The sequence below is a fragment of the Bradyrhizobium ottawaense genome (assembly GCF_002278135.3).
GTDB classification, from domain to species: domain Bacteria; phylum Pseudomonadota; class Alphaproteobacteria; order Rhizobiales; family Xanthobacteraceae; genus Bradyrhizobium; species Bradyrhizobium ottawaense.
Map to the genome: position 1 here is coordinate 8045562 of NZ_CP029425.2, position 55721 is coordinate 8101282.

Sequence of the window (55721 nt, forward strand, 5' to 3'; positions counted from 1 at the left end):
TTGTTGTTGTTCTTCTTGTAGCCCGGACGGGGCGTAAGCGTAATCCGGCGCTACGGATCGTTGCAGATCTTCATCGTGGTGACGTTAGCACCAATGGGATACCCGACAATCTCCGACAGCGTCCGGCATTGTCCATCATGGCACAGCCGCCATTCGCCGGCCGCGCCCGAATTGCCGAGCACGACCTCTTGCATGGCTGCCCGCTTCGGCTGCCACTGAAACCAGCCGTCGACCAGCCGCGCCTCGGGCGGCGGCTCCATGCCGGGGCCGGTGCCCTTGACGCGGGCCTGCACCAGTTCGAGACCGGCGGGGGTGACGCGCCAGTCTTCCTGCCAGTCGACTTTCGCGATCGAATGCGTCCAGACCAGCGTGAAGGCGGACAGCGCCAGCGCCTTCACGCCGAAAGCCGTTGCGAAGCAGAGGCTCACACCGCCTCGACCGTTACAGGCGGGCGCTGCCGCCATTGCCACAGCGCGAGCGCCGCAGCGAGCACGAAGCCCGCGGTGTCGCTGAACGGGAATTCGCCGAGCAGGCAGAACGCGGCGCCGAGCGCGACCAGGCGCTCGATCAGCGTCAGCCGGGTGAACAGGAAGCCGATCGCGACCATGCCGAACAGGCCGATCGCCACCAACGCCTTGACGGTTGCCAGCGCCACCGCGCCGTAGAAGCCGAGCTTGGCCGCCATGGGGTCGCCGGCCTGGAGCATCAGGGCTGGTGAATAGACGAAGATGAAGGGGATGACGTAGCCGGCCAGCGCGATGCGCATCGCCTCCCAGCCGATCTTGTCCGGGTTCTCCTTGGCGATCGGCGCCGCCGCGAGCGCCGCCAGCGCCACCGGCGGCGAGAGGTCGGCCATGATGCCGTAGTAGAACGCGAACATGTGGCTCGCGATCAAGGGCACCCCTAACTTGGCCAGAGCGGGCGCGGCGAGCGCGGCGGTGATGATGTAGGTCGGGATGGTCGGGATGCCGGTGCCGAGCAGGATCGATAGCAGCATGGTCATGATCAGCGCCAGGAACAGGCTCTTCTCGCCGAGCCCGATCACCCAGCCGCCGAAGATGGTGCCGACGCCGGTCTGCGACATCATGCCGATGATGACGCCGACGATGGCGCAGGCCATGCCGACGGTGATGGCGGATTTGGCGCTCTCGGCCAGCGCGTCGCGGCAGGCGCGCAGCGCCGCAAAGCCGCCGCGCACGAAGGCGGTGATCACGATCAGCCCGACCACGACGCTGGCGACCGGCACGATCTTGAGGCCGTCCCGCGAGAGCGCGGCGACGACGAGCGCAAGGCCGATCCAGAAGATGGTGCGGATCACGTTCGAGGAGGCGCCCGTGGTGATGGCGGTGCCGAGGATCAGCGCCACCGTCAGCGCGAGACCCATGCTGCCGGCATAGAGCGGCGTAAAGCCCTCGAACAGCATGTAGACGAGGGCGGCGAGCGGCAGCACGAGGTACCAGCGCGTCACCAGTGCCCTCCAGGCGCTCGGGATTTCCGAGCGCTTCATGCCGACGAGGCCGTGCTTCCCGGCTTCCAGATGCACCATCCAGAACGCGGACGCGAAATAGAGGATCGCGGGAATGGCCGCCGCCTTGACGATCTCGGAATATTGCACGCCGAGCGTCTCGGCCATGATGAAGGCGACCGCGCCCATCACCGGCGGCATGATCTGCCCGCCCATCGAGGCCGTGGCCTCGACGCCCGCGGCAAACGCGCGGCGATAACCGAACCTGATCATCAAGGGAATCGTGAACTGGCCGACGGTCACGACATTGGCGACGCCGGAGCCCGAGATCGTGCCCATCATGCCCGAGGCGAACACCGCGACTTTCGCAGGTCCCCCGCGGGTGCGGCCGAACAGGCCGAGCGAAACGTCGGTGAACAGCTGGATCATGCCGGCGCGCTCCAGGAACGAACCGAACAGGATGAACAGGAAGATGTAGGTCGCCGACACGTAGATCGGCACGCCGTAGAAGCCCTCGGTGCCGAACGACAGATGCGTGACGATCTGGTCGAAATCGTAGCCGCGATGGTTGAGCGGCGACGGCAGGTACTGGCCGAAGAACCAGTAGACGAGGCAGGCGCCGCACATCAGCGGCAGCGCCGCGCCCATCAGGCGCCGCGTGCCCTCGAAGATCAGCACCGCCAGCACCGTGCCGACCACGAGATCAAGCCGCGTCGGGTCGCCGTCGCGCGCGATCAGGTCGGCGTAGAAGATCCACTGGTAGAGCCCGCACAGGAAGCCGGCGCCGCCGATCACCCAGCCGAGCGCGCGGCCGGCATTGCTCTTCGCGGTGAAGTTGGCGATCAGGCCGAAGGTGAGCAGAACGAGGAAGCCGACATGGACGCCGCGCACCACCTGGCTCGGCAGATAGTTGAAGGCGGCGACATAGAGCTGGAAGGTGGCGAAGGCGATGCCGATCCAATAGGCGAGTTGCCCCCACCAGCCCGGACCGAAACCGTCCGGGAAACCGTGCTCGAAATTGTCGAACTCAACCTTGATGGGCGCAGCTTCGGCGCCCTCTGCCTTTTCCAGCATCTTATTCGTCCTCAGCCCTGTAGCGCATATAACATCGAGGCATTGCTCACCCACACCGTCATGGCCGGGCTTGTCCCGGCCATCCACGTCTAACGGTGTCTCCAAGAACGTGGATGCCCGGGACAAGCCCGGGCATGACGTTCGCGGATAGAGCGCGCCTTACTTGATCAGCTCTTTTTCCTTGTAATAGCGGATCGCGCCGGGGTGCAGCGGAACCGGGCTGCCTGTCGCGGCGGTCTCGAGCTTGATCTCCTTGCCGGCCGCGTGTGCATTCTGCAATTCCGGCAGCGATTCGTAGATCAGCTTGGTCATCTGATAGGCGAGATCGTCCGACACCGCGGAGCTCGTGACGAGATAGTTGATCACCGCCGCAGTCGGCACGTCCTTGTCCTGGCCGGTATAGGTGTTGGCCGGAATGATCGCGGAGACGAAGGGCGGGCCGATCTTGTCGACGGTCTCCTTCGGCACCGACACCACCGTGATCGGGCTCGAGGTCGAAAGGTCCTTCAGCGAGGCGACGCCGAGGCCGGCCGATTGCAGCGTGGCGTTGAGCTGGCGGTTCTTCATGAGGTCGACGGATTCGGCGAATGGCAGATATTCGACCTTGCCGAGATCCTTGTAGCTCATGCCGGCGGCGGCCAGGATCGCACGCGAATTCAGCTCGGTGCCGGACTTCGGCGCACCGACGGAGAGGCTCTTGCCCTTGAGGTCGGCCAGCGTCTTGATGCCGGACTCGGTGGTGGCGACGATCTGGATGTAGTTCGGATAGATCGCGCCGATGGTCCTGAGCTTGTCGAGCTTGGTCTTGAAGCCCGCCTCCTCCTCGCCGTCCCAGGCGGCCTTGAGCGAATCGCCGAGCGTGAACGCCAGCTCGCCGCGGCCCTGCTGCAGCAGGATCAAATTCTCGACCGACGCCTTGGTGGCCTGCACCTGCGTCTTCACGTTCGGAATCTTGTCGCCGTAGATCTTCCCGATCGCGACCCCGAGCGGATAATAGACGCCGGAGGTGCCGCCGGTCAGCACGTTGATGAAGGATTGCGCCTGCGCGCAAGGTGCCGACGCCGCCAGAGCAAGAGCCGCGGCCGCGCCGAAAATGGTCCGTTTCATGGTTGTTGTTCTCCCCAAACCGGCGGCGAAATTGGCCGGATGAGGGATGCGGGTCAACCCATCCAAAAGACAAAACAGGACTGCGGTAAACGGCCGATCCGGCTGAATTTTTCGGGAACCCGCGGTGCGGCGAGGTGGCGCAGTCGCCCGCCGCACATCCTTCGAGACGCCCGCCTGCGGCGGCCCTCAGGATGAGGACGGAGTACGTGATAGCGATTTCAACAGCAAAGCTGGCGCTCAGCCTCATTCTGAGGAGACCGCGAAGCGGTCATCTCGAAGGACGAGGCGCTCGCTCAGGCCCCGCCAAGCGCATACGCGATCGCCCTCCCCGTAAGCGGGAGGGAGCGCGCCGTCACTGGCGCGGCTTTACTGGCAAGGCTCCGCTGGCAAGGCTTTGCTGGAAAGGCTTTACCGGCAAGCTCTCACTGGAACGTCATGTCCAGGCATTTGGAGATGTCGGAACCGAGGCCGGAGGAGATGATGATGCAGCCGCGCACCTTCTGCGCGCCGACATCAGCGGCCCACACCGAATAGCCGCCGGGGCCGAAGAACGAATTGGTGTTCGGCGGCTCGGTCTCGGTCGCGTCGAAATCATACTTGCCGTCGGTCTCGAAGATGCGCGGCTTCTTGGTGCAGCCGCCGTCGGTCTGGACGTTGATGACTTCCTTGTTGTCGCGGGTCAGCGCCAGCGAGACCTGGCAGCGGAAATATTCCGAGGTCTTGGTGTTGAACAGATAGGTGTAGGACTTGCAGGTCGCCGTGTTCAGCTTGCCCGGGGCAAGGCCGCGGCTGCACGAAATCCGCTGGTTGTGGCTGAGCTGGTAATCATCGGCCCGGGCGGCCGGTGCCAGCGCCGTCAACGACAATGCAGCAGCCCAGCAAAGTTTAATCACATGGCGCATCCGAATCATCCCCACCCATAATTTTGTCGAGTTGCGTTCTAGACGGAAAGCGGAACATAGTCGCGAGGGGACGAAGGGAAAATCACAAACTGCTGGGCAAGACGTGATGTGCTGCGGCGCTTTCGCAAATTGACCCGGATACGCCGTTCGTGATTTGTTCAAGCCGGGTACCCCAGCGACGGGGAGGATGGATGATGGCATTTTCAACCAAGACATTTGTACTTGCTTCGGCTGCACTCGTAACGGTGCTCGGCGCATTCGCCGCGCCCGCATGCGCACAAACCCCGGCAACGCCGTGGGAGCTCAAGCCCGACACGGGCTACGCCTATGACAGGGAGGGCAAGACCTTTTCCTACAAGATGGGCACCAGCAACGCCGGCGAGCTCTTGAAGGGCGCCAAGAAGGTCCCGAAGGGCACGCTGTTCTTCATCGGCCACAACGGCCAGCTCTACATGCGCAGCGGCCCCTATCTGGAAGGCGACGGCAAGTTCAAGTTCGGCCCGGATCAGTAAGCGCGCTGCCGTAGGGTGGGCAAAGGCGCGTTAGCGCCGTGCCCACCATCTCTCTCTATCGCAAAAGGTGCGTGGGCACGCTTCCGCCGCCGCTCTTCGAGCTATGGCGGACAAGTCGCTTTGCCCACCTACGGCAGCGCGCTAAAACGCCCCCGCCAATTCCCTTGCACCGGGTTTGCTGCTGTTCGAATCCATCCGATCGTCGGTCACCGCCAGCAGCTTGGCCACCGTGTTGTGGCGAATTGCGACCGGGTTGCGCTCGTAGCCGCCGCGCTGGAAGAAGTTCGAGGTCGGCACCTGCTCGCGCATCGCCTGCGGCATCGTCACCATGTCGAGCCCGGTGCCGTCGCCGGTGAGGTTCATCATCTCGAGCTCGGCCGCCGTCAACGGACGGCTGTAGCCCTTGGCGCGGGCGAACAGCACCGAGGTCAGGAGCTTGTGGGTCTGCAGCATCGGACCGACGTCGATGTCGAGCACCATCGCATGCATGGCCCAGCCCTGCGCGGTGTTGCCGATCTTTTCGTGCTCCGACCAAGTGTCGGGCACCGACTTCGCATGCGCCACCATTTTCTTCAGCACGACGAGCTTGTGCTCGAGCGACTGACGCGCCGGTCCTGATGTCCGCGCGACCTTCTCGGAGAGCGCGCGAATGAGTTCGTGCCCCTGCTCGGCGAGCAGCTCGACACTGTTGGTGGTCAGTAGCTGGTTGTAGCCCATCGCGGTCGAGATCGCGCGCTTGCCGCCATGCTCGATTCCCGCCTGCACGTCGTGGCTGCCGGTGCCGCCGGTCTCGAACGAATAGACCCGCACGGCCTGCTCGCGCGTCAGCCCGGAGGCCAGCGCATAGCGCGCATAGGCGCGCTTGAACTCGATCTCGCTCGCCGGGCGCTGCGGCGTGAACTGGTAGAGCTCCTGCGCCGCGCGCAGGAAATCGGCGACCACCGGGATCGGCTTTTTGGCGGGACGGTCCGGCGTTTCCTCCGGCTCCGGATTCACCGGCTTCTTCGGCCCGTTATAGAGCGGCGGATGCTCCAGTACGTAATCATCGAGCGTCACCTGCTGCCCGCTGCGCCGCTTGGCGTTGCGGCCTTTCCGCTTCTCCGAGATCTGGCTCCAATAGGCGCCGGCCTCAGCGTCGAAGGCCGCGCGCGCCGCCTGATACTCCGCGAGCTTGCGGCGATATTCGAGCACCGCCGGCGAAGCGCCACCCTGCGCAAAAAACTGCGACAGCAGCTGGGCGTTGGCATCGCGAACGGCGGGCGGCAGCGCGTCGATCTCGCCGCCACGCGCGGCGGGCGCGAGCAGGACAAGCGCAAGTGGAACCAGCGCGAAGCTATTGCGAATCGAATGATGCATCCTGCCCTCTTAGCAGGCATCCGGTAACCGTCACGTTAACGCGCCGTTTACCTCTTTTTTCGTCTCTTGCGTCACTTCCAGGCGAACACCGGCTGTTCCAGCTCGGTGACGCGGGTGTGCCGGCCCGCGAGCACCTCGCGGAACTGGTAGATCAGCGCCGCCGTCGGCGCGTGGATCAGGCTTTCCTGATGATGGAAGCGAATGACGCGGCGCGCTCTCGGGGATGGCGACGAAATCGAAGGCGTCGTCGCGCTCGATGGTGTCGAGCGCAATGCGATGGACCGAAGCCACCTCGTCCGGGTTCGGCCTGATCGCGGCACTGTCGGCGGCCCAGACCACGACGGGCGTGATCAGATATCCGGAGCGGGTCGGATAATCGTCGAGCGTGCCGAGCACCTGCGCGCCGGTGAGGCGAAGGCCAAGCTCCTCGTCGAGCTCGCGCAACGCCGCCTCGACCGGCGTCTCGCCGGCGTCGCAGCGGCCGCCCGGCAGCGCCCATTGGCCGCGATGGGCGCGCAGATGCGATGCGCGCAGCGTGAGCAGGAATGCGGTGTCGTCGTCCTCGCTCGCGGTCAGCGCGACCGCCACCGCGGCACGCTTCAGCGTCGTCGGCACTTCACCCGCCGGCAGCCGCATGAAGGCCGCGCAGGCATTCGCGATATTCCGCCGTGTGGCATCATCGAACGGCCTCATGATGCTTGACTACACCACGTCCGGCCCCGATGAAACGGGATCGCAAGGCCCGCACGGAATGGACGACGAGATGACCAACAAGGCCGCCGCAAGGCTCAAATCAGACGGCTGGAGCATCCTGGAGACCACGGGCTTCATGCACCTGATCGGTCCCCTGTGGGAGCGCAAGGTCGACGGCCATTACGAATTCGCGCTCGCGACCGAGGACAAGCACCACAACCGCCGCGGCATGGTCCAGGGCGGCGTGATGATGACCTTTGCCGACCGCACCTGCGGCATGACCGCCCGTTACGTCTCCGGCAAGGAGTTCATGGCGACCGTGCAGCTCGACACCCATTTCGTCGAGGCCGGCCAGATCGGCGACATCCTGATCTCCCGCCCGCGCGTGGTGCGCTCGACGCGCAGCCTGATCTTCATGAGCACGGAGGTGACGGTGGATGGCCGCTGCATCGTGATGGCGAACGGCGTGTTCAAGATTCTGAAGGGCCCGGGGTAGCTGTTCGGTCAGGTTGCCACTGCCGCAACCACACATTCCGCTGTCGTCCCGGCGCAGGCCGGGACCCATAACCACAGGGAGCAGTTGTGGCACGAAGCTCGTAACTCCGAGTCTTCGCCGAACGCAACCCTGTGGTTATGGGTCCCGGATCTGCGCGCGCTTGGGGCGCGCTTGTCCGGGACGACGAGAGGAAGCGGCATTGCTGGATTGCTTCGCTGCGCTCGCAATGACGGCTATGGCTGGCTATGCTGCGCTCCTTAAAGATATCGAGGACCCGCCCATGCAATACCGTCAGCTCGGCCGCAGCGGCCTGAAAGTGTCGCCGATTTGTCTGGGCACCATGATGTTCGGCGGGCCGACCGATGAAGCCACGTCAAAACGGATCATCGACAAAGCGCGTGATGCCGGCATCAACTTCATCGACACGGCGGACGCCTATTCGAAAGGCGCCTCCGAGGAGGTGGTCGGCCGCGCCATTGCCAGCAACCGTAACGCCTGGGTGCTTGCCACAAAACTCGCCAACCCCATGGGCGACGATCCCAATTGCGGCGGCCTGTCTCGGCGCTGGGTGCTGCAGGCCGCCGACGACAGCCTGAGGCGGCTCGGCACCGACCACATCGACATCTACTATCTGCACAAGGAAGACCATTCGACACCGCTGGAAGAGACGGTGCGCGCGATGGGCGATTTGATCCGATCGGGCAAGGTGCGCTATTTCGGCGTCTCGAACTATCGCGCCTGGCGCGTTGCCGAGATTTGCAACATCTGCGACCGGCTCGGCATCGACCGGCCCGCGGTGAGCCAGCCCTATTACAACGCGATGAACCGCATGCCCGAGGTCGAGCATTTTCCGGCCTGCTCCTATTACGGCCTCGGCATCGTGCCCTACAGCCCGCTGGCGCGCGGCGTGCTCACCGGCAAGTACAAGCCCGATGCCGCCCCCGACAAGGAGACGCGCGCGGGCCGCAATGACACCCGCATGATGCAGACCGAATGGCGGCCGGAATCGCTGCAGCTCGCGCAGGAGATCAAGACTCACGCCGGGAAAAAGGGCATCACCGCCGGCCAGTTCGCAGTCGCCTGGGTGCTCAACTCCGCCTTCGTTTCCTCGATCGTCGCGGGGCCCCGCACCGAGGAGCAATGGGACGGCTACATCAGCGCGCTCGACTACCGCTTCACTGGGGATGACGAGGCGCTGATCGACCGACTGGTCGTGCCGGGGCATCCCTCGACGCCAGGCTACAACGATCCCGCCTACCCGATCGAAGGCCGGCGCGCGCGGACGGCGTGAGATTGGGAGATCACGATGGCGCATCAAGATCGCTACGGCCTGCCGCTCTCCACCATATCCGATGCGGCCGCTGGCGCCTATCGCGAGGGTGTCGACCTCATGCTTGCGGGCTGGACCGGCATGGCGGAGATGCTGGAGCGCGCCATTGCCGCCGACCCGGACTTCGCGCTTCCCCATATCGCCCGCGCGCGCATGCATGCCTTCTACCAGCAGGGCGATCTCGCCCGAAGCAAGGCGGCGCTCGCACGCGAACTGGTCGCCAGGCGCGGCACCGAGCGCGAGCGCTCGCATGTCGAGACGCTGGCGCTTGCGATCGAGGGCCGGCTAGCCGAGGCGATCGCATCCACGCTGAGGCACATCGACACATGGCCGCGCGATGCATTGGTGCTGTCGCTGCCGCTCGGCGCGTTCGGCCTGTTCGCCTTCTCCGGCATGGCCGACCACGACCGCGCACGGCACGAGCTGTGCGGACGTGTGGCGCAGCACTATGACGAAGACTGGTGGTTCCTGACCATGGCCGGCTGGGCGATGACGGAGAATGGCGACGTCGCGCGCGGCCGCGCCATGACCGAGCGCGGTTTTGACCTCCGCCGGGCCAATGCTCACGCTGCGCATGCGGTGCTGCACGCGATGTTCGAGGACGGCTCGATCGACGCTGCCGACCGCCTCGTCGACGACTGGATCCCCTCTTACGACCGCGCCGGAATCCTGCACGGCCATATCCGCTGGCACCAGGCGCTCGGCGCGCTCGAGCATGGCGATGCGGCACGCGCGCTCGCAATCTATGCCGACGTGCTCCAGCCGTCAGTCACGCAGGCGCCACCACTCAACGTTATCACCGACGCCGCCTCGCTGCTGTGGCGCCTCTCGGCTTACGGCCATTCCGTGCCGAAGGCGCTGTGGCTGGAAGCCGACGCCAGCGCGCAAAAACTGTTTCCGAAGTCGAGCCTGTCCTTCGCCGACATCCACATGGCGCTGTTCGCGGCGGCGACGCAAAACCACCCGGCGCTCACCACGCGCCTTGCGGCCATCGAGCAGCGCCTCGCCGAGGGCAAGCTGCCGGCCGGCCCCGTGGTGCCGGCGATCTTCCGCGCGCTGGCGGCCTTTGCGGATGAGAATTACGCGTCATGCGCGCAAACGCTGGCGCCCGTCCTCGCCGAGGTCGTGCGGATCGGCGGCAGCCACGCCCAGCGCGAACTGGTCGAGGACACCTATATCGTCGCACTCATGCGCAGCGGCGAGCTCGCCCGCGCCCGCACCCTGCTGGGCGCCCGCCTGCACCGCCGGCCCTCACTTCGCGATACGCGCTGGCAGGCGGCGATGGCCTGAGTTCCGCCACGAAAAAAACACCGGCCTGACGGCAAGTGGCGGCGGACGGTTTGGGCGATTTGGACAAACGCCGTCGGGGTGGCGCGGTGGTATTCCAGGCGGGACTTGCAGGACAAACGGGATCGCAACCAATTTGCGGTTCGATGGTTATGGTGCGGAACCTGACCGTGGTTCCCTGGCACGTGAGCCTTCCAATGCGCCTCTGCCGATCGCTGCTGGCCGCGACCCTTGTTTTCACGGCCACCCTTGCCGCTTTGGCAAGTCCTTGTTTTGCCGAGACTTCCAAGCCGATCCCGGTCAACAATCCGCCGGCGCTGCAGAATGCCTTCATCGATCTGCTGGCGCTGATGTCCGGCCACTGCAAGACCTTCAAGGTCGCCGGGCGCACCTTCGCCTGCAAGACGGTGGCCTACGCCCATGGCGACAAGGGCCGCGTCAATTTTGCGGTCGCGGTCGACGATCCCTCCGACGACAGCCACGTCGTGTCGTTCTCCGGCGAAAACGGCAAGCGCGCCGACGACAATTCCTACGAGCTGCCGATCGACCGCATGCTGCTCAATTCCAAGGACCGCCCCAGGGTCGACGGCCTGCCGGTGCCGGCCGAGCAGACCTCCACCGGCCTCTGCCGCCAGACCGGCAATTTTGCCGCCAGGAAGGTGACTGACGTCACCTGCTCCGCCACCGACAGTGAGGGCCGGCGCTACGAGTTGCTGTTCGTCTCCGACGGCACGCCGGTCAGCGTGCGCCGCATCCGGCAATCGGCGCCGTCGATCCAAGATCCCTTCAAGTAACCCGTTCAAGTAGCGATCACGCGAATGCCTTCTCCAGCGTCGCGAAGATGATCGCGAGCGACTTGTCGTGCCTCGTCACCGGCGGCACCGGGCGATCGATCTTCATCAGTCGATAGACCGCCATCTGCGCCGCGCGCACCGAATATTCGACGGTGAACACGACGTCGTCGGGGATTTCGACGAACTGGCTGACGAAAGCGAGGTTGACCGAATTGTTCGGCACCGGCAGCGGCCGATCCGTCAGGTTGCGCGGCATGAACATGCTGGTGATGTAGGGCATGCGGCAGGGCACGCAGATTGCGTCCTCGAACACGCCCGCATCGAAATTCAAATGGCCACACAGCTCCTTCAGTATCTCCGCGCCGCCGCAATCGGACATCGGCTTCGCAACGAAATTGCCGACGCGGTCGGGATGCAGCGCATAGCCCCAGAACACCTGCACATTCTTCGGCTGTCCGGCGAAATGCGGCTGGTGATAGAGCACGACCGACATCAGCCAGTTGGAATCCTTGAACGTGACGAGGCCTCCGGTGCCCGCACGGTTGCCGGAGAACGCCTCCATCCGGTCGAAGAAGAGTGGATCGCGGCAGGTGACGGTGAAGGACAGCCAATAGGATTCGGGGATCGAGCTGTTGAACGCGGCGGGATTGCCGAATTCGGGACGCTCCTTCGCGATCGTCTCCCACAGCGCCCAGCCCTGGCTGTCTTTCTTGGTCAGATGCGGTGGCGGCTCGGTCATGGTGCCGAGGCTCGAGGCGTCCGTCATCGAGCCGTTCTGGAAGAATACGAGATCGCCGTCCTCGAGCCGGACATTGGCGATGCGGCCGTCGCGATCGAGCACGAGCTGGCGCACCCGCAAGCGTCCGTCCTCGCGCTCGATCGCCATGTCCGTGACGCGCGTGCCGCGCACGAATTGCACGCCCTGCCGCTTCAGCCAGTCGGCGAGCGGCCGCACGATCGCATCGTACTGATTGTAGACGGTGCGCTTGACGCCGGCGAGCGTCTCGATGCGCGGAAACTCGTTCATGAAGCGGTGCAGATAGCGCTTCAGCTCGACCGCGCTGTGCCAGGGCTGGAACGCGAAGGTGGTCTGCCACATGTACCAGAAATTGGACTCGAAGAATTTCGGCGAGAGCCAGTCGGTGATGCGGCTATTGCCGAGCGTCTCCTCCGAGGCCTCGGTGAGCCGCAGCAGCTCGAGCCGGTCGCGCGCGGAGAAACCCATATGCGAGACGTCGACCTTGAAACGGTTGCGATCGACCAGCCGCGCCTTCGAGTGCGCCGGGTTCTCCAGGTTGAATGCGATGGTCTCCTCGCGCACGCTGAGGCCGGGATGCTCGAGCGAAGGGATGCTGGAGAGCAGATCCCAAGTGCATTCGTAGTGATCGGTGGTCAGCATTCGCCCGCCGCGCAGCGAATAGGCGCCGTTCGCGAGCAGCGTGCCGTCGAGGCTGCCGCCGACCAGCGGCTGCGCCTCGTAGATCACGATGTCGCGCCCGGCCTGCTGCGCATCGCGGATCAGGAACGCCGCGCCCGCGAGCGATCCAATGCCACCGCCGATGAAATACGCCTTCATGACTTGCCTCGATTGCCGTTCGAATTCACGGGCGACATTGCATCGCGAGGCAGCGGCCTAAGTTGCGCTGGATCAACCGCGGGGAGAGGCGAAATCACGTCGGCGTTATCGGCGCGGGCTTCTTCGCATAGACGTGCTCGATCTCGTCTGCGAAGCGGCGTTCGAGCGCGGGCCGCTTGTTCTTCAGCGTCGGCGTGAGCAGGCCGCTCGCGATGGTCCACGGGTCCAGCGTCCACCACACCGCGCGCGGCGTCGCGTAGGACGGATAGGCCTTCACGGCCGCCGCTATTCGCGCCAGCAGCGCAGCCCGTTCCGCCGCGCCGCCTTGCTTGCCGCTCGCCGCCAGTCTTTCCTTCTCCTGCACCCAGGCTTTGGCGTTCAGCACGACCAGCGCGGTGAGGAACGGCCGCTGTTCGCCGACCACCAGCGCCTGCTCGAACAGGGGATCGGCGAGGATCGCGGTCTCCAGATCCACCGGCGCGATCTTCTCGCCGGTGGACGTGACCAGAATGTCCTTGATGCGGCCGGTGATGGTGATGCGCCCGTTCTCGATGCGGGCCTGATCGCCGGTATGCAGCCAGCCGTCGGCGTCCTTGACGCGGCGTGTCTCCTCCGGCTTGTGCCAATAGCCGAGCATCACGCTGGGGCCGCGCACCAGCAATTCGTCGTTCTCGCCTTGCCTCACCTCGACGCCGTCGAGGACATGGCCGACCGAGTGCGGATCATTGTCCTCGATGGTGTTGACGGAGACCACCGGCGAGGTCTCCGTCATGCCGTAGCCCTGGAGCACGTCCAGCCCGAGCGCGAGAGACAGGCGAATGACGGGCTCCGCGATCGGCGCGCCGCCGGAGATCGCGACGCGCAGGCGGCCGCCGAGCCGCGCCAGCACCTTGTCGGCGACGAGCCGTTTGAGCAACGGCCAGGCCAGCCGGTCCAGCAGCGACGGCACGCCATGCCGCTGCCGTGCATCGAAACGCCGCCCGCCGACGGCGATGGTGAGGTCGAGCAGCAAGCGCTCGATGTAACTTGCTGATGCGCGATGCTGCATGATCAGCGCGAAAATGCGCTCGTAGATCCGCGGTACCGAGACCAGCACCGTCGGCTGCACACGCTTCAGGTCCTCCGAGAGTTGTGGCACCGAGCGGGCATAGGCGACGCACGCGCCGGCCGCGATCGGATAGTAGTAGCCGCCGGTGCGCTCGAAGGTGTGCGAGAGCGGCAGGAAGGACAGGAAGACGTCATGGGGTTCGGCGGCGATGCGGTGCGCGATCGCCTTCACATTGGCGACGACATTGCCATGCGAGAGCATCACGCCCTTCGGCCGCCCGGTGGTGCCCGAGGTGTAGACGATGGCGGCGAGATCGTGCGGCTCGATCGCGACATCTGGCAGCGGCGCGGTCGCGCCGGGGGCTTGCGCGAGCCAATGGTCGAGCCCGACGATGCGGGCATTCGGCGTGATGAGCCCGCTTGCATCCGCGCAGACGACGCGCTTGAGATGGTCGAGCGGCTGGCCGGTCGCCACGATCGCCTGCCAGCGCTCCAGCGTATCGACGAACAAGAGCAGCGGGCCGGAATCGACAAGGACGTAGGCGATGCTGTCGGGATTGTCGACGGCATGCATCGGCACCGGCACGAGGCCGCGCGACAGCGCCGCCTGGTCCATGGCGATATGCGCAATGCCGTTCGGCATCAGGATGGCGGCGCGTTCGCCCGGCGCGAACTCCTCCGCGGCGAGCGCGCGCCGCCACAGCTCGAATCCCGCATCGATCTCGCGCCAGGACTGGCTGACCCAGCGCTGCGCGGTCGCATCGAAATGACGATAAGCCTCCGCCGCCGGCGTCGCCTCGACGCGCCAGCGCAGCAGTTGCGGCAGCGTCTTGATGTCGGCAAGACCGTCCGGTTGACTCGCCTGTCCCGGCATGGCGTCCTCTCGCATCTCTCGATTCCCAGCATTTGGTGCCTCGACACTAGGCCGGCCAGTCCTTGCCGCTTTGATCCTCAGCAAGGCGGCCATGCAGGGAAGAGACGCTGCGCTGCGTCCGGGCACGAAAGCTGTCGCGAAACGAGGGAAGATCGGCATTGCGCGCTGTCCCAGTCGCCTCGCATATTCGCTTTTACAACCCGTGCGAAAGGTCCGATCATGCCCGCCCCCCTCCCCGCTCTCATCGTCGTCGACGTCCAGCGCGCGTTCGACGAATGGGAGGCGGCTGGACAGCGGCGCAACAATCCGGATGCGGTGGCGCGGATCGCGGGTCTGCTGAAGACGTTCAGGGCGCGCGGCGCGCCGATCTTTCATATCCGCCACGAGGGTACGAAGCCGAGTTCATCGTTCCTGCCATCGCGTTCCGGCTACGCCGTCAAGGACGAGGCGCGCGAGCAGCCGGGCGAGACGATCATCGTCAAGCGCGTCAACAGCGCCTTCATCGGCACCGACCTGGAACAGCGCCTGCGCGCGGCCGGCATCGGCAACCTCGTGATCTGCGGTGCCACCACCAATCATTGCGTGGAGACGACGACGCGGATGGCCGGCAATCTCGGCTTCGACGCGCAGCTCGTGCGCGATGCGACATGGACGTTCGACCGCATCGGGCCCGACGGCGACAAGCATTCCGCCGAGGAGATCCATGCGATGACGCTGTCGAACCTCAACGGCGAGTTCGCGCGCATCGTCACCAGCGACGACGTGGTCGCCTCGTTCGCGGCCAAGTGATGGCAACAATGCGATCAATGCCGATGATGCGACAATAAATCTCACGAGCCCACTCATGCGCGCGAAGCGAATCGGACGTCGCAATACTGCGTCGTTTCGACGCCCGCACTGGCCGGAACGCGGGAAGCGCCCATCTGTTGTCACACGACATTCAACTGGAGTGATGACACCATGAAGTATCTCATTGTCGCGATGGCGGTCGGTGCTGCGGCGCTTGCCGGCGGATCGGCGGCGAACGCGGCCAATAATTCAAGCGCGAAGCAGAACGCGCAGGCCGGCCAATCGACCGACATCAGCGCGCAGCACCGGCACCACGGCCATCGCCACCATCATCACTGGCGTCATCATCACCACCATCATGGCTACTATCGTCCGCACCACCGGAGCTACGGCTACTACCCGCGGCATCACGGCTATTACGGCGGCGGGCCGTACGGGTATTACGGCGGCGGCGGTCCCTCGGTGACGTTCGGCTTCGGCGGCAGCCGCTGGTAAAAGGAAAGGCCCGCGATGCGGGCCTTTTTCTTACCCCCGCAAAATCATCCCTGCCGTCTCCTGGCCGCTCGCCAGCGCCGCCTCTACCGTGCCCATGTCACGGCCGCGATAGAGAGCTTCGCCGGAAAACAGCACCAGGCCATCGGCACGCGCGAGGATCGCTTGTGCCGCGCGCGTCCGCGGCGTCGCCCAGGAATAGGCACCGCGGGCAAAGGGATCGTGTGCCCAGTTGGTCGCCGCCGCCGCGACGAGCTCGCGCGCGATGTCCTCGCGCGACAGCTTGAAAATGGCGGCGAGCGAATCGAGCCCGGCATCGATCAGTCCCCGCGGATCGAGGTTGTCCAGCTCCGCCGTGCGCGGGCCGCCGAACCAGCCGGTGAGCACGGCCTGCCCGCCCGGGTATTGCGTCCACCACACCGGGATGGTCCGGTCGGACAACAGGAAGGTCATGGCTGCGAGATCCTGGTGCCGCTCGCGCCACCACGGCCGCGCAAACCGCAGCAGGATCTTGATGACGTTGCCGAAGCCGATGTCGCCCGCAGCAGCAAGCCTCGCGCGCGCGCTCGCCGGCAGGGCCATCTCGCGCAACAGCGGCAGCGGCACGGTGAGGATCACGCGATCACAGACGTGGACATCGCCGCCGGCGCAGCGAACGGCCGCCGTGTCGCCGCCCTCCTCGATCGCCGACACCACGCAGCCGAGATGGATGGTCACGCCGAACCTGCGGCAATCGGCGGCCAGAAAGTCGATCAGCGCGCCATAGCCGCCATCGATGCGCGCCTGCGGCGCGTGCCCGCCATCCATCCATTCCTCACGCAGCGCCAGCGTCGAGGCGCGCTCGGGGTCGGCCGCGTCATAGCCCTCGACCATCCGCTCGATCGATTGGCGCATCGGCGCATAGTCATCCCCGGCGAAATGCCGGCGCAGGAACTCGGCGACGGAGAGATCGTCCTTCAAGTCCCTCAGCACGGCCTGAAGCTCCGCCTCGTGCGGATCGTCGCGCTCCTCGCGCGAGAGCGTCATTCCGTCAAAGCTCCACTGCTCGCCCGCGATCTCGTGAAGGGACAGCCCGGCCTCGCGCAGCAGCTCGCGCGTGACCGGCGCCTCGCCATGGACGAATTCGGCGCCGCCCGCGGCGGGGTAGCCGAACTCCTCAACCGGCAGCGGAAGGATGCGGCCGCCGCAGCGCTCGCGCGCCTCCAGCACCGTCACCTTGCGGCCGGACCGCGCCAGCTCGCGCGCCGCCATCAGGCCGGCCGCGCCGGCGCCGACGATGACGATATGTTCCGTTGTCTCGGGCATGGCCGCGCGTTACCGGCTCGCGGCTTGCGGATCGTTCTTGATCAGATAGCGCAGCAGCAGGACATCGCCGCCGAGCTGGCGCGTACTCTCCAGCGTCATCGCGGTGATCGGCGCGCGCTTGTCGCTGTCCGCCTCCGTTGAAGAGAACACGAAGGGCGCGCCCTCTGCGCCATCGATCGCGGGGCTGAGAATCAGGTTGAACTCGTCGATCAGACCGGCGCGCAGGAACGCGCCATTGGCGACGCCGCCGCCCTCCACCAGCAGCCGCTTCACCCCTAACTCGCGGCTGAGAATGTCCAGCACCAGCGCCAGATCGAGCTCGGACTTGCCCGCGAAGATGTAGGACACGCTCTCGCCCCGGAGCCCTGCGAGATGCGAATCCGGCACGCTCTCGGTCAGCACGACGACGATCGGATCGCCGCCGATGTCCGAGCGGCCCCAGCCGATTTTGCCCTGCGCATCGAGCACGATTCCATAGGTCTTGGCGTCCCGCCGCGCGAACCAGTTTTCACGCGGCAGCTTCGCGTCGTTCGTCGCAGGATAAGGCTGGCCCCTGGCGAACTCCGAGCCGGTGACGCGGCCGATCACCCAGGCATCGCCGCCGAGCTCGTCATGAATCTTCTCGAACCAGTCCGTGCCCGCCCCCTTCGGGCGCCAGCGGCTGGGATGCGTGCGGCCATCGAGGCTGGAGTGCATCAGACAGATGACATAGGGCTTCATGCAAAGTCTCCGAGCATCACTCAGGCCGAGGCTGCCGGCCCATCGCCCTTCTCATCGCTTCTGGCGCGATCGTTGACGATCACCGCGAGCGGATTGAGCTTTGGTGGCGCGACCAGCTGCAGCGTGTTGGTGTCGCGATGGTCGAACGGCGCGCCGCGCACGAACAACTCGGTCTGGATCAGATAGGTCCAGCTGCCGTCGTCGTTGAAGGTGATGTCGCAGCGATAGGAGTCGGTGCGAAACGCCTGTTCCAGAAAGTCGGTCGAGCAGATCCCGTAGGCGGTATCGCCACGCTTTGCGGTGACGGAGATCGTCCTGTCGTCGGGCCCGGCCTTGCCCGAAGCCAGCAGCACCTGCCCGCGCGGAATCGCCAGCGTCTGCATGATCAACCCGGTCGCGGGCTCCCACAGCCAATAGCCGACCTGGTCGTGGAAGGTGATGTCTTCCTCGGGCGTGTTGATGTGGATGTGATAGCGCAGCCCGTACAGCAGCTGCGGCCCGTTGGCCTGCGGATCGATCGGGTCCATGCGGATGCGCTCGATGAAGGTCCGCCGCTCCGGCCCCTCCGCCTTCGGATTGATGTCGATGCCCTTGTCCGCCTGCCAATGCCCTGCGAGACGGCGAAGCGGGCCGAGATTGGCAAGGCCGTCGGGCGAGACGTCCTCGGGCTCGGTGAAGATATCGGCGGGAATGGGGAGCATGGCGGCCTCGCGGGAAAGTTGCGGAGGCAGCAATAGCATGGCGGCGCGGGCGTGGCGCGTGCTCAGGCCTCACAATCGCGAATGGACACCGGCGTTGCGCGCGGGACGATTGTCGGTCTTTTCGACAAGACGACGAAGCCGAACCGGTTCGGTTCGGCTCCGCCGCCGGGACGTTTAGTGGCGATGATCGCGGACCTCGGGCTGCGTGCGGTGGTCCCTGACGATGGTCTGATTGCGATGGTCGCGCACGATGGGCGGGTCGCGATGATCGCGGACGATGGTCAGCGCGCTCGCGGGCGTCACCGCGCTTGCCAGGATGATCGCTGCGAAGGCCACAAGGATGGTATTGCGCATAAGTCTTGTCCTCTTCCCGGTGGATCATTGCGAGCCACCTGACGCCAAGCTAGATCGACCCGCTGGAACGATATGTGTCGGCGATCACGCCGCGACGATCGAGACGTCGGCAACCACGCGTCATCCGCAGCACGAAGCGCATGGCGGCTTGTCCGTCGAGCCCCCCTGCGAAGGACAGACGCGCGACGCGATCTTCGCGACGCTCGGCGTGTCCGTCAGCACCGTGAAGAGTCACCTCGCTGACGTTTCCGGTGTCACCGGAGGCGGCTCTCAAGCCGCTTCCGACACCGATTTCGCACGCTCCTCGAGCACGCCGATCGTCGAGACCAGATTGTCGCGCCGCGCTCGGAGGTTCAGTGCAAGCAGCGGATATGTCGGCTGAAGCACGTCGAACACGCCGGCTTTGGCTTCCTCCTCGAGAATGTCGGTATTCAACAGCCGGACGCGCCACCACAAATCGGCGATCAGCGCATCGAGCCGGAGTTCTCCGGCAGTACCAGAACGGGACATTTCTTGCATCGCTTGCCTCAACCTGAAACGGGCCTCCCTGCCGAGGCCCGGCTTTGGTCAAGACTGAGCAAATGGAGTGCCAGGATCGGCGGGTGCGATTTGGCTCGGGAATTGGCTCCGCGCGGTGCGGTCCTTCGGCTCTCAGCGGGAGCTGAACGTGCCAGGGGACCACCAGGTCTTGCCCCCTTCCAAGCTATTCCTAGGGAGGCTTCACCTGCTCAGCTTTCCTGCTCTTGGGCGGCGGGCGATGATGACAAACGCCGGAGGCATTCAGCTCACGCCGCCCGCCGTTTCCGTCGCGCCGGGGGAGCCTGCCACGAGAGGCCGGCGAGCGGCACGGGCTTGCTGAAGTGAAATCCCTGGCCGAGCGGGATGCCGAGTGACTGGAGCCGTTTAACCTGCTCGAAGGACTCGACCCCCTCGGCGACGATCGAGAGCTTCAACGTCTTCGCGAGTTGCACGATGGACTTCAGCACGGCGACGGTCTCGCAGCGATCGATCCTGTCGATGAACGATTTGTCGATCTTGACCTTGTCGAAAGGAAAGGCCGTCAAATAGGACAAAGACGAGTATCCGACACCGAAATCGTCAAGGGCAATGGAGACGCCGAGCGCCTTGAGGCGCTGCAGCGTCTTGAGGTTCTCCTCGGTGTCGGCGAGAAATACGCTCTCGGTGATCTCGAGTTCGAGCCGGGTTTGCGGAAGGCCGCTCTGCGCCAACGCAAACGTCACGGTGTCGACGAGATTGGTGCCGGCAAATTGCAGGGCAGAGAGATTGACGGCGACCTTAACGTCGGCCGGCATGCTCATCGCATCGCGACAGGCCCGGGCAAGCACCTGATTGCCGAGCTCGACGATCAAGCCCCCCGCCTCCGCAACCGCAATGAACTCAGCCGGAGGAATGTAGCCCCTGGTGCCGTGATGCCAGCGCGCCAGCGCTTCGACCGATTTTACCCGGCCGGTGCCGAGCTCGATCACGGGCTGATAAAACACCTCCATCTCCTCGCGCCAGATCGCTTCGCGCAGCTCGATCTCGAGCACGTTGCGCTGATCCGCTTCCGCCTTGAGCTCCGCTGAATAGAGGTGGAAGCAGCTTCGGCCGGCATTCTTCGACCTGTAGAGCGCAAGATCGGCGTTGCGGAGGATCTCATCGACCCGCGTGCCGTGCTCGGGCACGAGCGCAAGGCCAATGCTACAGCCGATCACGACGGGATGGCCATCGATGTGATAGGGCTCGGCAATGGCCTGGACCAGCCGCTCGGCCAGGCTTGCAGCGCCGTCGCGCATCGCGGCCACGATCACGGCAAACTCGTCGCCGCCAATTCGCGCCGCCGTATCGGCATCACGAATCTGCGCCTTGATCCGGTCGGCAACCTGCTTCAGCAACGCGTCGCCGCATTGATGGCCGAGCGCATCATTGACGGACTTGAACTTGTCGAGATCGAGCAGGAGGACGGCGAACGCAGGCTCCAGCCGGCGCGAGCTGGCTAGCGCCTCGTCGATGCGCTCCTTGAACAGGTTGCGGTTGGCAAGGCCGGTCAGGCTGTCGTAATGCGCCAGCCGCTCGATGCGGTCCGCCGACGCCTTGCGCTCGGTGATGTCCTCATGAGTAGCGACCCAGCCGCCACCCTCGCGCCGGCCGTAGGAGATGTAGACGACCCGTCCATCGGGAAACTGCACGGTGTTCGAGATCTGCTCCGACCGGGCGAGCCGGTTCTTCAAATCGACGAGATAGGCCTCGACGTCGAGAACGGCGGTCTGTTTTGCGAATATATCCCGGAAATGCATGCCGATCCGAATGTCTTCCGGCAGGAGGCCATAGAGTTCGAGCCATTGCGGGTTGAATGCGATCAGGCGGTCACGGCCATCGAACATGCTCAAGCCCTGGGGAAGGTTCCGGAGCGCATCCTCGAACTTGCTGGCAAAATCGCGCCGCTCGCGGTGAGCGCGATCCAGCGCCTGCTGCCGTCGCCAATGGAATGTCGTCGCGGCGAGGATAATGAACGTAAGCAGCAGCGCGCCGCCGAGATAGACCTTCTGCCTGAAGGCGGAGCGGGAATAAATCTCCTGCTCCGAAATGCCGACGGTGAAGATGAGCGGAAACGCGCGCGACCTGCGCGCCGTGATCAGCCGGTCGCTGCGGTTCGGCCGGTTCTCGTTCCAATATTGCACATAGAAGCCGTCACCGAGCTCGCCCTCGACGCGGCTGGGTGTGCGTTGTCCCAGCACGGAGCCCTGGTCCACGCCCCGGGCGGCGAGCACGACGTAATTCGCATTTCTGAGCACCAGCGTTCCTCCGACGCCGAGCTTTGCCGTGTCGTAGAACCTGCCGACCACGTCGACGCTGATCGAGCCGACGATCACCCCGGCCGGATTCCGCGCGAGGTCGAACAACTTTCTTGCCAGCTGGATCGTCCATTTGTTCGAGGCCCGTCCCAGCACCGGCTTGGCAACGTAGAGGCGATCGTCGGCTTGCGCCATGACATTGATGAAGTGTTCGCGATCGCCAAGATAAAGCGGCGGACCGGAATAGCCCGCGGTCGTGTCGATCATGTATCCGTCTGATCCGATCAGTGCGAACTGAACCACGTCGCCGGTCGCAATGCGGGCCGTGTCCGACCATGACTTCAAGCTGAAGCTGAGCGGATCCTGGGCGTAGAGCGCTCGCACCACCAGCAATGACTGATCGACGCGCTCGAAGATGCGTTCGGTGTTTTCCTCGAACAGTTCGGCGACGCTGTCGCCGTGCGACCGCGCCTGCTCGCCCGCATCCATCCGCTCCGACGCGGTGATTGCGAAATAGCCGATCCAGACCAGGGGCAGAAAGAACAATGCGATCTGCAGCGGACCATTCCGCAGGATCGTTCTTCCGGCTTTGCGGACTGCCCCTGCGGGAATCACGACGCGCACCCCCGCTTCGGCCGCCAGGGCAGAACTGCGCTCGCCCGCAGTATTGGCATCGCCGTGTCTCCGCCTCGACTGCACAGGGACACCCGCGGCCGAAAGCGGCGCGCGGGTGCTGCTCATAGCGCAAAGGTAGCTGAAACAGCCTTAAGTTTGTGTTTGGGCAAAGCTCAATTCTTCAGCTTAAAGCATCCGTATCATCACGGAGGTCGGCTGGCCTTGAGCAATCAGGTACACGGGCATGTCGAAAGCCGCACATTTTCAGCGGCCTTTGGACCTGCTTTTCAGATTGCCCGCGCAAGAACGATCGTGCCGGACAGGATGAGGACCCCGCCTGCCGCATAGCTCAATCTTCGGCCGAACGGCAGCAGCTTCTCGCCGGCGACATAGAGCGCGATGCCGATGATCCAGGCCAGGTTCATCACGCCGCCGACGAACAGCAATACCATCAGAAACCAGCAGCAGCCGACGCAGTAGCTGCCGTGGCGAAGTCCCATTCGCAATGCGCCGCGTGTGCCGGGCCGCCAATGTCGGCTGAGAAACAACAGCGGGCTCTCGCAGTACCGCAGGCACGCCTGTTTGAGAGGCGTGAACTGATAAAGCCCTGCTGCAATCAGAACGCCGCCGCCCAAAATCGCGCTGGTGCTTGCCATCGCCATCGACAGCAATCCGAAACGTTCGAACGCTCCTTGCACCAGGACCGCAGCGAGACTGAACCCCGCCCACGTCACGAGATAGCCGGCGAGAAAGATCCAGGTATCGATTGCGGCGCGGGAGGCGGTCTCCTGCTTGCGCTTGACGGTCGCATACAAGAGAACGGTGGGCACCGCGCTCGGCGCCATCATCGCGACCATCATCACCCACCACATCACGAACAGCAGCACGCCATAGAATGGCGTCCACGGCATCGGCGCCATGTCCGGCATGTCGGTCATCATCTCGGTGTCCATGCCGGCGCCCGCGGCGAGATAGGCCCAGGCGAGCGCCACCACTGCGGCAGTCCCGATCGCGACGATCAGCCGGTCGCGGTGGAGCAGGTGTTCCAGTATCGAGCGCCCCTGCATCGACTTGTCCATAGCGATGAGGAGCTGACACCGAGGTTTTATGTCGGTGTCAGCGCCGCATCATGCGGCAACCCCCTCGGGCGTCTGCACGACATTGGCGAGCGAGCTATGCGTACCCCGGGTCTCGAACGGGATCGCCCCGGTCGAACGGATGTTGGCGGATGCGACCTCGGCCGCCCGATGTTCGAACCCCTCGGGCATGACCACCTGGATGCGGTGCGGATCACCGGTGACCGGGTTCTTGATCGGCTCGACATCGGTCTCGAGCACGCCCCTGGCGACGAGTTTTGCGACGCGTCCTTCCTTGTCGAAGGAAAACTCGAACGGCGCAAACACCGGATCGTGGATCCTGGTAACGATCATGCTGACGATCTGGAAAAGCGTGCCTTCGGCCGAATGCTTGCCGGAAAAGATATCGAACAACGCCTGACGCTGCTCCGCCGTGGCGCGTTCGTCGATGATGGGCTGGATTGTCCCGTTGCCCTCATGAAGCGGCCCAGGGAAGTCGACCGTGATCGCAAAGCAGAGACCATCGAGCCTGGTCCCTTCGAAATGTCCCCTGGCGATCCGCATGGCGACCATTCCCTTGCAATAGCCTTGGGTCGGCCGTGCGTTGAAATCGCAGGGACAGCCAAACGCGCAGGTGCAGTTCTTCATCCATTCGCCTTCGAGACGCCAGTCCGATGCAGCCATGGCACATCTCCCAATGTGAGCGGGGACGCGGCAGCCATTGACGATTTGTTCAGCGTTCTTGTCGAGGCAACGCGAAAAGGCGCGAGCGGGATCGAGGTCCGATCAGAAGGCCGGCATCGCAGAAAAAGTATGGTGGCGAGCTGCCGTTTACCGTCCAACGATCATATCAGCGGCCGCCGGCCACGTATAGCGAACGAGGGTAGTGCCTCGGGAGCAGCCACATCTCGGGGATGTCCGACGTCAGGGGAATGGTGCCCAGGGGCGGAATCGAACCACCGACACTGCGATTTTCAGTCGCATGCTCTACCAACTGAGCTACCTGGGCGTGCTCCAAGAGAGGGGCCAAAGCCCATCGAGCGGGCGGTTTATAGTGGGCTAGGGGCGGCCTGTCCACCCGGCTTCGCCAAGAGGCTTCGCCGGGCGCGGCCCGGCTGGGCACAAGCTGCCGCGGTTGGCGCGCGGCGGCGCGCGCGACCTGCTAAATTATTGATATCACTTCTTATTCCATGTCATCTAAATCGTCGTCGCGGCCGGGGATGACGTAGGAGCCTTTCAGCCAGCGGTTCAGGTCGACGTCGCGACAGCGCGACGAGCAGAACGGACGGGTGGCCTCGGACTGCGGCTTGCCGCAGATCGGGCAGGTTTTGAGCGGGCTGGCAGGCTTTTTGATGGGGGCGTCCATGATGTCGGCGGCTTGCACGGAGTGAAGGGGTTCAAGAGCCTGTCGGCAAACGGGTTCCTCGTACCGGCGGCGCGTGCGCCCCGTCAGGCCATTCTACCGTGCATGGGGTTGTTTTCGCGATTTTGTTGAGCCGCGGCTTGCCGGCTCACACCGCGGTGGCGTTGAGCCAGCCGAAGCGGATCGGAAAGCCCTCGCCGCCGAGCAGCGTGGTGGTCTCGTAGAGCGGCAGGCCGACGACGTTGGTGTAGGACCCCACCATCTTCACCACGAAGGAGCCGGCGATGCCCTGCACGGCGTAGCCGCCGGCTTTGCCGCGCCATTCGCCGGACCCGATATAGGCCTGGATGTCATCTTCCGAGAGGCGCTTGAACCGGACGCGGGTCTCGACCAGCCGCTGGCGGAACGCCTCGCGCGGCGTCACCAGGGTGATCGCGGTGTAGACGCGGTGGTTGCGGCCCGACAGCAGCCGCAGGCACTGCGCCGCCTCGTCCACCAGATTCGCCTTGGGCAGGATGCGGCGGCCGACCGCGACCACGGTGTCGGCGGAGAGGATGAAGGCGCCACGCAGCTCGTCGTCGAGTTGCACCGATTTCAGCGCTGCGTCCGCCTTGGCCCTTGCGAGGCGATTGGCACAGGCGCGCGGCAGCTCGCCCCGCTTCGGCGTCTCGTCGACGTCGGCCGGCCGGAGCGCGTCCGGCTCGATGCCGGCCTGGTTGAGCAGCGACAGGCGCCGCGGCGAACCGGAGGCAAGTACGAATTTGGGGCGGCCAAGCATCAGGTGATTGGGGGGATGAGCAGGGGGTGAATTGCGCGCGGAACCTATCGGAAGGGGGCTGATTTCACAACCCGGGAACCCCAGCTTTGGTGATTCGAGGGGATGCCGAGATGCGTGTGCCCCCAGTCTGTGACGCCGGTGTTACGCCTTCTCCGCCTCTCTCCCCACGAGGGGCGAGGGGAAAGAGGCGTCCGCGGCACGAGATCAACCTGACGCCGCGCCCACCTTGGCAAAACGCCGGCGGATGCGCATCAACAGCTGGTCGCAGACGTCGCGATAGGCTGCCAGCTTCTGGTCGCGGCTGCCCTCGATGGTGGTCGGATCCTGCGTCGGCCAATATTCGACGTCGGCCGCCAGCGTCCGCGTCAGCTCCAGCGCCTTGTGGTGCGCCTCGGGCGAGAGCGTGATGATGAGGTCGAAATTCAGCCCCTCCCAATCCTCCAGCTCCTCGAAGGTCTGCGGCTTGTGGGCGGAGATGTCCTGGCCGAGCTCAGCCATCACGGACACCGCGAACGGATCGAGCTCGCCGCGCCTGGCGCCGGCCGATTTCACGTAGAGGCCCTGCGGAAACATGTGTTGCAACAGGCTCTCGGCCATCGGCGAGCGCACGCTGTTCATCGCGCAGGCGAACAGCACCGATTGCGGATCGCGTGCGCGTGAGGGCGCAGCCATCCGTGATCAGCCTTTCCAATGAAGGACGGTGATGAGCGTGAACAGCCGGCGCGAGGTCTCGAAGTCGACCCGCACCTTGCCCTTCAGCCGCTCCTGCAGCGTGCGCGATCCCTCGTCATGGATGCCGCGCCGGCCCATGTCGATGGCCTCGATCTTGTCGGGGGTCGCGGTGCGGATCGCCTGGTAGTAGCTGTCGCAGATCATGAAATAGTCCTTCACGATCCGCCGGAACGGCGTCAGCGACAACAGATGCGCGACGACGGGCGTGCCGTCCTCGCGGCGGATGTCGAACATCAGGCGGTTGCCGGTGATGCCGATATGCAGCGTGAACGGGCCCTTCCCGTCGGCGCCATCGGGCGCGAACAGGTTCTGCTCGATCAGATCGTAGATCGCGATCGCGCGCTCATGCTCGATATCAGGCCCGGAACGGCCAATCGATTCTTCGTCGAGCGTGACGCCGACGATGCGATTGGTCGAGTCGTCCTGTTCGGGCAGCTCTGTCATGACAGATTGAGGCGCAATCCAATCGAACGCGAATGGGCGTCCAGCCCCTCCGCTTGTCCGAGCGTCATCGCGGCAGGACCGAGCGCACGCAGCTGATCCGGGCCGCATTTCAGGATCGAGGTGCGCTTCATGAAGTCGTGCACCGACAGCCCTGAGGAGAATCGCGCCGAGCGCGCCGTAGGCAGCACATGATTGGAGCCGCCGACATAGTCGCCGATCGCCTCCGGCGTATGGGGCCCGAGGAACACCGCGCCGGCATTGCGGATCTTCGCAGCGAGCGCATCGGGATCAGCCGTCATGATCTCGAGATGCTCCGCGGCGATCGCGTCCGCGAGCGAAATGCTATCGCCTAAGTTCTTCACCATGATGATGGCGCCGAAATCGGCCCAGGACGCGCTGGCGATTGCGGCGCGCGGCAGCGTCTTCAACTGCGCCTCGACCGCCTTTTCGACGTCGGCGGCAAGGCGGGCCGAGTCGGTGATCAGGATCGACTGCGCGCTGGCATCGTGCTCGGCCTGCGCCAGGAGATCGGCGGCGATCCAGTCGGCATTGCCAGTGTCGTCGGCAATCACCAGCACCTCGGACGGGCCGGCGATCATGTCGATGCCGACCTTGCCGAACACCAGCCGCTTGGCGGCGGCGACATAGGCATTGCCGGGGCCGACGATCTTGGCGACCGGCGCGATCGTCGCGGTGCCGTGCGCCAGCGCCGCCACGGCCTGCGCGCCGCCGACGCGGTAGATCTCGGTGACGCCGCCGAGCGAGGCCGCCGCCAGCACCAGCGGATTGAGCTTGCCGTCCGGCGAGGGCACCACCATCACCAGGCGCGAGACGCCGGCGACCTTTGCAGGCACCGCGTTCATCAGCACCGAGGACGGATAGGCCGCAGTGCCGCCTGGCACGTAGAGGCCGGCGGATTCGATCGCAGTGTAGCGCCAGCCGAGCTCGACTCCGAGCGGGTCGGTGAAGCGCTCGTCCTGCGGCAACTGCCGGCGGTGATAGATCTCGATGCGGTCCCGCGCGAGCTTGAGCGCATCCAGCGTCGCGACATCGCAGGCCTTGTTCGCGGCCTCGATTTCGGCGGCCGAAATGCGCAAGGAGGCCGCATCCAGCGTCAACCGGTCGAACTTTGCGGTGGCCTCGAGCAGCGCGGCATCGCCCCGCTTGGCGACGTCGTCGACGATGGCGCGCGCGGCGGCTTCGACGTCGGCCGAGACCTCGCGTTTGGCGGCGAGGAAGGCCGCGAATCGCTGGTCAAAATCGGCGCTGCTGCGGTCGAGGCGAACGGGCATGTCTGGCTTGGCTTCTGGCTGGTCTTTGGGGCGGATTGGCGCACCAGGTCCCCTGCTCAATGGCGCGGCGAGGAAGCGGCGTCAACCCTCGCAAGCCGCCGTTCTGGCGCAGGCCTGAGCCGGTGCGGCTGGTATACAGGTGACCTCATCCCTCCCCTTCGATCTCCAACCCCGTTCCCAATGCGTCGGCCCCGAGGTCGGTCAGCTCACATTCCAGGCATTCGACGTCGAGCCGGATGGCTCCGCCCTCGGCGAACAAGAGCAGGGCGCTGCCGCCGGGCTCCTCGTCGCGCCCGTCCCGGGGATGAAATTCGATACCGACGAGGTCCAGGACCTTGTCGGGAGCCGCGAGCTCGATGTTGCGCGACTTGCAGGCGAGCACGCGGTCGAAGCGGAGCGCGGCGACCAGCCGGCGCGGCTCGGCCTCGCCCTCCAGCGTCTGCTCCCAGTCCAGCCGGCTCATCCCGACCACAAGCCGCTTCTCGCTTTGTCGCCAGATGATGTCGGAGGCCTGGACACGGGCGTCCTGGACATGGGTCGAGATCACGGCGAGATCGTCGGCGTCGAGTGCGATCAGTTTGAGCTGGGGCGACATCGCCGACGCTTCTCCTTCGGAATGGACAGGGCTCAACGCGCACAGGCCCAGAAATTTCCGCTCAAACTAACGGGCCGGCAGGCTAGAGGCTATTGATATCCTCCATCTCCAGCACCTTCCGCGGATACCCCTCCCGGGCGACGCGGATCATGGCGCGGCCGATCTGCTCGGTCGAAGTAACGAGCCGCGGCGAGAGCCGGCGCAGCACGGACCAAAGCGGCCCGGTTGCGGAATAGACCGCCTGCACCCAGACGGTCTTGGAACGGGCGCCGTGCAGCGGCTGGATCGCGCCGGGCCGGAACATGTAGGCGGCCCTGAACGGCAGCTTGAGCAGATCGTTCTCGGTCTTGCCCTTGATCCGCGCCCACATCCGCGAACCCTGCTCGGTGGAATCGGTGCTGGCGCCGGTGACGTAGGTGAAGACCATCTGCGGATTGAGGCGCGCCAGCGTCGTCGCAGCCGCGAGCGTGAGGTCATAGGTGAGGTGGCGGTAGCGCTGCTCGCTCATGCCGATGGAGGAGACGCCGAGGCAGAAAAAGCAGGCATCGAAGCCGGTGAGCTGGGCCTCGATCGTTGAATAGTCCAGAAAATTGTCGTGGATGATCTCGGTGAGCTTGGCGTTGCGCACCCCGGTCGGGCTGCGGCCGACCACGAGCACACGGGCGATGCCGGTGTCGACCAGGCATTCGCGCAAAACGCCCTGCCCGACCATGCCGGTGGCGCCGAAGATGATGACTTGCATCGGGATGTTCCTGGCGGGCTCGCGGCTCACGCCGCGGCCGCGATCTCGTCGAAGGATACACCGGTCAGCGTCGCCGAGACATCCCACAGCATGGCAGCGGTGGCGAAATCCTTCGCGTGTGGCATGATCTTCGCCGCCGCGGGCGCCCCCTTCATTTCGTAGAATCCGTTCGGGCCGTAATAGCTGCCTGGCTCGGCCGCGGGGGAAGTCGCGGCGAGCAGCGTTGGCAGTGCGCCCTCCGCCGCGGACTGGCTGAACAGCGGCTGGAGCAGCCGGCCGATCCGCGACTGGAACGTGTTGGCGCCCGGCCCGTTCGCAATGAGGTCGGTGCGCGCAAAGCCGGGATGCGCGGCAATGCTGCTCACACCCCAGCCGGCCGCGTCGCTGCGACGCTGCAATTCGAGCGAAAACATCAGCATCGCCAGCTTGGACTGGCAATAGGCGCGCCACGGACGATAGGAATGCTTGCCTTGCAGATCGTCGAAATTGATCGTGCCGGAGCGGTGCGCAAGGCTCGAGAGATTGACGACACGCGGCGCCTTCGCGCGGCGAAGCGGCGGCAACAGGTGGGCCGTCAGTGCGTAGTGGCCTAGATAATTGGTGCCGAATTGCATCTCGAAACCGTCCTCGGTCTGCTGGCGTTTCGGCAGCGCCATCACGCCGGCATTGTTGACGAGAAGATCGAGCTGCTCGTTGCCGGCGGCGAAGCGCCTGGCGAAATCGGCGACGGAGGACAGGCCGGCGAGATCGAGAGGCTCGTAGGCGATCAGCGCATTGGGAAACCGCTCGCAGATGCCTTCGATGGCCCGCAGGCCCTTTGCGTCATTGCGTCCGGTGAGTATGACAATGGCACCGGCGCCCGCCAGCGCCATCGCCGTCTCGTACCCGAGGCCACCCGTCGCCCCCGTCACGACGGCCGTCTTGCCGGCGAGAGAGGGGATGTCTGCCGTGGTCCAGTCGGTCATGCCATGTCTCCGTTCGGGGCTGGAATGAGGCCCGCGGCCAATCTAAATGTGCACTGAGTGCAACTTTGCAAGAGGTGAAACGATTTGAAGGCTTCGAAGGTTGCCCGGAAATTGCCCGCGGACGGAAAATCCCCTGTTGTCACCGGCTTGCGCCAGCGCAAGCAGCAGGAGACCCGCGCGCGGCTGACCCGGGCGGCGATGACGCTGTTCCTGGAGCGCGGCTTCGAGGCCACGACCATCGACGACATCGCGGCGGCGGCGGAGGTGTCGCGGCGCAGCTTCTTCCACTATTTCGCGTCCAAGGAGGACGTGGTGGCGGCCTGGCAGGAAAATGCCGCCAGCGCGCTGGTCGCCGAGGTCGTCGCGCGGCCCGCGGACGAATCCATGCTGACGGCGGCGGAGAATGCGATCGCGTCGGCGGTCAAGCGGCTCGATCCGGCGGAAGCCGCGGCCATGTCGCGGCTCAAGCGCGACAATCCCGCGCTGCAGGCGCGCGACCAGCTCAAATACGAGAAGCTCGAGCGCGCGCTGGCCGAGGGCCTCGCCCAGCGCGCACGAACCAAATCCGACCGGTTGCAGGCGCGGCTCGTCGCCATGATCGCCACCGGCGCGATGCGCGTCGGCGGCGAGAGCTGGATCGGCGAAGGCGCGCGTGAGAAGCCGGAGGCGTTCGTCAAGCGCACCTTCGATGCGATCAGGGCGATCTTGAAGTGAGGCGCCTCACTCCCTGAAGAACGCCAGCAGGTCCGCGTTGATGGTTTCGGCGTGCGTGGTCGGCATGCCGTGCGGGAAACCCTTGTAGGTTTTCAGGATGCCCTTCTTCAGAAGCTTGGCCGAGAGCGGCGCGGAATCGGCGTAGGGCACGATCTGGTCGTCGTCGCCGTGCATGACCAGAACCGGCACGTTGATCTTCTTCAGATCCTCGGTGAAGTCGGTCTGCGAGAACGCGACGATGCCGTCGTAATGGGCCTTGGCGCCGCCCATCATGCCCTGGCGCCACCAGTTCTGGATCACCGCTTCCGACGGCTTTGCGCCGGGACGGTTGTAGCCGTAGAACGGGCCGGCAGGGAGGTCGCGATAGAATTGCGTGCGGCTGGCCGCGAGCTGCTCCTGGAGATCGTCGAACACGCTCTTCGGCAGGCCGCCGGGATTGGCCGCGGTCTGCAGCATCAGCGGCGGCACCGCGGACAGGATCGCCGCCTTCGCCACCCGGCTCTCGCCGTGGCGCGCGATGTAGTGCACGACTTCGCCGCCGCCGGTGGAATGGCCGACATGGATGGCATTCTTGAGGTCGAGATGCGCGGTCACGGCCGCGAGGTCGTCGGCATAATGATCCATGTCGTGGCCGTCGGAAACCTGCGACGAGCGGCCATGGCCGCGGCGGTCATGGGCGATGACGCGATAGCCGTTGTTGACGAAGAAAATCATCTGCGCGTCCCAGTCGTCGGCCGACAACGGCCAACCATGGCTGAACACGATCGGCTGGCCACTGCCCCAATCCTTGTAGAAGATCTCGACGCCGTCCTTGGTGGTGATGGTGGGCATGGGGGGACTCCTTAAGTGGAACGTCATTCGCGGGGCACGCGAAGCGTGAACCCGGAATCTCGAGATTCCGGGTTCGATGCTTCGCATCGCCCCGGAATGACGAGGGGGAGACCGATCAGGCAAACGCCATCGGCTTGAAGCGGCGCCAGGCGCCGATGGTGAGCACGACGAAGAACACCAGCACGATGCCCTGCACCGCCGCGAACACGGGACCCGACGGCGGCGCCGGCGCCACGGCCGGCGCGAGCGCGGCAAGCGCCGGGACCTTGAGGAACGACTGGATCACCAGCACGAAGACGTTGAAATACAGCGAGATCATCGCGGTCACGACGTAGACCGGACGCCAGACGCCGGCGAGCTTCATACCGTACAGCGCGAAGCAGGCGATGGCGAGCAGCACCAGCGAGATGATGCCGATGATGTGCGAGGGCAGCAGCTTCTCGAACGGAAAAAGGAAGCCGGTGGCGCTGGTCAGGATCGTGAAAGCCAAGAAGATCGCGGTAAGGCCCGGCATCGACTTCGACCCGAGCAGGCCGAACATCACGACGAGGCCGGCGGCGATGGCGATCAGGCTGATGACGACATGGACCATCGTGAAGGCGGACAGGCTCAAGCCAAGGACCATGACATCTCTCCTACGCATCGAGGTCACGAGAGTAGTATTACGGTCCTCATGGGATTGCCACCTGCGTTGTCGTCACATGCATGTGCGAAGCCATGCGTCATCGTGCGAATCGACAAACGCATGGCTTATTTTTTTGCACCGCTGTCACAAACGACGGCAGATTTTCGACGAAAGTCGAATCGAGCCTCACACTTCCTTGGTGTCGAAGATCAAGAGGTCGGCGCCACCGCTGGCGAATTTCGGCACGTCGGCGCCGGTGGCCTTGCCTTCCGGACTGCCGAAGGCCGCCTGGATGTCGCCCACGCTGTCGAAGGTGAGAATGGCAACGAGATGGATTCCGGAAGGACCTGCAGGAGATGCGACCGGCCCCTTGCTGACGGCGTATTTTTTCAGGCCGGGAAGTTTTTTGGCGAGCGGAATGTGCGTCTCGGCGTAGTACTTGTCGAAGGCGGCAGCATCCTTGGGTGTCTTGTAGAGCACGACGACTTCAGCCATTTAGTCCTCCCTTTTAAACTGTTCTGTTAGATCCTCATGGTGAGGAGCGTGCGAAGCACGCGTCTCGAACCATGCAGGCCCAGATGCAGCCGGGCCTGCATCCTTCGAGACGCGCTGCGCGCGCTCCTCAGGATGAGGGAAGATAGTCACGCATGACGCGGCGCAATGGCAAGTCCCATTCGTCTTGCCATCTGCTTGTCTTCTGCTCGGCTAAAGCGCCGGTTTTGCGGCGTCGCCGAGATAGCCGTGCAGGGAGGCCACGACCTGGGCACCCTCGCCGATCGCGCCGCCGACGCGCTTGACCGAACCGGAGCGGACGTCGCCGACGGCATAGACGCCGGGCACGGAGGTCTCCAGCGGCGCCACCAGCCTGCCCTGATTCTGCTCGGACTGCGCGCCCGTCACGACGAAGCCGCCGCGATCGAGCGTCACGCCGCAGCCGTCGAGCCAGGCGGTGGCGGGATCGGCGCCGACGAACAGAAAGAGATTGCGGATGTCGGCAGAATCCTCGTCATCGGACAGCCGGCTCTTCCAGCGGATGCGCCGCAGCAGCGCGGCCTCGTCGCCCTCGAGCGCTGATATCTCGGTGTTGAACATCAATTCGATGTTCGGGGTCGCTTCGATGCGCTCGATGAGATAGCGCGACATGCTGGCCCCCAGGCCGCCGCCGCGGATGATCATTAGCACTTTCTTGGCGTGCCCCGACAGGAACACGGCCGCCTGACCTGCCGAATTGCCGGCGCCGACCAGCGCGACCTCCTCGCCGGCACAGAGCTTTGCCTCCACGGGCGAGGCCCAGTACCAGACGCCGCGCCCCTCGAACTTGTCGAGATTGTCGATCTCCGGCCGGCGATAGCGCGCACCGCTCGCAACCACGACCGCGCGCGAGCGCAAGGGATCGCAGCCGTCGAGCGCCACCGCGAATGCGCCGTCCTTGCGCGTGCAGTCGAGCGACTTCACCGTCACCGGAATCATGATGTCGGCGCCGAATTTCTGCGCCTGGGTGAAAGCACGCGCGGTCAGGGCCTGGCCCGAGATACCGGTCGGAAAGCCCAGATAATTTTCGATGCGCGCGCTGGCGCCGGCCTGGCCGCCGAAGGCGCGGATGTCGAGCACCGCGACGGACAGCCCTTCGGACGCCGCATACACGGCGGTGGCGAGCCCGGCCGGTCCGCAGCCGACGACCGCAACGTCGTAGATGCGGCCGTCCTTGGCACCACCAATCATGCCGATGGCGCGAGCAAGCTCGGTCTCGCTGGGGTTGCGCAGCACCGCGCCGCTCGCGGCGACGACCAGCGGCCAGTCCTCGGGTTTGGGCGAATAACGCGCGATCAATTCGCCCGCGTCGGGATCACGATCGGGATCGAGCAGATGATGCGGCTGACCGTTGCGGGTGAGAAAACCCTGCAACCGCACCACGCCGGCGGAGTTCGACGGACCGATCAGCACCGGACCGCCGATGCCGCCCTGGATCAGATTGACCCGGCGCAGGATCAGCGCGCGCATGATGCGCTCGCCAAGATCGGCCTCGGCGACCAGCAGCGCGCGCAGCCGCTCCGGCGGCAACAGTAGCGTCTCGACATCGCCCTCGGCGCGGCCGTCGACCAGCGCCGGCTGTCCGGAGAGCTGGCTGAGCTCGGCCAGAAATTGCCCCGGCCCCTGGTCGATCACAGGGGTGACGTGACCGAGGCCATCGCGCTGGGTGATGGCGACATGGCCCTTCAGCACCACGAACATGCCGGGCCCGGGCTTGCCGGTCTCGAACAGGAACTCGCCGTCCGCGTAGCTGCGGGCCTCGCCGAAATGCCTGACACGCTCGATCTCGGCCGGCGTCAGCGTCGGAAAGGTCTGCTCGGGGCGGGTGAAGCGCGACATCAGCGCCTCGTCACCGGTTGGTTGCTGCCCGTTCTGCCCCATCGTCATTCTCGCTCATTCCAAATTCTTAGGTGCCGGCTTTGCCGGCGGTCCCCTCATTTAGGGAACCATCGTCATTCTGCGAGGGGTCGGTGCTTGCGGCGCGTTCGCGCGCCTGCAGCTTCCGCCGCTTCAGGTTTTCGCGCAGCGCCGATTTCAAGCGGTCGTCGCGGGACGTCCTCGCCTGGTTCGCGCTCTTGTCGGTCTCGTCGGCCATCACGGATCCATCACAACGGTCGGCGGCAGGATGCCACCGAATGGCGACAGCTCAAGAGGCCCGCGCGATCCATTCGTGCGAAACGCGAAATGGATCGAATCCGGTGCCTGGGGCAACTGGCCAGTTGGTGGGGGATATCGGGGCCCGAATCGCCGGAAAGTCGGTGGTTTCGCGCAAAAACGAGCAGTTTGGCCCTGATATCGGCCCGATTTTCTCGTTTTGACGGGCCTAGCAAGCTTGCACAGGAGGGGGGCTTGTGGCAGATATCGGCCCGCTTGGTAGCGCCCCTCGGGCGCCCGATTCTTCACCAGCACATGCTGCCGTAGCTCAGTGGTAGAGCACTCCATTGGTAATGGAGAGGTCGACAGTTCAATCCTGTCTGGCAGCACCAGCCATCCTATTGGATGCATTGATTTTCTTGAAATTTCGGTCCTGAGTGCCACACGAAAGTGCCACACAGACCATGGTTTCTCTGAAGTTCTCGATGTCCCAACGTGCCGGCTCGACCGTTCCCCAATTCCGCATTCGTGTTCCCACCAAGATCGTCGATCGACTACGCGGCAAGCGCGTGTTGCTCAGCATCAGCACACCAGACGACTATCCGTTCGTCCGGACGGTGACCATCGGAAGCGACGTAGCGTTTAGTCTCGGGACGGACGACAGGACTATTGCGGAGGCGCGACAGGCCAACGCTCTGGATCATCTTCGCCGGTTGTTTGATCTGACCGAAGCGGCTCCGATCAGTCTCAGTCACAAAGACATGGTCGCGCTGAGCGGCGAGACCTATCGGCTGTATCAGGAAATCCACCGCGACAACCCCGGCGAACCCGACGCATGGATGTATCACAAAGCGCTCAGTCGCGCAGCCCTTGAAGGTCGCATCAAAAACCCACCGCCAGCGGCCTTGATGCCGAACGAGGTGAACACCGCGACGGAACTGTTTGGGACTGGTGATCTGACTGCGGCTGTCAACGCCTTCCCGGCCGACCAGTATGACGCGCTTGAAGATCGGTTCGGACTTCTCGCGGATTGGGTGCTGATCCGTCAGCGCATCCACCTAAACCCGAATGACCGGCAACGATTCTTGCGCTTGGTCGGCATGGCCAGTCTTGATGCGGGCTGGCAGTTACGGCGCAATGCGGAGGGTGATTACAGTCCTGATCCGAAAGCGCAGCGCTTCCCAGCGATCGAAAGCGTCGCAGCGATCAAGCCGCGGCAGACGATCACCGGCCTGCTCGACCTGTGGTGGGCTGAAGCCAAAGCAACTGGCCGCAGTCGGACCACCTATGACACTTATAAGGGGGCCGTTGATCGACTGGTTAAGCATCTTGGTCATGACGATGCCAACCGCGTGACCGAGCAGGACATGCTTGCATTCAAGGATGCCCGTCTGAAGGTCGTGACCGCAAAGACCTTGAAGGATGGTGATCTGCCGGGGATCAAATCCGTTCTTGGTTGGGCAGTAGACAATCGGAAGCTGGCGAACAATCCAGCCGACGCAATCAAGGTCAAGGCGGAAAAGAAAATCCGGACTCGATCGAAGGGTTTCACAGATCAGGAAGCCGGCGCAATCTTCGACGCTTGCTGTACATACGTGCAGAAGCAGAAAGAGGACCCGAGAACCGCCGCCGCCAAGCGGTGGGCACCGCTGATCGCCTGCTACACGGGCTGCCGGATTGCGGAGGCGCTACAGCTTCGCAAGGAGGATGTTCGCGACGAGTCGGGCCACCATGTTTTTGATCTCAATCCACTTGCTGGCAGCATCAAGACCGGGACTTACCGGCTGGTCCCAGTCCATCCACACCTGATCGAACTCGGACTGTTGCGCTTCGTCGCTGGCTCGGGCAACGGCCCGCTGTTCGCGAAAGGCAGCTACAAACGTGTTCTTGATTTTGTTCGGGCAGTCGTAACCGACGAACGAGTCCAGCCTAACCACGCATGGCGGCACCGCCTCAAGTCAGTTAGCCGCAACCTCGGATTCGATCCGCGAGTCGTCGATGCCATTCAGGGCCACGCAGCCCGAACATCTGGCGAGGACTACGGCGACGTGTCGGTAATCGCCATGGCCCGTGTGATCAATGCTATTCCTCGGATTGCAAAAAACGCCCCCGGCCGGATTGGCTGAGGGCGTTGATAAAGGTCGGTTGGCAAAATCTAGTTCAGCGTGTCCGGTTCACCGAGCACTTCCAACAATGCCACCGCCTGTTCGTAGCTATCGCACGGGATCGCGTTCGCCCGGCAAAAGGACGTGACGCCATCGGCGCTGATATTGCGAAGGACCGCGGCGCCTTTGATAGTCAGTGTTCCGATTCCAAAAGGCTGAGCGAAGTCCTGCCATACGGCTAAAACCACGTCGTTGTCCTCTATGATCTGGCGGACGGGTTTCGTCGTGCCGTCCATCAGCGTCCTGTTTGCGTTTGCCATCGCGACGAACGTCGACAGCGTGGTGACAAGCTCAGTCATATATTTTTCTCCTCGCAAGATTGAGGGTGATCATGAGGTATCGCTTTTTGGAGTGTCCACGCGAACCAAATGAGAACGCCCCCGGCCGGCTTGACCGAGCTAAGAACGAGCCGAGGTCAGCAGGCACCGCGCGCATTTTCTGCATCAAGATCGATTTCGCCAGCCGGATTCATCGACCATTTGCGGCGCCATCTCGGAGCAGCCATCTCATCGATAAGTCTGCCCGAACTACCGACCGTTGGCAGCCACATTGCGTCAATGCCTCTGTGGAGCCGCTTCAGGCTCACCGAGCACATCCTGAAAATCTCCGGCTCATTCGGATCGAATGCGACATAGCGGCTGCTTTCTTTGATGATGCTGTAGTTGCGATAGTCCACCTGAGTCCTCTCTGTGTGTTGGCCGGAGGCACTATGCAGGAGGCTCCATTTGCTTCAAGGCTGTTGCATTCGCACGAATGCAAACGAGAGAGCCATCAAAGCGAGGGTACGTCCGCCTCGCAATGATGACTCTCCCTCCCGGCCGTGCGTTAGGTGTACTCGCTCTCTGAGTCGTGGACACGCCAGTTCATCGACTCGTCAACCCGGCGCTGCACCAGCGTTGCGAGGGCTTCCGGGTCGTGACTGTTGCCGTTGATGTGGATCGCGACAGAGCCGCGGCCGGCACCACCAAAGTCACCCCTCATCGGGACGCCAGACGTCGGGGCAGCAGGAACATTCTTGATCGCGTCGGCGGGGGCCGGCACGTTATTGATGTTCTGCTCGATGAATTTGCGGTAGTTGATCGCACCTTGGCGACCCTTGCCGTAGCTCGATCCCGGACCAACCCAATCAGTGAACTCGTTGCCGTCCTTCGGGCTGATCTTAAAACCCTTGATGCCGGTTTGCGCCGAGCCGTTGGGATCGGTTGCCAAGCCTTGATCAGTGTAGCCGCCGATAACATGGCTTCCAGCCAGAGCACGCCTTGTGTAGGCGTCGTAATTTTCGAACAGCTTCGGATTTCTCTTCAGTCGTTCGATCGCTCCGTATATTTCACCACGACGGATGGGCCCGTAGAAGCTGTTATACTTGCCGGTTCGCGGATTGACGCTGCGAACGCCATCGGCTGAGAAGCCGAGCATCTGACGCAGTGTCTTGCCTTGCATGTCAGCACGGTTCATGAGGCTCTCGATGGTGCCCCCCTTGCTGATGCCTTCGGTAGCTTGGATGGCTGCGAGGTGCATTCTCAGGGTCGGATCATTCTTCAGCTCTTCACCGAAGCGAGCGCGTCGGGCAGCGAGGAAGTCGCTTCCTGCGAGACCTGCGCCGACACTCATATCGGCAGCTCCACCCGCGGGGATTTCGGTCCCAACGCTGGGAGTGCTGTAGCTCATTCCGACCTTGCCGCCGCGCCGGATGATACCGCCCGACCCAACACCGAAGTTGGGAAGCATGCCGCCCGGCGTAGCGCCCTTGATCAGGGCGTCGGGAGTGCCGACACCGCTGAGCAGGCGCCCTATACCTCCATCTCCACCGCCAGAAGACGCAGCGCCCTGATAGGCATACTGGAGTCCGCCGGCACGGCTGCGGGAGCTGAAGTCCGTGGCGCCCATGAACGAAGCTCGCTCGATCTTTCCGCCGAGGTTGTCGAGCTTGTTCCCGATGAAGCTCATCGGGTGAACGTCCGCGGGGTTGAAGCCGTCGCCACTCTGCTTTTGGTACAGCTCTTTCTTGTGCTGGCGTTGACGCTCTCGCCATTGGCTCGTCGTTTCTCCCGGCCGTTTCTTTGAGGCATCCGATGTGCCGGCATCGTTGTTCTCCGCGAGGGCCCACGCGAGCAGGGCAGCGGTGCCAACAGGGTTGCCGGTGGCGGCACCTAGCAACGCCCGACCACCGAGCAGGCCCGCGATGCGGCTGATGATGTTCGCAACGCCAGCTAACACGGCCATGAGCGGGGCGAGCGTTCCCAGCGCGATGGAGAGCGCAACAATCTGGCCGACCAGCTTACCCAGGACTTCAGCGCTGTTGCCGTCCTTTCCCATGGCGGTGGCAACGCCCTTCAGCATGCTGATGATGGTGTCAGAGACTGACTTGAGCCCGTTCACGAAGCCCGACGCAAAGCCGATGATCTTGTCCACGTCGATGGACGAAAGTTTCGCTGCGATCTTGTCGAGTGCGTCGCCCATGTTGGCGACGCCAAAGGCCTTCTTCAGCCGCTCGACAAGGTCTCGGGACTTCTCCGCGATCTTGCTGGAGGTGAAGATGCCGGTATGTCGATCGAACCAATCGGATACCTCGATGAAGCTCTGCTCGAAGCCGCTCCCGAATTTCTCCCATGCGAGACCAAACATCGCCTTGATGCGGTCCGAGCGCTTCTGAAGCGAGTTAAGCTTGGTACGGGAGAACGCGGAGACCGCATCGCTCTTCTGGTCGATTTCCTTCAACGTCTCCCGGATTTGGTCGGCAGCCTTGGCCATCTGCACCAGTTCGTCCCGCCACTCCCGCATGCCGGCAAGGTTCGCGAATTTAGCCCGGCTCTGCTCAGACATGTTCCTCATCTTCGAAAACATGTCCAACATGAACTCGGTTGGAGCCGATGCCAATCTCTGAGCCATCTGCGCCCGGCCGCCGTAACCGATCATACGTGCAGCCTGATCCAGATCCTTCGCGCGCGCGCCGCGAGCATTTCCGGCGTTCGCAAATTCTGAGGTCAGGAAGCCAACGAACGTGCCGGCCTTGTTCGGCTGTAAGCCTGCCGAGATACCGACCGACGTGAACGCGGACAGGTCGGTTTCCTTCATCTTCGTGGTGCTCAAGGCGGACAGCGCACGCTTGTTCGCCTCTACCACCTCGTTCGGGTCTGCGGCGGTCGCAGCGGCGGCGACGGCCACCGAGGTCATCATCCGGGCGACGCGGGCCGGATCGGCGTTCCGGACGTTGCCATAGAGGCTGGTTGCGGTCTTGCCGGCCAACTTCATCAGCTCGCCGATGTTCATTTCCAGCGCCGACGACGCCTCCAAGGCGTTTTCCGTGACCTTCTTTGCAGCGGTGGCGTCGAAGCCTTGCTTAAGCGCCTCGGTGTAGCTGTCCAGAACAGCCGCTGCGGATTCGCCAAACCTGATCGCAACCTGATCTGACCAGTCACCGCGAAGCCGCTTCACTTCCGCTGCGGACAGACCACCGAAAATTTGTGCCTTCGTCTCCGCCACGTCGGATTCCATTCGTTTCTTAAAGGCGGATGCGACGCCGGAGATGGTGATGCCCCCTGAGATGAGCGCGGTGGTTGGCGAAATGCCACGGGGGAGCGCGCCACGGCCGCCGGAGTTGGCACCACGACCAACGGCGCGTTGCTCAGCCTGCCTGCGGTTGTAGGTCTGCCGGTCGAGGCGATCCAGTTCACGATGGAACGCCCGCGCGTCACGCAGGCTGTCTGCATAGGCCGACTTCCATTCAGTGCGATAGGCCGACGCAGCCCTGCGAGCGTCGTCGGTGAACTTCTGTAGGCCTGCCGATAGGCTGTCTGGAAACAGCTTAGGCGCGGAGATGCCGTTGATGGAGTTGATTACCGCCTTAAGCTTCTGGAGGTTTTTTTGGAGGCCAGCGACCACAGGGCTCATGCTGTCGGTCGCGCTCAATTGGACGTGGAGTAGGAGGTTCTCTGACATGGTCTCTCTTGTTCGTTGGCGCGACCGAGCACGCGGACGGTGACGGCGTAAATCGCCTTTTGGAAAATGCGCTCATATTGCGCGTGAAATGGTGACGCCCGATGATTTCGGGGGTGGGGGTGCGGATGCATGAACCTCCCGCGCGTGTGGGGGTACATCCCCGAAGGTCTGGGGTGGTCGTAAGTCCGCTTTTTGTTGGTGGCTAAGGAAAACCGCTCAGCCAATGCCGGGGCCATGCGGCACAAAAATTCGCGGCTTCACCCTCCCGCGCTTGCGAGCGCTGGGAAACCTTGGCAGCCCGGTGGCATGCGCAACGCGAGCAAGGCCTTGCGCAGGGAAGATGCTGAGCCTATGTGTTGCCGCGAAGTCTCGTCACGAGACCTGTGCGCCTCCGCTTCGTCGGGGACCGTGCTCATCGCAACGCGCCGCATCGATCATCAACACAAGGGCTGTGCCGTATCTGGCCCGGCCCATGGAAGGATCATGCCATGAGCACGACAGTCACACTCAAAGCCGTCCAGCGTCGTTTCGAACGCTCGCAGAACTACCGCAGCAAAATTTGCGCGCTCTCGCCACGGGAGCGGCAGGGCCTGCACGGCAGCCGCTTCGCTTTGATCGAAGGCAACTCCATCTTGGACGCTGGCGATCTGGAGGCGGTGCAGCGCTGGTGCCGAGACGCGGGCGTGTTGCACCGGAGCGAAACGATCGTGGCATAGCTGGTGCTGCAAGGCGGCTGGACCGGCGATAACCGCCGGTCCGCCGTCTGTTACGGGTACAAGATTTGTGTTGACGGAGACTTGGGCTACTCGTTACAGATACGTCAACGGACGTTGAAGTATTCGTAACAGGCGGGCCATGGCGCAGCACAATGGGAAGTTCGTCACCTACTACCGAGTTTCCACCGGCAAGCAGGGTAAGTCTGGTCTCGGCATCGAGGCTCAACGGGCCGCGGTTGCTGCCTATCTCAACGGTGGCGATTGGACGATCGTTGCCGAGTTCACCGAGGTGGAGTCGGGTAAGCGATCTGACCGGCCCGCGCTGGAGCAGGCACTGGCCGCCGCGCGACTGCATCGGGCCGCGCTGGTGGTTTCCAAGGTTGACCGCCTTACTCGCTCTGTCGCCTTCCTGTCCCGCCTGCTTGAGGCCGGCGTTGACGTTCGGTTCGCGGACCTGCCCGTGATCGAAGGCGCTACCGGCCGTTTCCTTCTTCAGCAGATGGTGGCAGTGGCGGAGTTGGAAGCCGGCATGATCTCAGCCCGCACCAAAGCGGCACTGGCGGCGGCCAAGCGTCGAGGGAAGAAGCTTGGCGGCAACCGTGGTGTTGTCCCCGGTGCGAAGATGCAGGACGCCTCCCGGAAAGCCCTACTGGACCGCACGACGAAACATGCGGCAGATATCGGCCCGACGATCCGCAAGCTACAGGCGGACGGCGCAACGTCGCTACGGTCGATTGCAGATGGCTTGAATGAGGCCGGCATTCCGACTGCGCTCGGCAACGGAAAGTGGCAGGCCGTGCAAGTTCAGCGAGTTCTCGCGCGTTTATCGCAGTGACACGCAATAGCTGACGGCGCTAGTGAACGTCCCGCTTGGGCACGATCGGGCGGGCAGACGGGCAAAGGCGCGTGGCGTGTCCACATGGAGCGCGATGCAGCACGGTCCCGACGCCAAATACCCGACCGGGCACACGCTGCCGGCTTTGGCGATTTGGTCGCGACCGTCGACGGGTACGCAGTACGGGCCGGCAAGTGCGGGAGGCGCAACAGTGAGAGCCAACGCGAGTGCGTGCAGTCCTGCGAGTCGTCTCAATATCATCTGTTGCGCCTCCGATGGACCGCGGCGACTCTGGAGAAGCTGAAAACCGCGGTCCAAACATTTAGGCAGCCGGCGCTGCCGCTGCTACCTCTCTTTCGACTTCGTCGAGCTTTGCACGGGCGGCCTTGAGATCAGCCTCGGCCGCTGGAACACTGGCCAGTGCGCGTTCATGCGCCTCAAGCGCGGCTGCCACGGCGGCCTGAGCGGCGGCAAGTCGCTGGCCCCGTTCGCGGGCCACGAGATGCTGAGCCCGTTGCTCCCGTGCATCAGGCGGAATCGCTTCGATGGCCTCCCTTGTGGCAACTGCACTTCGTAATCTTCGATAGGTCATGCGCGGTTCCTCATGATGTCGTCCATCATCGTCTTGGTGATGCCGGTGGCTCTGGCATGGCGTGCATGCCACGCGGCGTCGAGTGGACGTTTCCGACGCATCTCGGTGATTGTCCGCTCTGCGTCCGGCTTGTCGGGCTGTTGCAGTCGGCCGAACCCGCTCGGAGCCCGGTCATGCAGGTCGCGAAGATAGTCCTGGACGGACAGCGAGCCCTTGCCGGGGATCGTGATCAGGTCACCGTCCAACTTGCTGCCGGCGAGGTCGATTGCGACTGTCGCCATGGTCGTGGAGTTGAGCGCGTAGCCCTTGGCGCGTGCGGCAGAGACGACGGCGTCCTCAATTGCGTCCGTGGTCATCTTAGGCTGCCTCATGTTCGCGGCGAAGGCCGGCGATCAGATATCGGCGCATCTTCGAGCTACGGTTCGCGCACGAAGGATCATCTTGAGCGGCGGCAGCGTCGATCCTGTCGAGCAGGATTTTGGGCAGCTTCAGCGCTACGTGTACCATCGGTGAGCAGACAAGCTCATCCGGGGCGAAGGGGTCGGTTTTCTTCATGGTGTTCTTCCAGGGGTGTAGAAAAGCAAAAACCCGCCGGGCAAGTTGCCGAGCGGGTTGGGTGTCAGTGGTGTAGAAAAGCGATGGGCTCCCTCGCGGGAGCCCTATCGTTCAATCCGGTGCCAATGTAGCCAACATAGTCTCACGATATGGGGAAAAAGTCAATGCGACTTGGCTCGGAATGCAAATCGGACCCGGAAATGAAATTCATCTTTTAAAGAAAAGGCGACCCGCGAGTCGGCAGACCTTTCCATCGCCCTTGATCGATCATCCCCGATGACGTGCAGGAGGCCCGTACAGAGGCCGGAGGCGCTTGCCTGGGATTGGAGCCTCCCGCTCTGAATAACGTACAGAAGGTCGATTATCAGGCCTGATAGCAACGGGAGTTTTCACGCCACTGGCGAGCGGCGCACAGCGCTTCAAGCGCCGCTCCGTCCATTGCCCGTGCCTTTCGTACCCGGAGGGTCGTCCTCAGGGTCTCTGCCTGATCCACGGTGAGCGGTCGATCGGGTCTCAGGGTGCCTTCGTCGTCGCCGTCTTGTTGGATGGTGAGGAAGCTGAGCTTCTGCTTGGCGCTGGTCCATGCTCTGGCACTGGAGCATGCGAGATGCGCATAGACCTCGCGGCCGTCCGTCGAGAGGTGGCCGATCAAGCCTGTGATGCGCCAGTCACCACAGGCGTCCCGCCTGAGGCTGGTCTTTGCTGCGCCGATGGTCGCGGCGAACGCGGCCAGCTTGTCCCGGTCGGCCGCCTTGTCGTCGATGTCGGAGCGGCGGCGGATGGTGGTTCCGGCCGGTCGTGTCGGCCGGCTGATGTTCGTGGTGGTCATGAATGTCTTTCGCTTTGGCGGCCCGGCATGGGAGAGATGATCGTGATGTGGGTGATGATCAGCCGGTGGCGCCTCTGGTGGAGGCAGAGCACCGGCTGGCGGTCATGGGCTAGACGTCAACCTCAACGCCTCGGTTGAGATCGTCGTCACCGCTGGCGGCTTGGAAGTGCCGGTTGTCGCTCGTAGGATCATTGCCATGTCGGTCAGCGCCGCAGGCGTGTTCCTTCTCAGAGGAGTGCGCAGACACGCCCGGAGCGGAGCGACCAGGAATTTCTTCTTTGGGTTCATATGGAGGGGTTCGGTGGAGCGCTTCCTTCGAGCGATTATGGGACGGAAATTCCGTCGACCGAAGTCGGAAATCCCGTCCACCAAAGTCGGATTTTCCGTCTTCCGACCGGCACGTCGTTCCGGTGGTACCGGCACCAGATTCCGGTGGTTCCGGCACGTCGTTCCGGTCATCACCGGCATCAGATTCCTCATCGCGATCGTCTTCATCGCTCCATGACTCGGCTTCGCGCCGCTTATATTCGGCATGGTCAGCTACGTACTTCTCATACTCCGCCTCGATCGCGGCCATATTCGGTTTGGCCAGGACCGACTTGTTGGCGCGCTGCTTGATCGAAAACAGTCCGGATTTTTTGATGACGCCGTTAGCGGTGCTGATCGTGTCGAGAGAAACCTTCGTCCTGAAGCTCAGATATTTCCTGCCAGCGAAGGCGTGCCCTTCCTTCTCGGAGAGGTCGAAATACGTTACGGCGAGTGTCTTCGTCGCAGGAGTCCATCCCTCGCCATCCATCGCGAAGATCATGTTCATGAAGGCGCATTTGCTGCCGGCCGTGATGGAAGGTGATCCATCCGGATTCGTGAACATTTTGTCTTTCGTAGATGTGCGCTTGCTGTTGTTTTTTTCGGATTTTTCAGGCATACTGTTTCAGTTCGATCTTCGAGGGTTGAGCATCCAAAGGATGATTGATTACGAAAGCCCTGGCGTTGGCGCGCTGGGGCTTTCTCGCTTCTGGCGCTGGTTACTTCGCGGCGGCCTGGAGCCGTTGCAGACGTTCCTCGATAGCCTGCCGAACGAACTCAGATCTGCCCTGACGCAGGTTCAGGCGTGCTTCATCCAGCGCAGCCAGTTGGTGCGCTGATAACCTGAAGCCAACATGTGGCCGTGCGGTATCGGGATCGTAGAAAAGGCGGTTAGTCATAGTTCCTCCAAAACAAAAACGCCCCGGCGGGATTGCCGAGGCGTCGGACAGGTCGACGACAAAAAGCCCCACCTACGGCGGGGCTTCCGATCAAAAATTACAGCGATGATGGATCAAGGCCTATCACGAACCCGCGCGGGCGTCAAATTTTGAACCAGAAACCACTCTGCCGAGCGGCCCGGTGTAACGATGCTGAGTCAGTGACGCGCGTTTGGATCGTCAGAGCAGCCGGTGTGCGCCCCGGCTCCACTGATCCAAGCTCGATAGCACCAAGAGCGATGTAGCTCCTTGACCATAGGCCCGCAGGATCATCTTGGCAGATTACCAATTAGATCGAAGAGTGCGGCCCGGTGCGCATCGATCGTGTCTGGAGACGTCTTCGCCGATAACGACGCTCTGTCCTTCCTACCAAGGAAGTAGGATATCCGCTCAGCGTTGGCTCCGCTCGGATGGGGCAAACCGACCAGCAGCCGATCTGCCGACAGAAGCCCGCGCTTAACGAGCAATGCAAGTCCTTCGCTCACCTTTGGCCCCAAAGGAACCCACACCGCATTCGGCAATGCGGACACTTCCTCTGCCAGATACTGAAGCAACGCCTGCCGCAACAGCGGCGTGGTGATCATCGACGGCGAGCCGCCGTAGTTCTCTCCATTGATGAAGACCGGGTATCGGATAGCACTGGTGAAGTGAACAAGATCGCTCCACGACGTCCAAAGCTCCGCCGTGCTGCCCAAGCCCATCCAACCCGCAAGCCCGATATAGTCCAGCATCGCCACTAGGTTCGCTCTCATGGGCCCCGAAAAGCTCGCGAACGTCTTTGCTGCTCCAAGGGCGGTACCGTGATCAGCACCCGCAATGAGTTGGCGTCGTAATTCGCCCAACGCATTCCGGGCCTGTTGGGCTCCCGGAGTAATCCCGACGATGGCAATCCGGGCGCCATGCTGAATATGTTCGAAGGGCGCATAGCTTATCGCCAGCGGCTGCTGTTGCGCGAGAAGGAGTCGACCACCAAGCGTGACGTCGGCGGCAATCTCGCTCTCAGGAACTTCCGTAATCAGGCTCGCGAAGCGTTGTAGTTCCGACACTTCAATCCTCTTTGCAGTCGCGAACGACATAGGCCATTCACGCAGACACTGTCTGCTATCGTTAGTCGCCTTTGATAGCGATTGGCACGAGCGCACCCGCATCACGATCGTAGAAATAATTGACGATCGACCCATCCTTCAATCGCGCAACCGCCTCGCCAATAATGAAGGATGGCACCAAGAACCATTCACGGGGCCGTACCTTCTGGCCAAAGCGGTCCGTGATCTCGATGTCGAGCCGCGCCGATGCAAAGAAATCGTGCAGCAAATGTTCGAGCTTAACCCGGTCGATGTTGTAGAGGGTGTAGGTCGTCACTGGATGTACGGGGGCCATCAGGAACGTTGGATCGTCCTTGGCATTCTGAATGCGGATTTCCATCTTGCCAGAAGTGAAGCCGATCTTGTGGAGCGCGCCGTCCAATTTGCGGATTTCCGGGTCGTCTGAAAGACTCTTCACTACGTAAATCATTCCCGTCTGCGCGTCGCCCGCAGCAGGCGTGTCCGTAAAGAGCGGCCCCATGTCGGTGGTGGTGATCCGGCGGCCGTTGGGGTCTTTGTACAGCTCGGTCGCAAGCGAACGTAAAAGGTTGTTGCCTTCGGTTCCGTTATCGAAAATGAGTCGCAGTCGCGCATTCTTCTTGCCGTTGCGGATGTGTGTCTCGCCCACCTCCGCGACGTAAACGAGCACGCCGTTCAGGATGAAGAACTCCCCCGCGCGGATTTCCTGCTCGTTAGCGAACGGGATGGCCTTACGCTTGCCATCCGTCATTTCGCGGACGCATTGCTCAAACAACGGCTTGAATTTATCGAACTCGGCGCACAGTTGACGCTCGGCGATCTCGTCCGGCTTGGCAACGGCTGGCTTAACATGGACGAGATCGAAGATGTCGTCTTGCGGCGTCTTCAGCAGGTCGTCGTCAAATATCTCATCGAGCGTCTGCGGCGGCTTCACCGGGGCGACCGGAAGCAGCGCGTGCCGGTCATGCGGCAACAACATGTCGTGGACGGCTGGATCGTTTAATAGGCCGTTCAGCTTCATGCGCAAGGCCCGCTCGGAGACGGAGGGCTTCTCGGTATCGCCCGGCTTGTGCTTGTGATGGTCAATGAACTTGTTGACTTCGACGAAGGTGTCGAGAATCCGCTGCTGCTCGCTGGAAGCCGCCTTGATGGCTGCCGGCTTCACATCCAGCAACGGATCGCTACCGCTCAAGAGATCATCCAACGTCGGCTTGGGCATGGCCGCTTACCCTGACTGCTGGGCGCGCATCTGCTCGCGCTTCTTGGCCCTGATCCATTCGAGCGCCTCGGCGAGGCGGCGTTCCATCGGGCTTTGCGCCGTGAGGCTCGGCTCGCGCCCATGCGTCTCGTTGAAACTCTTGATGCGCGGCCAAAGCGCTACCGCTTCCTCCTCGGTCATCTGGATACGCCGCGCGGTGATGGCGCCATGGATGCGCTTCAGCACATCGGCATCGACGGACTTCGACATGATCTCGTAGGCGAGCTGGAAGGGATTGATGCTGTCGATCAAATCGATGTTGAGGTCTTTCACGTTGATGAACTTGTCCGCCATCTTAATGAGATTGTCGTTCAGCTCCGGCAGGCCGCCGTTGCTGCTCGCCTTGAAGGCTGCGTTGGCGACGACATGCTGGCGGACCTCCTCGACTTCCTGGGGCGTGAGGTCCGGGTATTTGGTCTCGATGACCTTCGGGACATAGACCTGCGTCACGACTTCCGGCGGAATCTCGTCGGGGTTCATCGCCGCGCGCAGCACGCGCTCGTCCTGCATGACCGAGGCGGTGAGATCGACGAGGTCGCTTTGGAGAATTTGCCGCACGCGCGGGGTGCTGGGCTCGGCAAAGCCCTTGATGGCGACGGTGGTTTCACTGTTCGTATAGTCGATATCGACGATCTTGGTTCCGCCGTCGATGTTGTCATCGGTGGCGCGCGTCTTGAATTTGAAGTTTGGGGCGAGCACCTGCTCCATTAGGAGCGAGGCGGCGATGGCCTTGAGCATGTTGTTAACGGCGTCGGCGACGTTGTCGGCGGATGCGTCGGGCTCGGCGATCAGGTTGGTAAACTGGGCGTGCGACTTGCCGGGGCAGTCGCGCGTGGCGCGTCCGATGATCTGGATGATCTCCGTAAGGGAGCCGCGATAGCCGACGGTAAGGGCGTGCTCGCAGTAAATCCAGTCGAAGCCCTCCTTGGCCATGCCAAGGGCAATGATGATGTCGACGTCGTCGCGATCTTTGATGTTGCGCAGCGTTTCCATCACTTGGTTACGGGTCTTCTCGTCGTCCTCGACGAGATCGGCCACCTTGAGAACCTTGCCGCTCTTGTGCCGGACATGATGAAGCCCGGTAGCCGCGTCGGTCTGTATCACGTCGCCGAGGTGATCGAGGATACGGTCGACTTCCTCGTACTTCTCCTTGGTGCTCTCGGCGGCGTTCACGCTTGGAATATGAATGATGGTCTTCTTGTCGGGATCGAGGACCTCGTTGATCGCATCGAGATAGCGGCGTCGGTAGAAATGGTACCCGATGCCGAGGCTCTTCAGATAAGTGTAACCGTTGAGCTGCTCATAGTAAGTGTAGCTGACACGAGTAAAGCGCTCTTCGTCTTCCGGGCGAAGTACGGGAATGCTGTCGCCCCGGAAATAGCTGCCGGTCATGGCCACGATATGGGCGCGGCCATCGGCCAGCAGGCCGCGAACGACCTCGCCGAGACGGCTATCCGCATCGGCCGAGGCGTGGTGGAATTCGTCAACGGCGAGCAGACAATTGGCAAACGGGTCCGCGCCGATTTTGTCATAAGCGAAGCGCAAGGTGGCATGGGTGCAAATCAGCACCTCGGCGTCGCTCTCCATGAACACCTGAAACCTTCCAACCTTGCCCGCATCGCCGCCCGCCGTGCACAGGTTCCATTCCTCATCGACGAGCCAATCGCGAAAGAAGCCGTGGTCGGTGAGTTTGGTCGGGCGGAATGACGCGCCGATCGACCTTTCGGGAACGGCGACGATGACTTTGCGGATGCCCTGATGTTGCAGCTTGTCGAGCCCGATGAACATCAAAGCGCGGGACTTGCCGGAGGCAGGCGGCGCCTTGACCAGGAGATACTGGGAGCCGCGTTCGGTGTAGGCGCGCGCCTGCATCGCGCGCATGCCCATCGCGTCCTGCTTCTGGCTCGCGCCGGTCTGCCCGTAGGTGACATGCACAAAATCAGGCACTCAGGACCTCCTTCTGCTCGACGGAAGTCATCTCCGCGTACATCTTAAAAAGATGTTCGAGTCGCTCGGTGTCGTTCTTGAAGGCACGTCCGATGTAAATCTTTTCCAGCGTATCATCGAGCTCAGTATGAGCATCGAGAAGAGATTGGGGCATGGTGTCTGGGTCGTAAAGCCAATCAAGTATCTTGCCGGGGTAGCTCTCGCGCGCCGAGATGATGCTCCAAGCATGACCTTCGAGCGTAGCCTTTTGGGACGCATCGAGAGGCGGCACCGGAAAGGTGTTATAAACAAGCGTATTTGAATAGCGCGGGTCGGTCTTAAGTCGACCAGCGACGGCGGTCATCCAGATGACATGGAGCCTTGAGGAAAGAATGCTGAACCAGAATGTTTCCGGGTCGTAGGTAACCTGAACCGTATCCGTCACGATCACAGAAGCGTCGAGCATCCCTACGGGGAGATAGAAACGGCGTTCCGTCGTGTAGCGGGGTATGAGCAAGATGCTGTCTTTAGCCTCGTGGACATAGCGGAATCGATAAGGGATATGAACTAGCGATCGGGCGACTTCACCGCCCGTGCGGCGATATTCAGCCACTCTTCGAAACCGTTCCGCAAGCTCCGGAATAGAGTTGGCCTTGGGATAATCCCGGTCGTGAACCCATATGCAATAACGTCTTCCCCCTTGAAAAAAATCGTTGTTGCCGAGTAGTGGACGAAGGAATGCCTCAATCTCCGGGTTGGCAATAAGGAGTTTGTCGCGCTCGTCGCTCGACAAAATCAGATGACCTCCATCAATCGCCTGGTTTCCGAGAACCAGCTCAGGACGCCCGTCGGACGGATTCATCAGCTTCTCAACATAGACATCTTCATTCTCAGTGAGATAGGCCGATATGTTGTTGACTCGTTTTCGGTTGACATCGTCGTATAAGAATTTTGGCGCTTTTGACTTAAGTGTAAGGCCCACGATGATGCAGCTAACAGCAGCGTTATTCTTGGCGTTGTTTCGCCACTTAAAGGGATGGTGCGCGAAAGCAATCTCGACGCCCCTTGACCTGAGCTGCTTCCAAAAAAGGGAGACTGACTGACCTTGGCAGATTGAACTGGTGGCCACAAAGCCGGCCGCTGAGTTCGTTGACTGCATGAACTGGGCGGCTTTTTCAAACCAACAGCAAACGTAATCGAGACTGTTGACGCCCTCATAGTCTGGCATGCAGTGCCGCATATCGTCCTTTTGAGCTTTGGTTTGTTCGCGCGCTCCTTCAAATTGCGGGTTCCCGACCACAAAGATTTCGGCTTCCTCGTCCGGTACTTGCTCGGTCGCGTGGACCTTCTCCACGCGCGCCAAATCAAAAATCTTTTCCTTTTGAACCGTCTTCATCGGCCGAGGGCATACCTGAAGCCAATCAAGCCTTAAGGCGTTGCCGCAGACGATGTGGCCGCCCTCCCTGAGGGGGAAGCTCTTCGGCGCTTCGCCGAACAGACTCTTGAACCGTTGGTTCATCTGGTATTCGGCGATCCAGAGCGAAAGCTTGGTCGTCTCCACTGCGAAGTCTGCTAATTCGATTCCATAGAAGTTGGAAAGCTTGACTCCGCTTTGCTCGCGCCACGTCGTCTGTCCTCCGCCAATCTCGTCGAGGCGCTGAAAGACACGCATCTCCAGCGAGCGCAATTCGCGGTACGCAATGATCAGAAAATTGCCGGAGCCGCAGGCGGGATCGAACACGCGGATTTTCGAAATGCGCGTCAGGAGCTTTCGTAGCAGTGAGCGTTCTTCGCGGTGACCTCGCGCGCGCTCAAACTCTTCTTCGAGTGACATCAGGAAGAGGGGCTGCAATACCTTCATGATGTTCGGCACGGACGTGTAATGCATGCCGAGGTCGCCGCGCATGTCGGTATCGACGACAGCCTGGATCATCGATCCGAAGATGTCGGGATTGATCTCGCGCCAGTCGAGTTGAGCGGCCTCGACCAGCATGCGTTTGGCGCGCCGATTGAAGGCGGGCACCTCCGTGCTGTCCGCGAAGAGACCGCCGTTCACGTAAGGGAAAGCTCGAATATGTGCGGGCACCTCACCACGACGGTCGTCGGGAACGTTCATCACGTCGAACAACCGCTTCAAAAGGTCTTGAAGATGCTCGCCGTCACTCCCTCCATGATCGCTGATGGTTTTGACGAAGAGGTCTTGGTCAAAACCGCCGGTGTCCTCGGCGAACATACAGAAGAGGATGCGCGTCAGAAAGAGATTGAGAACGTGCCGCTTCTCGGGAACGAGCCAATCGGGGTTATGAAGTTCGATTTCGTCATGGAGCTTAGCGAGGCGGCCGGCAGCCTTGATGTCGGCCGGGTTCTCCGCGACCGCTTCATATTTCTCGATGCCGGCGAGCGGCAGGAAGAAGTCGAAGCAATCGTTGAGCTTGTCGAAGTCACAGTGGCAGGTGTCGTCGGTCTTGGTGTCGTAGGCGGCAACCTCGTGCCCATCGGTCGCAAGAAGGAAGCGCGGCTTCTGCGTTTTTGCGGCCTTGCTTTCCCTGAGCTGGTCCAGTGTCTCTGCAACTTTTCCGACTGGCGCGGCGCGGTAATAAAGCTTTCGCGACCAGAGCACATCGCTCGGCTTCTCGCCCTTATTTTGGGTGCCTGAGCGCAACTTCGTGAGTGTCGCCTTGGGAGCGTTGTAGACTTCCAGCATTCGGAACGCGAACTCGCCTTGGTCAAATGGCTCCCTCACGAGGTCGGCAAGCTGCATTACGATTTCGGCGATGTTCATCCGGCACAGCATTCATAGGTAGGGGCGCACGCAGCGTTGCTCGGCATTTAGCGCCTTTGGGTGACGCATCTCGAAACGCGCGGCGTCCAGGGAATCTTCCGAAAGAATATACGCTAAGTATAACGCAAGGTCCAACGGGGGCCTGTACCTCTTTGCAAGCAGGCCGCCCATCGCACGGGTCTTTACACTAGCTGCCTATCGACGATTTCGCCTTGTGTGATGAACAGCCGGTTGATTTTCCGATCCTTGATCGTGGGCTGCGCAACGACCCTAAGGGTAAGCCCCTCATTGAGTGCCCTGGTGTATATGTTTCCCGGCTTCAAAAGCTCATCGTCTGCGATCTTTCCGGAGACGATCTTCTTCTTTGGCGCGTTCAGGATTTCGACACGGCAGGCCCCATTCGTTTTGAAGACGCCGTGAATGCGAACAACATACTCCTCTTTTTCACCGAGACTGAGCATGTCCGGCGATCTGAGCACTTCCGCTGCCGGCTCGTCTATTACATTAGCGACGCTGGCCCCACCGATCTGCATGTGATTGACGGTCCTTCCGACAGGGTCGGGAAGCTGCCTGATCGAGGCTCGGTTCTCGCGTGCCATCGTTGTGATCATACGCTGTAGCCAAGCCTTATCCCGCATATGACCTTCGTGAACCTGCTTCGCGAACTCGTGGTGGGTCATGGCAAGTTCGTGGATACGATCGACGGCGTTGTTGCTGTCCTTCTTTGAAAGGACCTTGTCGATTACCGCCTTGATCGAAAGTTCGATGAACTTCTTCGCGACTGTAATGAGGATCGGACTGTAAAGCGGAAGCTGACCAGAATTGGAGATCGCAAAGATTTCTTGTAGCAAACCGTTCTCGCGGCTCGGTCCCACACAGAATCTTATGTGGTAGGAGCGCGGATCGTGTGTGATGTTCTCCCAAAAGAGTTCGTGACAGATGCTATTGGCGAGCTTAGTTGCGCCGATGAGTGATCGACCGAATTGCTGAGCGTCCACGAAATGCTGATCGGCAAGCAGTCCTCTGTACGCAATAGGTATCGGCTCAAAAAGTGGTTCTGGCATTCTACCCCCCGTTGATCAAGCACCCTATCCATCCTAACCTCAAGCTGCCTCGCCATTGAATTATTTCTTCCCGGGCGGCACGCACCCGACCAGCGCGCGCTTCGTTCGCATGTCCAAAGATGGGAGCCATGACACCCTGGACAACGTCTAGCGCGACCTTCAAATCTGCGTCGGTTGGTACAAAGCCGCGGTGCATTGCTGCACCGACACCAAGTGTCGCCCGTGTTGGGCCGCGCGCCTCGAAAAACCGTCCTGCATTCCCCTGGATAGCAACGTCGTCGCCCTTCGCGCCTGATTTAGGGAGCGCTCAGACAGCTTGATGCTCTTGTTGATAAGTAGCCGCAAGCCTTGCTCCAGCACGAGTGGGCTGATCAACTGCAACTAAGGCTTGCGGATAGATTTTGCTGTTGTGCTTCGCGACAGTTGATATGAATGCGCGTAGGAATGCGCGCTCCCTGCAGTTCGCTGCGACTATGCGTCCGATCTGGCGTACGAGTATCCGCAAGCCTTTTTCCTCATGACACAACTGGCTAGACTCAGAGGCGTCAAAACGCTCCCCCAACTGGCACGAGTTTTAGGAGTCCAACCAGCATCCTTGTCGTTCGTTTTGTACTGGCTGCCTGATCAGCAAAAGTACGAGCAGTTCACTATACCCAAGAAAGGAGGCGGCTGGCGACTAATCACGGCCCCCAAGCCCCGCCTCAAGATGATTCAGACAAAGTTGGCTGATCTTCTTTTGGACATTCACGTTGAGTTAGAACAGTCCCGCTCCCGAAGTCAGTGCCAGCTGGCACACGGCTTCAAGAGGGGCCTTTCTATCGTCACGAACGCCACGGCGCACCGAAACAAGCGGTTCGTGTTCAACGCCGACCTGAAAGACTTCTTTCCCTCAATTAACTTCGGCAGAGTTCGCGGCTTCTTCCAGTGGGACAATAACTTTTCACTCGATCCAAAGGTCGCGACTATAATCGCGCAGATCGCTTGCCGCGACAATCAGCTGCCTCAGGGAAGCCCGTGCTCGCCAGTGATATCAAATCTGATAGCTCATATCCTTGATATTCATATCAATAGGTTAGCTCGGGCCGGTAGGTGCACATACACCCGCTACGTGGACGACATCACGTTCTCAACGAATGAAAAGGAATTCCCGTCCTCGATCGCGAGGCTGGTGCGTGGTTCAACAGACAAGTGGGTTCCGGGGGACAGTCTCGTCAAGCGCGTGTATTCATCCGGCTATTCGCTGAACTACGACAAGACGCGAATGCAGCGACGGGACTCACGCCAGGACACGACGGGTCTCATCGTCAACAAGAAGGTCAACGTCCGCAACGAATACTATAAGACAGCCCGCGCCAAGTGCGACCATTTGTTCAAAAACGGCTTCTGCTTCTCAGATAAAGATCGAAAGCCCATATTCGATGACGCCTTGGACGGGACGATGGGTTTCATTCGCCAAATACGCGGACTCAAGACCAAAGATTGGCAGAGTGAGCAAAACAGCTTCTTCAAGCTATATCGGCAGTTTTTGGATTACCGGGCGTTCCACGGAATCACACGCCCCAAAATCATTTGCGAGGGAAAGACCGACAATATCTATCTGCGATGCGCGTTCCAGAGACTGAGAGCAAGATTTCCGGCTTTTATCCATCCAGATCCCTTGGTGGGTCTCACGGTCGACCTTTTCAA

55 protein-coding genes, 2 tRNA genes and 1 pseudogene (1 of these 58 only partly in view) are annotated in these 55721 nt (G+C 62.7%); 14 read left to right on the top strand and 44 right to left on the bottom strand.

The window, feature by feature from the left end; genetic code table 11:
• Window positions 1-50: 50 nt before the first annotated feature.
• From CIT37_RS37565 to CIT37_RS37580, 4 genes are all read right to left on the bottom strand, one after another.
• Window positions 51-464 carry a DUF1850 domain-containing protein gene (locus CIT37_RS37565; RefSeq protein WP_095426850.1) on the bottom strand — a complete coding sequence of 138 codons (414 nt, stop codon included), beginning with the start codon at window positions 462-464 and terminating at the stop codon, window positions 51-53.
• A complete protein-coding gene (locus CIT37_RS37570; protein WP_161966276.1) occupies window positions 425-2539 on the bottom strand; it encodes a TRAP transporter permease in 2115 nt (704 codons plus the stop codon). The genes CIT37_RS37565 and CIT37_RS37570 overlap by 40 nt, the downstream gene beginning before the upstream one ends.
• Window positions 2540-2698: 159 nt before the next feature.
• Window positions 2699-3646: a TAXI family TRAP transporter solute-binding subunit gene (locus CIT37_RS37575; RefSeq protein WP_028140713.1), complete on the bottom strand. Its 948-nt coding sequence runs from the start codon at window positions 3644-3646 to the stop codon at window positions 2699-2701.
• A gap of 422 nt (window positions 3647-4068) precedes the next feature.
• Entirely contained in the window at window positions 4069-4548 is a 480-nt protein-coding gene (locus tag CIT37_RS37580; RefSeq protein ID WP_038948879.1) for a hypothetical protein, read from the bottom strand.
• A gap of 194 nt (window positions 4549-4742) precedes the next feature.
• Here CIT37_RS37580 and CIT37_RS37585 point away from each other — a divergent pair, with 194 nt between their 5' ends.
• The gene (locus tag CIT37_RS37585) at window positions 4743-5060 is read left to right on the top strand and encodes a hypothetical protein (RefSeq protein ID WP_095426892.1); all 318 of its coding nucleotides are present in this window, start codon (window positions 4743-4745) and stop codon (window positions 5058-5060) included.
• A gap of 141 nt (window positions 5061-5201) precedes the next feature.
• Here CIT37_RS37585 and CIT37_RS37590 read toward each other — a convergent pair whose 3' ends face one another.
• Together CIT37_RS37590 and CIT37_RS37595 are read right to left on the bottom strand one after the other, a co-directional pair.
• Entirely contained in the window at window positions 5202-6416 is a 1215-nt protein-coding gene (locus CIT37_RS37590; protein ID WP_095426849.1) for a hypothetical protein, read from the bottom strand.
• Between the two features lie 71 nt (window positions 6417-6487).
• Window positions 6488-7109, bottom strand: a pseudogene (locus CIT37_RS37595) (NUDIX hydrolase).
• A gap of 70 nt (window positions 7110-7179) precedes the next feature.
• On the opposite strand from CIT37_RS37595, the gene CIT37_RS37600 reads away from it, so the two are divergent.
• The 4 genes from CIT37_RS37600 (at window position 7180) to CIT37_RS37615 (ending at window position 11016) form a co-directional block, all read left to right on the top strand.
• On the top strand, window positions 7180-7605 hold the full coding sequence (locus CIT37_RS37600) for a PaaI family thioesterase (protein WP_028140718.1): 426 nt from the start codon (window positions 7180-7182) through the stop codon (window positions 7603-7605).
• Window positions 7606-7885: 280 nt separating this feature from the next.
• Window positions 7886-8896 carry an aldo/keto reductase gene (locus CIT37_RS37605; RefSeq protein ID WP_028140719.1) on the top strand — a complete coding sequence of 337 codons (1011 nt, stop codon included), beginning with the start codon at window positions 7886-7888 and terminating at the stop codon, window positions 8894-8896.
• Between the two features lie 15 nt (window positions 8897-8911).
• A complete protein-coding gene (locus tag CIT37_RS37610) occupies window positions 8912-10225 on the top strand; it encodes a tetratricopeptide repeat protein (protein ID WP_095426848.1) in 1314 nt (437 codons plus the stop codon).
• A gap of 194 nt (window positions 10226-10419) precedes the next feature.
• Window positions 10420-11016, top strand: a complete 597-nt coding sequence (locus tag CIT37_RS37615; protein WP_028140721.1) for a hypothetical protein — start codon at window positions 10420-10422, stop codon at window positions 11014-11016.
• A gap of 16 nt (window positions 11017-11032) precedes the next feature.
• On the opposite strand, the gene CIT37_RS37620 is transcribed toward CIT37_RS37615, so the two are convergent.
• Complete coding sequence (locus tag CIT37_RS37620; RefSeq protein ID WP_038950699.1) at window positions 11033-12592, bottom strand: oleate hydratase; 1560 nt, start codon at window positions 12590-12592, stop codon at window positions 11033-11035.
• Between the two features lie 94 nt (window positions 12593-12686).
• Window positions 12687-14528: an AMP-dependent synthetase/ligase gene (locus CIT37_RS37625; protein WP_095426847.1), complete on the bottom strand. Its 1842-nt coding sequence runs from the start codon at window positions 14526-14528 to the stop codon at window positions 12687-12689.
• 204 nt (window positions 14529-14732) lie between these two features.
• Between CIT37_RS37625 and CIT37_RS37630 the strand changes: the two genes are divergently transcribed.
• Together CIT37_RS37630 and CIT37_RS37635 are read left to right on the top strand one after the other, a co-directional pair.
• Window positions 14733-15302, top strand: a complete 570-nt coding sequence (locus tag CIT37_RS37630) for a cysteine hydrolase family protein (protein ID WP_038950697.1) — start codon at window positions 14733-14735, stop codon at window positions 15300-15302.
• A gap of 171 nt (window positions 15303-15473) precedes the next feature.
• A complete protein-coding gene (locus tag CIT37_RS37635) occupies window positions 15474-15797 on the top strand; it encodes a hypothetical protein (protein ID WP_161966277.1) in 324 nt (107 codons plus the stop codon).
• Between the two features lie 30 nt (window positions 15798-15827).
• Here the strand turns inward: CIT37_RS37635 and CIT37_RS37640 are convergent, their stop codons facing one another.
• The 17 genes from CIT37_RS37640 to CIT37_RS37720 all read right to left on the bottom strand — a co-directional run bounded on the left by CIT37_RS37640 (window position 15828) and on the right by CIT37_RS37720 (window position 30271).
• On the bottom strand, window positions 15828-17099 hold the full coding sequence (locus tag CIT37_RS37640) for a flavin monoamine oxidase family protein (protein WP_038950694.1): 1272 nt from the start codon (window positions 17097-17099) through the stop codon (window positions 15828-15830).
• A gap of 9 nt (window positions 17100-17108) precedes the next feature.
• Entirely contained in the window at window positions 17109-17819 is a 711-nt protein-coding gene (locus CIT37_RS37645) for a RibD family protein (protein WP_095426845.1), read from the bottom strand.
• Between the two features lie 20 nt (window positions 17820-17839).
• Entirely contained in the window at window positions 17840-18520 is a 681-nt protein-coding gene (locus tag CIT37_RS37650) for an FABP family protein (protein ID WP_028140728.1), read from the bottom strand.
• Window positions 18521-18694: 174 nt separating this feature from the next.
• Entirely contained in the window at window positions 18695-18874 is a 180-nt protein-coding gene (locus tag CIT37_RS37655) for a hypothetical protein (protein WP_095426844.1), read from the bottom strand.
• Between the two features lie 270 nt (window positions 18875-19144).
• Window positions 19145-19393: a hypothetical protein gene (locus CIT37_RS37660; protein WP_028140731.1), complete on the bottom strand. Its 249-nt coding sequence runs from the start codon at window positions 19391-19393 to the stop codon at window positions 19145-19147.
• A gap of 266 nt (window positions 19394-19659) precedes the next feature.
• Entirely contained in the window at window positions 19660-22215 is a 2556-nt protein-coding gene (locus CIT37_RS37665; RefSeq protein ID WP_161966278.1) for a bifunctional diguanylate cyclase/phosphodiesterase, read from the bottom strand.
• Window positions 22216-22571: 356 nt separating this feature from the next.
• Window positions 22572-23351 (bottom strand): DUF2182 domain-containing protein, encoded by a 780-nt coding sequence (locus CIT37_RS37670; protein WP_038972200.1) that lies wholly within the window; start codon window positions 23349-23351, stop codon window positions 22572-22574.
• Between the two features lie 60 nt (window positions 23352-23411).
• Window positions 23412-24044: a DUF1326 domain-containing protein gene (locus tag CIT37_RS37675; RefSeq protein ID WP_038972182.1), complete on the bottom strand. Its 633-nt coding sequence runs from the start codon at window positions 24042-24044 to the stop codon at window positions 23412-23414.
• 249 nt (window positions 24045-24293) lie between these two features.
• A tRNA-Phe gene (locus CIT37_RS37680) sits at window positions 24294-24369 on the bottom strand.
• Between the two features lie 174 nt (window positions 24370-24543).
• Window positions 24544-24726, bottom strand: a complete 183-nt coding sequence (gene yacG / locus CIT37_RS37685; protein ID WP_095426891.1) for a DNA gyrase inhibitor YacG — start codon at window positions 24724-24726, stop codon at window positions 24544-24546.
• 145 nt (window positions 24727-24871) lie between these two features.
• On the bottom strand, window positions 24872-25501 hold the full coding sequence (locus CIT37_RS37690; RefSeq protein WP_007597557.1) for a Maf-like protein: 630 nt from the start codon (window positions 25499-25501) through the stop codon (window positions 24872-24874).
• Between the two features lie 204 nt (window positions 25502-25705).
• On the bottom strand, window positions 25706-26173 hold the full coding sequence (locus CIT37_RS37695) for an arsenate-mycothiol transferase ArsC (RefSeq protein ID WP_028140735.1): 468 nt from the start codon (window positions 26171-26173) through the stop codon (window positions 25706-25708).
• A gap of 6 nt (window positions 26174-26179) precedes the next feature.
• Window positions 26180-26677: a UPF0262 family protein gene (locus CIT37_RS37700; RefSeq protein WP_028140736.1), complete on the bottom strand. Its 498-nt coding sequence runs from the start codon at window positions 26675-26677 to the stop codon at window positions 26180-26182.
• A complete protein-coding gene (hisD, locus tag CIT37_RS37705; protein ID WP_095426842.1) occupies window positions 26674-27969 on the bottom strand; it encodes a histidinol dehydrogenase in 1296 nt (431 codons plus the stop codon). The genes CIT37_RS37700 and hisD overlap by 4 nt, the downstream gene beginning before the upstream one ends.
• Window positions 27970-28114: 145 nt before the next feature.
• Window positions 28115-28564, bottom strand: coding sequence for a DUF2948 family protein (locus tag CIT37_RS37710; RefSeq protein WP_018321264.1), 450 nt, complete (start codon window positions 28562-28564; stop codon window positions 28115-28117).
• 82 nt (window positions 28565-28646) lie between these two features.
• Window positions 28647-29306, bottom strand: a complete 660-nt coding sequence (locus CIT37_RS37715; protein WP_161966279.1) for a Rossmann-fold NAD(P)-binding domain-containing protein — start codon at window positions 29304-29306, stop codon at window positions 28647-28649.
• 26 nt (window positions 29307-29332) lie between these two features.
• Complete coding sequence (locus CIT37_RS37720) at window positions 29333-30271, bottom strand: SDR family oxidoreductase (RefSeq protein WP_095426840.1); 939 nt, start codon at window positions 30269-30271, stop codon at window positions 29333-29335.
• Between the two features lie 84 nt (window positions 30272-30355).
• On the opposite strand from CIT37_RS37720, the gene CIT37_RS37725 reads away from it, so the two are divergent.
• Window positions 30356-30985 (top strand): TetR/AcrR family transcriptional regulator, encoded by a 630-nt coding sequence (locus tag CIT37_RS37725; protein WP_038972205.1) that lies wholly within the window; start codon window positions 30356-30358, stop codon window positions 30983-30985.
• A 6-nt stretch (window positions 30986-30991) separates the two neighbouring features.
• On the opposite strand, the gene CIT37_RS37730 is transcribed toward CIT37_RS37725, so the two are convergent.
• The 5 genes from CIT37_RS37730 to CIT37_RS37750 all read right to left on the bottom strand — a co-directional run bounded on the left by CIT37_RS37730 (window position 30992) and on the right by CIT37_RS37750 (window position 35067).
• Window positions 30992-31816, bottom strand: a complete 825-nt coding sequence (locus CIT37_RS37730; protein WP_038950684.1) for an alpha/beta fold hydrolase — start codon at window positions 31814-31816, stop codon at window positions 30992-30994.
• A gap of 115 nt (window positions 31817-31931) precedes the next feature.
• Window positions 31932-32441, bottom strand: a complete 510-nt coding sequence (locus CIT37_RS37735) for a hypothetical protein (protein ID WP_038950683.1) — start codon at window positions 32439-32441, stop codon at window positions 31932-31934.
• A gap of 186 nt (window positions 32442-32627) precedes the next feature.
• Entirely contained in the window at window positions 32628-32936 is a 309-nt protein-coding gene (locus CIT37_RS37740; protein ID WP_026202518.1) for an EthD family reductase, read from the bottom strand.
• A gap of 210 nt (window positions 32937-33146) precedes the next feature.
• Window positions 33147-34859: an FAD-dependent oxidoreductase gene (locus CIT37_RS37745; protein ID WP_095426839.1), complete on the bottom strand. Its 1713-nt coding sequence runs from the start codon at window positions 34857-34859 to the stop codon at window positions 33147-33149.
• Window positions 34860-34878: 19 nt separating this feature from the next.
• On the bottom strand, window positions 34879-35067 hold the full coding sequence (locus CIT37_RS37750) for a hypothetical protein (RefSeq protein ID WP_095426838.1): 189 nt from the start codon (window positions 35065-35067) through the stop codon (window positions 34879-34881).
• A gap of 40 nt (window positions 35068-35107) precedes the next feature.
• On the opposite strand from CIT37_RS37750, the gene CIT37_RS37755 reads away from it, so the two are divergent.
• From CIT37_RS37755 to CIT37_RS37765, 3 genes are all read left to right on the top strand, one after another.
• On the top strand, window positions 35108-35290 hold the full coding sequence (locus tag CIT37_RS37755; RefSeq protein WP_152036297.1) for a hypothetical protein: 183 nt from the start codon (window positions 35108-35110) through the stop codon (window positions 35288-35290).
• A gap of 93 nt (window positions 35291-35383) precedes the next feature.
• Window positions 35384-35458 (top strand) — tRNA-Thr (locus CIT37_RS37760).
• 93 nt (window positions 35459-35551) lie between these two features.
• Window positions 35552-37192, top strand: coding sequence for a hypothetical protein (locus CIT37_RS37765; protein WP_210210277.1), 1641 nt, complete (start codon window positions 35552-35554; stop codon window positions 37190-37192).
• Window positions 37193-37221: 29 nt separating this feature from the next.
• Here the strand turns inward: CIT37_RS37765 and CIT37_RS37770 are convergent, their stop codons facing one another.
• The 3 genes from CIT37_RS37770 to CIT37_RS37780 form a co-directional block, all read right to left on the bottom strand.
• Window positions 37222-37530, bottom strand: a complete 309-nt coding sequence (locus tag CIT37_RS37770) for a hypothetical protein (protein ID WP_095426836.1) — start codon at window positions 37528-37530, stop codon at window positions 37222-37224.
• A gap of 116 nt (window positions 37531-37646) precedes the next feature.
• Window positions 37647-37907: a hypothetical protein gene (locus CIT37_RS37775; protein WP_095426835.1), complete on the bottom strand. Its 261-nt coding sequence runs from the start codon at window positions 37905-37907 to the stop codon at window positions 37647-37649.
• A gap of 149 nt (window positions 37908-38056) precedes the next feature.
• The gene (locus CIT37_RS37780) at window positions 38057-41170 is read right to left on the bottom strand and encodes a phage tail tape measure protein (protein ID WP_095426834.1); all 3114 of its coding nucleotides are present in this window, start codon (window positions 41168-41170) and stop codon (window positions 38057-38059) included.
• A 488-nt stretch (window positions 41171-41658) separates the two neighbouring features.
• Here CIT37_RS37780 and CIT37_RS37785 point away from each other — a divergent pair, with 488 nt between their 5' ends.
• Window positions 41659-41886, top strand: a complete 228-nt coding sequence (locus tag CIT37_RS37785) for a hypothetical protein (RefSeq protein ID WP_095426833.1) — start codon at window positions 41659-41661, stop codon at window positions 41884-41886.
• 139 nt (window positions 41887-42025) lie between these two features.
• Window positions 42026-42721, top strand: a complete 696-nt coding sequence (locus CIT37_RS37790) for a recombinase family protein (protein ID WP_095426832.1) — start codon at window positions 42026-42028, stop codon at window positions 42719-42721.
• 322 nt (window positions 42722-43043) lie between these two features.
• Here CIT37_RS37790 and CIT37_RS37795 read toward each other — a convergent pair whose 3' ends face one another.
• From CIT37_RS37795 to CIT37_RS37845, 11 genes are all read right to left on the bottom strand, one after another.
• Window positions 43044-43313, bottom strand: a complete 270-nt coding sequence (locus CIT37_RS37795; protein ID WP_152036298.1) for a hypothetical protein — start codon at window positions 43311-43313, stop codon at window positions 43044-43046.
• On the bottom strand, window positions 43310-43669 hold the full coding sequence (locus CIT37_RS37800; protein WP_095426831.1) for a hypothetical protein: 360 nt from the start codon (window positions 43667-43669) through the stop codon (window positions 43310-43312). The genes CIT37_RS37795 and CIT37_RS37800 overlap by 4 nt, the downstream gene beginning before the upstream one ends.
• Before the next feature lies 1 nt (window position 43670).
• The gene (locus CIT37_RS37805; RefSeq protein WP_095426830.1) at window positions 43671-43868 is read right to left on the bottom strand and encodes a hypothetical protein; all 198 of its coding nucleotides are present in this window, start codon (window positions 43866-43868) and stop codon (window positions 43671-43673) included.
• Window positions 43869-44232: 364 nt separating this feature from the next.
• A complete protein-coding gene (locus tag CIT37_RS37810; RefSeq protein WP_095426829.1) occupies window positions 44233-44697 on the bottom strand; it encodes a hypothetical protein in 465 nt (154 codons plus the stop codon).
• A 109-nt stretch (window positions 44698-44806) separates the two neighbouring features.
• Window positions 44807-45622, bottom strand: a complete 816-nt coding sequence (locus CIT37_RS37815; protein ID WP_152036299.1) for a hypothetical protein — start codon at window positions 45620-45622, stop codon at window positions 44807-44809.
• Window positions 45623-45722: 100 nt separating this feature from the next.
• Window positions 45723-45902 carry a ribbon-helix-helix protein, CopG family gene (locus CIT37_RS40260; RefSeq protein ID WP_095426827.1) on the bottom strand — a complete coding sequence of 60 codons (180 nt, stop codon included), beginning with the start codon at window positions 45900-45902 and terminating at the stop codon, window positions 45723-45725.
• A gap of 308 nt (window positions 45903-46210) precedes the next feature.
• On the bottom strand, window positions 46211-47017 hold the full coding sequence (locus CIT37_RS37825; RefSeq protein WP_095426826.1) for a hypothetical protein: 807 nt from the start codon (window positions 47015-47017) through the stop codon (window positions 46211-46213).
• A gap of 31 nt (window positions 47018-47048) precedes the next feature.
• Window positions 47049-48224, bottom strand: a complete 1176-nt coding sequence (locus CIT37_RS37830) for a GIY-YIG nuclease family protein (protein ID WP_095426825.1) — start codon at window positions 48222-48224, stop codon at window positions 47049-47051.
• Between the two features lie 6 nt (window positions 48225-48230).
• Complete coding sequence (locus tag CIT37_RS37835) at window positions 48231-50210, bottom strand: DEAD/DEAH box helicase (RefSeq protein ID WP_095426824.1); 1980 nt, start codon at window positions 50208-50210, stop codon at window positions 48231-48233.
• Entirely contained in the window at window positions 50203-52971 is a 2769-nt protein-coding gene (locus CIT37_RS37840) for a class I SAM-dependent DNA methyltransferase (protein WP_152036300.1), read from the bottom strand. Before CIT37_RS37840 ends, CIT37_RS37835 begins: the two co-directional genes overlap by 8 nt.
• A 182-nt stretch (window positions 52972-53153) precedes the next feature.
• Complete coding sequence (locus CIT37_RS37845; protein ID WP_161966280.1) at window positions 53154-54035, bottom strand: DUF7946 domain-containing protein; 882 nt, start codon at window positions 54033-54035, stop codon at window positions 53154-53156.
• Between the two features lie 517 nt (window positions 54036-54552).
• Here CIT37_RS37845 and CIT37_RS37850 point away from each other — a divergent pair.
• Window positions 54553-55721: the 5' portion of a retron Ec67 family RNA-directed DNA polymerase/endonuclease gene (locus CIT37_RS37850; protein WP_095426821.1), read on the top strand. 550 nt of this gene lie beyond the right edge of the window; only the first 1169 of its 1719 coding nucleotides appear in the window; it begins with the start codon at window positions 54553-54555; the stop codon falls past the right edge of the window.

What these genes read in the sequence shown, in the direction of transcription:
- CIT37_RS37795 (WP_152036298.1), bottom strand. Translation starts at nt 43,313, where the DNA reads ATGACCTATCGAAGATTACGAAGTGCAGTTGCCACAAGGGAGGCCATC.
- CIT37_RS37765 (WP_210210277.1), top strand. Translation starts at nt 35,552, where the DNA reads ATGTCCCAACGTGCCGGCTCGACCGTTCCCCAATTCCGCATTCGTGTT.
- CIT37_RS37695 (WP_028140735.1), bottom strand. Translation starts at nt 26,173, where the DNA reads ATGGCTGCGCCCTCACGCGCACGCGATCCGCAATCGGTGCTGTTCGCC.
- CIT37_RS37625 (WP_095426847.1), bottom strand. Translation starts at nt 14,528, where the DNA reads ATGCGAGAGGACGCCATGCCGGGACAGGCGAGTCAACCGGACGGTCTT.
- CIT37_RS37690 (WP_007597557.1), bottom strand. Translation starts at nt 25,501, where the DNA reads ATGCTTGGCCGCCCCAAATTCGTACTTGCCTCCGGTTCGCCGCGGCGC.
- CIT37_RS37660 (WP_028140731.1), bottom strand. Translation starts at nt 19,393, where the DNA reads ATGCAAGAAATGTCCCGTTCTGGTACTGCCGGAGAACTCCGGCTCGAT.
- CIT37_RS37720 (WP_095426840.1), bottom strand. Translation starts at nt 30,271, where the DNA reads ATGACCGACTGGACCACGGCAGACATCCCCTCTCTCGCCGGCAAGACG.
- CIT37_RS37620 (WP_038950699.1), bottom strand. Translation starts at nt 12,592, where the DNA reads ATGAAGGCGTATTTCATCGGCGGTGGCATTGGATCGCTCGCGGGCGCG.
- CIT37_RS37675 (WP_038972182.1), bottom strand. Translation starts at nt 24,044, where the DNA reads ATGGCTGCATCGGACTGGCGTCTCGAAGGCGAATGGATGAAGAACTGC.
- CIT37_RS37770 (WP_095426836.1), bottom strand. Translation starts at nt 37,530, where the DNA reads ATGACTGAGCTTGTCACCACGCTGTCGACGTTCGTCGCGATGGCAAAC.
- CIT37_RS37585 (WP_095426892.1), top strand. Translation starts at nt 4,743, where the DNA reads ATGGCATTTTCAACCAAGACATTTGTACTTGCTTCGGCTGCACTCGTA.
- CIT37_RS37715 (WP_161966279.1), bottom strand. Translation starts at nt 29,306, where the DNA reads ATGCAAGTCATCATCTTCGGCGCCACCGGCATGGTCGGGCAGGGCGTT.
- CIT37_RS37645 (WP_095426845.1), bottom strand. Translation starts at nt 17,819, where the DNA reads ATGAAGCCCTATGTCATCTGTCTGATGCACTCCAGCCTCGATGGCCGC.
- CIT37_RS37815 (WP_152036299.1), bottom strand. Translation starts at nt 45,622, where the DNA reads ATGCCTGAAAAATCCGAAAAAAACAACAGCAAGCGCACATCTACGAAA.
- CIT37_RS37740 (WP_026202518.1), bottom strand. Translation starts at nt 32,936, where the DNA reads ATGGCTGAAGTCGTCGTGCTCTACAAGACACCCAAGGATGCTGCCGCC.
- CIT37_RS40260 (WP_095426827.1), bottom strand. Translation starts at nt 45,902, where the DNA reads ATGACTAACCGCCTTTTCTACGATCCCGATACCGCACGGCCACATGTT.
- CIT37_RS37610 (WP_095426848.1), top strand. Translation starts at nt 8,912, where the DNA reads ATGGCGCATCAAGATCGCTACGGCCTGCCGCTCTCCACCATATCCGAT.
- yacG (WP_095426891.1), bottom strand. Translation starts at nt 24,726, where the DNA reads ATGGACGCCCCCATCAAAAAGCCTGCCAGCCCGCTCAAAACCTGCCCG.
- CIT37_RS37605 (WP_028140719.1), top strand. Translation starts at nt 7,886, where the DNA reads ATGCAATACCGTCAGCTCGGCCGCAGCGGCCTGAAAGTGTCGCCGATT.
- CIT37_RS37845 (WP_161966280.1), bottom strand. Translation starts at nt 54,035, where the DNA reads ATGCCAGAACCACTTTTTGAGCCGATACCTATTGCGTACAGAGGACTG.
- CIT37_RS37600 (WP_028140718.1), top strand. Translation starts at nt 7,180, where the DNA reads ATGACCAACAAGGCCGCCGCAAGGCTCAAATCAGACGGCTGGAGCATC.
- CIT37_RS37635 (WP_161966277.1), top strand. Translation starts at nt 15,474, where the DNA reads ATGAAGTATCTCATTGTCGCGATGGCGGTCGGTGCTGCGGCGCTTGCC.
- CIT37_RS37755 (WP_152036297.1), top strand. Translation starts at nt 35,108, where the DNA reads ATGGCGACAGCTCAAGAGGCCCGCGCGATCCATTCGTGCGAAACGCGA.
- CIT37_RS37840 (WP_152036300.1), bottom strand. Translation starts at nt 52,971, where the DNA reads ATGAACATCGCCGAAATCGTAATGCAGCTTGCCGACCTCGTGAGGGAG.
- CIT37_RS37745 (WP_095426839.1), bottom strand. Translation starts at nt 34,859, where the DNA reads ATGACGATGGGGCAGAACGGGCAGCAACCAACCGGTGACGAGGCGCTG.
- CIT37_RS37570 (WP_161966276.1), bottom strand. Translation starts at nt 2,539, where the DNA reads ATGCTGGAAAAGGCAGAGGGCGCCGAAGCTGCGCCCATCAAGGTTGAG.
- CIT37_RS37590 (WP_095426849.1), bottom strand. Translation starts at nt 6,416, where the DNA reads ATGCATCATTCGATTCGCAATAGCTTCGCGCTGGTTCCACTTGCGCTT.
- CIT37_RS37785 (WP_095426833.1), top strand. Translation starts at nt 41,659, where the DNA reads ATGAGCACGACAGTCACACTCAAAGCCGTCCAGCGTCGTTTCGAACGC.
- CIT37_RS37790 (WP_095426832.1), top strand. Translation starts at nt 42,026, where the DNA reads ATGGCGCAGCACAATGGGAAGTTCGTCACCTACTACCGAGTTTCCACC.
- CIT37_RS37565 (WP_095426850.1), bottom strand. Translation starts at nt 464, where the DNA reads ATGGCGGCAGCGCCCGCCTGTAACGGTCGAGGCGGTGTGAGCCTCTGC.
- CIT37_RS37800 (WP_095426831.1), bottom strand. Translation starts at nt 43,669, where the DNA reads ATGACCACGGACGCAATTGAGGACGCCGTCGTCTCTGCCGCACGCGCC.
- CIT37_RS37710 (WP_018321264.1), bottom strand. Translation starts at nt 28,564, where the DNA reads ATGTCGCCCCAGCTCAAACTGATCGCACTCGACGCCGACGATCTCGCC.
- CIT37_RS37830 (WP_095426825.1), bottom strand. Translation starts at nt 48,224, where the DNA reads ATGCCCAAGCCGACGTTGGATGATCTCTTGAGCGGTAGCGATCCGTTG.
- hisD (WP_095426842.1), bottom strand. Translation starts at nt 27,969, where the DNA reads ATGCCCGTTCGCCTCGACCGCAGCAGCGCCGATTTTGACCAGCGATTC.
- CIT37_RS37655 (WP_095426844.1), bottom strand. Translation starts at nt 18,874, where the DNA reads ATGCGCAATACCATCCTTGTGGCCTTCGCAGCGATCATCCTGGCAAGC.
- CIT37_RS37575 (WP_028140713.1), bottom strand. Translation starts at nt 3,646, where the DNA reads ATGAAACGGACCATTTTCGGCGCGGCCGCGGCTCTTGCTCTGGCGGCG.
- CIT37_RS37580 (WP_038948879.1), bottom strand. Translation starts at nt 4,548, where the DNA reads ATGCGCCATGTGATTAAACTTTGCTGGGCTGCTGCATTGTCGTTGACG.
- CIT37_RS37640 (WP_038950694.1), bottom strand. Translation starts at nt 17,099, where the DNA reads ATGCCCGAGACAACGGAACATATCGTCATCGTCGGCGCCGGCGCGGCC.
- CIT37_RS37810 (WP_095426829.1), bottom strand. Translation starts at nt 44,697, where the DNA reads ATGACCACCACGAACATCAGCCGGCCGACACGACCGGCCGGAACCACC.
- CIT37_RS37805 (WP_095426830.1), bottom strand. Translation starts at nt 43,868, where the DNA reads ATGAAGAAAACCGACCCCTTCGCCCCGGATGAGCTTGTCTGCTCACCG.
- CIT37_RS37735 (WP_038950683.1), bottom strand. Translation starts at nt 32,441, where the DNA reads ATGGTCCTTGGCTTGAGCCTGTCCGCCTTCACGATGGTCCATGTCGTC.
- CIT37_RS37615 (WP_028140721.1), top strand. Translation starts at nt 10,420, where the DNA reads ATGCGCCTCTGCCGATCGCTGCTGGCCGCGACCCTTGTTTTCACGGCC.
- CIT37_RS37700 (WP_028140736.1), bottom strand. Translation starts at nt 26,677, where the DNA reads ATGACAGAGCTGCCCGAACAGGACGACTCGACCAATCGCATCGTCGGC.
- CIT37_RS37780 (WP_095426834.1), bottom strand. Translation starts at nt 41,170, where the DNA reads ATGTCAGAGAACCTCCTACTCCACGTCCAATTGAGCGCGACCGACAGC.
- CIT37_RS37750 (WP_095426838.1), bottom strand. Translation starts at nt 35,067, where the DNA reads ATGGCCGACGAGACCGACAAGAGCGCGAACCAGGCGAGGACGTCCCGC.
- CIT37_RS37730 (WP_038950684.1), bottom strand. Translation starts at nt 31,816, where the DNA reads ATGCCCACCATCACCACCAAGGACGGCGTCGAGATCTTCTACAAGGAT.
- CIT37_RS37825 (WP_095426826.1), bottom strand. Translation starts at nt 47,017, where the DNA reads ATGTCGTTCGCGACTGCAAAGAGGATTGAAGTGTCGGAACTACAACGC.
- CIT37_RS37650 (WP_028140728.1), bottom strand. Translation starts at nt 18,520, where the DNA reads ATGCTCCCCATTCCCGCCGATATCTTCACCGAGCCCGAGGACGTCTCG.
- CIT37_RS37670 (WP_038972200.1), bottom strand. Translation starts at nt 23,351, where the DNA reads ATGCAGGGGCGCTCGATACTGGAACACCTGCTCCACCGCGACCGGCTG.
- CIT37_RS37630 (WP_038950697.1), top strand. Translation starts at nt 14,733, where the DNA reads ATGCCCGCCCCCCTCCCCGCTCTCATCGTCGTCGACGTCCAGCGCGCG.